Source organism: Ottowia sp., from assembly GCF_046348305.1.
Taxonomy (GTDB): Bacteria; Pseudomonadota; Gammaproteobacteria; order Burkholderiales; family Burkholderiaceae_C; genus Ottowia.
In genome coordinates this window covers 168,765-223,656 of sequence record NZ_JAXMEM010000007.1, presented here as the reverse complement: position 1 = coordinate 223,656, position 54,892 = coordinate 168,765, and the positions used below count along the sequence as shown (strand labels likewise).

Below are 54,892 nucleotides of genomic sequence, written 5' to 3'. Positions count from 1 at the left end.
CAGGGGCTCGACGTTGATGGCTTTGGGTTTCAGCAATTGGGTTTGCATTCTTCAGACTTCCTCTCAATACCCCCGGCTCGTTACACCGGTAAGGCTGGTGAAGCACCAAACCCGCCAGGGATGGCGGGCCGGAACATGGGAGACGCTCGCGCGCAACGGAAAATCAGCGCGAGTAAAGTTCGACGATCAGCGATTCGTTGATGTCGGCGCCGAATTCGTCGCGGTCGGGCAGCTTCTTGAAGGTGCCCTCGACCTTGTCGGCATTGACCTCGACCCAGCCCGGAAAGCCCACCTGGCCGGCCAGTTGCAGCGCTTCCTGCACGCGGGTCTGCTTCTTGGACTGCTCGCGCACGGCAATCACGTCGCCGGTCTTGACCAGGTACGAGGGAATGTTGACCGGCTGGCCGTTGACCGTGACGGCCTTGTGCGACACGAGCTGGCGCGCCTCGGCGCGGGTGGAGCCAAAGCCCATGCGATAGACCACGTTGTCCAGACGCGACTCCAGCAGCGACAGCAGGTTGGAGCCGGTGTTGCCGCGGCGGCGTTCGGCTTCGGCGAAGTAGCGGCGGAACTGCTTTTCCAGCACGCCGTACATGCGCTTGACCTTTTGCTTCTCGCGCAGCTGCAGGCCGTAGTCGGAGGTGCGCTGGCCCGAGGTGCGGCCGTGCTGGCCGGGCTTGGTTTCGAACTTGACCTTGTCCGTGATCGAGCGGCGCGCGCTCTTCAGAAACAGGTCGGTGCCTTCGCGGCGGGAGAGTTTGGCCTTGGGGCCGAGGTAACGTGCCACTTTTCTATCCTTTGAACATCATCTGCCCCGGCCACTTGCCGAGGGAGCCGCCCAGTGCAAGCACGCAGGCGGCGGTGGGCTTAAAACAACCAACAAGCAAAAAACAAAAGGACACGACGCGCGCAGCAACGCCGTGTTGACCCTTCGTTATCTCAAATTCTGCGGCGCTTTTGCGGACGGCAGCCGTTGTGCGGCACCGGCGTCACGTCGGAGATGGAATTGATGCGGATACCGAGCGCCGCCAGCGCGCGCACCGAGGACTCGCGACCGGGGCCGGGACCCTTGATCTCGACGTCCACGTTCTTGATGCCCTGGTCGATCGCGGCGCGGCCGGCCACTTCGGAGGCCACCTGCGCGGCAAACGGAGTGGACTTGCGCGAGCCCTTGAAGCCCTGGCCGCCCGAGGACGCCCACGACAGGGCGTTGCCCTGGCGGTCGGTGATGGTGATGATGGTGTTGTTGAACGACGCATGCACGTGCGCAATGCCATCCGCGATGTTCTTGCGGACTTTCTTGCGAACGCGTTGCGCGGCGTTGCTGGCGGGTGCTTTGGCCATGTTTCGATGGTTCCTTGATTATTTCTTCAGCGACTGGGCCGCCTTGCGCGGGCCCTTGCGCGTGCGGGCGTTGGTGCGGGTGCGCTGGCCGCGCATCGGCAGGCCGCGGCGGTGGCGGAAACCCCGATAGCAGCCGATGTCCATCAAGCGCTTGATGTTCATCGTGGTCTCGCGACGCAGATCACCCTCGATCGTGTACTTGGCGATCTGGTCGCGCAGCTTTTCCTGGTCCGCGTCGGTCAGGTCCTTGACCTTCTTGGAGTAGGCAATGCCGCAGGCGTCGCAGATGTTGCGCGCGCGCTGACGGCCAATGCCGAAGATCGCCGTCAGACCGATTTCGGTGTGCTGATGCGGCGGAATGTTGATGCCAGCAATACGTGCCATGCTTGTGTCGTCCTGTAAACCTGAAGTCGCCTTGCCGAATCAGCCCTGACGCTGCTTGTGACGCGGATCGGTGCAGATCACGCGCACCACGCCCTTGCGACGGATGATTTTGCAGTTGCGGCAAATTTTCTTGACCGAAGCTGAAACTCTCATTTCACTCTCCTAAAACCCTTGTGTGTCCGATGCCGACAGCCCGGCCGGACCGCCTTCTCTGTTGTCTGCGACGGGCTCAACTGTTGAGCGTCGTCTTGAAATTGGCCTTCTTGAGCAACGACTCGTATTGCTGGCTCATCATGTAGTTCTGCACCTGGGCCATGAAGTCCATGGTGACCACCACCAGAATCAGCAACGAGGTGCCGCCGAAGTAGAACGGCACGTTGTAGCGCAAGATCAGAAACTCCGGCAGCAGGCACACCAGGGTCACGTAGATCGCGCCCACCAGCGTCAGCCGCATCAGAATCTTGTCGATGTACTTGGCGGTCTGCTCGCCCGGGCGAATGCCGGGGACGAACGCGCCGCTCTTCTTCAGGTTGTCGGCGGTTTCGCGGCTGTTGAACACCAACGCCGTGTAGAAGAAGCAGAAGAAGATGATTGCCGCCGCGTACAGCATCACGTAGATCGGTTGGCCCGGCGACAGCGTGGAGGCGATGTCCTTGAGCCACAGCATCGAGTCGCCCGTGCTGAACCAGCCCACCACGGTGGCCGGCAGCAGGATGATCGACGAGGCGAAGATCGGCGGAATCACGCCCGCCATGTTCAGCTTGAGCGGCAGGTGCGAGGACTGGCCCCCGTATACCTTGTTGCCCACCTGACGGCGCGCGTAATTGACCAGGATCTTGCGCAGCCCGCGCTCGACATACACGACGAAGTACGTCACCAGGCACACCACGGCGACGATGAACAACGCGACGATGATGCTCATCGCCCCGGTGCGCACCAGCTCCATCAAACCGCCGACGGCGCCCGGCAAACCGGCCGCGATGCCCGCGAAGATCAGGATCGAGATGCCGTTGCCCAGACCGCGCTCGGTGATCTGCTCGCCCAGCCACATCAGGAACATGCTGCCCGCCGTCAGGCTGACCACCGCCGTCAGACGAAAGCCCCAGCCCGGGTTGATGACCAGGCCTTGCGAGGCCTCCAGCGCCACGGCGATGCCGAAAGACTGGAACATGCACAGACCCAGCGTGCCGTAGCGCGTGTACTGCGTGATCTTGCGCTGGCCGGCCTGGCCCTCTTTCTTGAGGGCCTCGAAGGTCGGCAACACGTAGGTCATCAGTTGCATGATGATCGACGCGGAGATGTAGGGCATGATGCCCAGCGCGAACACGGTAAAGCGTGACAGCGCGCCACCCGAGAACATGTTGAACAGGTTCAGGATGCCGCCTTGCTGGTTCTGGAACAGCTGGCGCAGCTGGTCGGGATTGATGCCGGGCACGGGAATGTGCGCACCGATCCGGTACACGACCAGCGCGCCCAGCAGAAAGAACAGGCGGCGGCGCAGATCGCCGTACTTGCCTGTCTTCGCGACTTGGTTTGCGCCCGTGGCCACTTGGTCAATCCACCTTCAAGAATGCCGGCATCAGGCCAACGAACCGCCCGCGGCCTCGATCGCCGCTTTCGCGCCGGCCGTGGCCCCGATGCCCGTCAACTTGACGGCGCGCGTGAGCTCGCCGTTCTTGATGACCTTGACCACCTTGGTCAGGCCACGCACCAGGCCGGCCTGCTTGAGGGCCAGCAGGTCCACCTCGGGTTGACCCAGGCGCTCCAGGTCACCCAGGGTGATCTCGGCGTTGAAGCGCAGCGTGACCGACTTGAAGCCGCGCTTGGGCAGACGGCGCTGCAGCGGCATCTGGCCGCCTTCGAACCCGACCTTGTGGTAGCCGCCCGCACGGGACTTCTGGCCCTTGTGGCCACGGCCGGCGGTCTTGCCAAGGCCCGAACCAATGCCGCGCCCGACGCGCCGACGCGCGCGCTTGGCGCCGTCCGCGGGTTTGATGCTGTTGAGTTCCATGTCGCAAATTCCTCAGACGATGCGGACCAGATAGTCGATCTTGTTGATCATGCCGCGCACCGCCGGCGTGTCCTGCAGCTCGCGGGTGCTGTTGACCTTGCGCAGGCCCAGGCCGCGCACGGTGGCGCGATGGTCCTCTTTGCAACCGATGGGGCTGCGCACGAGTTGGACCTTGACGGTCTTTTGTTGGGTTGTCATGCCATCTCTCCGGTTCAGGCGGTGAAGATGTCTTCGACCGACTTGCCGCGCTTGGCCGCCACTTCGGCGGGCGTGGTGCCCTTGTTCAGGGCGTCCAGCGTGGCGCGCACCATGTTGTAGGGGTTGGACGTGCCGTGGCTCTTGGCCACGATGTCGGTGATGCCGAGCACCTCGAACACCGCGCGCATCGGGCCGCCGGCGATGATGCCGGTACCGCGGGGCGCCGGCGCCATCATCACGGTGGCGGCGCCGTGGTGGCCGGTCACGTTGTGATGGATCGTGCCGTCCTTGAGCGAGACCTTGCGCAGGTTGCGGCGCGCCTCGTCCATGGCCTTCTGCACGGCGGCGGGCACTTCCTTGGACTTGCCCTTGCCCATGCCGACGCGGCCGTCACCATCGCCCACCACGGTGAGCGCGGCAAAACCCAGAATCCGGCCGCCCTTGACCACCTTGGTCACGCGGTTGACCGAAATCATCTTCTCGCGCAGGCCGTCCTCGGGACCGTCGCCTTGCGTTCTCGCTTGAAACTTAGCCATCTTGTCCGTCCTTGCGATCAGAATTGCAGGCCCGCTTCACGGGCTGCTTCGGCCAGCGCCTTGACGCGGCCGTGGTAGGCAAAACCGGCGCGATCGAACGCGACCTGCTCGACACCGGCGGCCTTGGCGCGCTCGGCAATGCGCTTGCCGATCACCTGGGCGGCGGCCACGTTGCCCCCCTTGCCCGCGGCACCCAGCTGCTTGCGCATCTCGGCCTCGGCGGTGGAGGCACTGGCCAGCACCCGGGCGCCGTCGCCCGAAATGATGGCGGCGTAGATGTGCAGGTTGGTGCGGTTCACGGTCAGGCGCGCGACGCCTTGCTTGGCGATGCGGATGCGCGTCTGGCGGGCCCGACGCAGACGCTGCTCTTTCTTGGTCATCATGATGCAGGTCCTTATTTCTTCTTGGTTTCCTTGATCGTCACCTTCTCGTCCGCATAGCGGATGCCCTTGCCCTTGTAGGGCTCGGGCGGACGAGCGGCGCGGATCACGGCGGCCATCTGGCCGACGGCCTGGCGGTCGGCGCCCTTGACGACGATCTCGGTCGGCGCCGGGGTTTCGACCTTCAGGCCCGCGGGCATGTCGAAGTTGACCGGGTGCGAGAAACCGATGGACAGGTTGAGCTTGTTGCCCTGGGCCTGCGCGCGGAAACCCACGCCCACCAGGGTCAGCTTCTTCTCGAAGCCCTTGCTCACGCCCACCACCATGTTATTGACGAGCTGGCGCATGGTGCCGCTCATGGCGTTGGCTTCGCGCGAGTCGCCCACCGGAGCAAAGCTCAGGTTGGCGCCATCGGCAGCGATCTTGACCAGCGGGTTGGCGGCCAGCTTCAGCTCGCCACCCGAACCCTTGACGGTGATCAGCTCGTCACCGAGCTTGACGTCCACGCCAGCCGGCACGGACACACCCATTTTTGCGATACGCGACATCTGAATTTCTCCTTAGGCCACGTAGCACAGCACTTCGCCGCCGACACCGGTGGCGCGCGCCTTGCGATCGGTCATCACGCCCTTGGGGGTGGTGACGATGGCCACGCCCAGGCCGTTCATGACCTGGGGGATGGCGCCCGCGCCCTTGTACACGCGCAGGCCGGGGCGGCTCACGCGCTCGATGCGCTCGATGACCGGACGACCGGCGTAGTACTTGAGGGCGATTTCCAGCTCGGACTTGCCGCCTTCGGACTTGATTTCAAAGCCGTCGATGTAGCCCTCGTCCTTCAGGACCTGGGCAATGGCCACCTTGACCTTGGACGACGGCACCGACACGGTTTGCTTGGCCACCATCTGCGCGTTGCGGATGCGCGTCAGCAGGTCGGCAATCGGATCACTCATGCTCATGTTGTGTTTCTCCTGCCGATTACCAGCTGGCCTTGGTCACGCCGGGGATCTGGCCTTCGAAGGCCAGCTCGCGCACCTTGGCTCGGGCCAGGCCGAACTGGCGGAACGTGCCGCGCGGACGACCGGTGATTTCGCAGCGGTTGCGCTGGCGCGTGGGATTGGCGTTGCGCGGGAGCTTTTGCAGCGCCAGGCGGGCCTGCGCGCGCTCTTCGTCGCTGCGCTTGACATCGCCAGCGATGGCCTTGAGCTCGGCGTGCTTCTTGGCGTACTTGGCGACGAGTTTCTCGCGCTTGAGTTCGCGTTCGATCAATGCGGTTTTTGCCACAACGTCACCCTCAGTTCTTGAACGGAAAACGGAAAGCCGCGAGCAGTGCCTTGCACTCTTCGTCGGTCTTGGCCGTGGTCGTGATGCTGATGTTCAGGCCGCGCAGGGCGTCGACCTTGTCGTATTCGATCTCGGGGAAGATGATCTGCTCTTTGACGCCCACGTTGTAGTTGCCGCGGCCGTCGAACGAGCGCCCCGAAATGCCGCGGAAGTCGCGCACGCGCGGCAGCGCCACGGTGACGAAGCGGTCCAGGAATTCATACATGCGCGCGCCGCGCAGGGTGACCATGGTGCCGATCGCCTGCTGCTCGCGGATCTTGAAGCCGGCGATGGCCTTCTTGGCCTTGGTGACCACGGGCTTCTGGCCGGCGATCTTGGTCAGGTCGCCCACGGCGTTGTCCATGATCTTCTTGTCGGCCACGGCCTCGCTCACGCCCATGTTGAGCGTGATCTTGGTGAGGCGCGGCACCTCCATGGGCGACTTGTAGCCGAACTTCTTGATCAGCTCGGGCGCCACTTTCTCGCGGTAGTGTTGTTGCAGTCGTGCCATGGTTTACCTCAGGCCTTGATCTCTTCGCCGCTGGACTTGAACACGCGCACGCGGGTGCCGTCCTGCAGGGTCTTGATGCCCACGCGATCGGCCTTGCCGCTCGCCTTGTTGTAGATGGCCACGTTGGACTGCTGGATCGGCATGGCCTTTTCGATGATGCCGCCCTGCACGCCCTTCATGGGGTTGGGCTTGGCATGCTTCTTGACGATGTTGATGCCGTCCACCACCACGCGGTCTTCGTCCACGCGCAAGCTGACCGTGCCGCGCTTGCCCTTGTCGCGGCCGGCGATCACGATGACTTCATCGCCCTTGCGAATCTTGTTCATGACTGGCGCCTTTCCTTACAGGACTTCGGGAGCGAGCGACACGATCTTCATGAAGCGCTCGGTGCGCAGCTCGCGCGTGACCGGGCCGAAGATGCGGGTGCCGATGGGCTCCAGCTTGTTGTTGAGCAGCACGGCGGCGTTGCCGTCGAACTTGATGAGCGAGCCGTCGCCGCGGCGGATGCCCTTGGCGGTGCGCACCACGACGGCGCTGTAGATCTCGCCCTTCTTGACGCGACCGCGCGGCGCAGCCTCCTTGACGCTCACCTTGATGATGTCGCCCACGCTGGCGTAACGCCGCTTGGAGCCGCCCAGCACCTTGATGCACATGACGGACTTGGCGCCGGTATTGTCGGCAACCTCGAGCCTGGATTCAGTCTGGATCATTGTTCAATGTTTCCCAACTTGCACCCGGCGCGCCAAAACGCGCCGGATCAGTCTTGGGCCCGGCGTCTCCTGCCAGCCGGCACTCAAACCTTGAATGCCGACCTCTGCAAAAAACACCTTGTGGGGCTGAAATTCTTGCGCCCAGCAATGGGCGAAGCTCTTGATTATGGCAGATTGCAAAAGGCGAGTCAAGCGTCCCGTCAGGCCGGGGCTTTGGCGTAGGCCGCGGCCAGTCGCTCGAAGCCGGCCGCGTCGGGGTCGCGTCCCAGCTCCTGGCGCAGGATGTCGGCCACGGCGGGCGCGGCGCCGGCCGCCTGCGCCGCATCCAGAAACAGCATGCGGCAGCGGCGCGCCAGCACGTCTTCGACCGTACGGGCGTATTCGTGGCGCGCGGCAAAGCGAACCATGGCCTCGGACAGGCCCGCCGCCAGCCAATGCCCGGCCCCCGGCAGGGCGGTCACGGCGGCGGCCTCGCCCCCGTAGGTGTGCAGGCCCTGCGGCAGGCTCATGGGGACCGGCTGCGCTCCGGCGGCGCCCAGCAGTTGCAACTTGGCCGTGCGTGAGGGCCCACGCGGCGGCAAGCGGCCGCTGTCCACGCAGTGCTGAAGCACGTCCTCGGCCATGGCGCGGTAGGTGGTCCACTTGCCGCCCGTCACCGTGACCAGGCCCGAGCGCGCCACGCGCACCGTGTGCTCGCGGCTGATGGCCTTGGTGGCGCCCGGCTCGTCGGAGGGCTTGACCAGCGGGCGCATGCCGGCCCAGCTGCTCAGGATGTCGGCCCGCGTGGGCGCGCGCCGCAGGTAGCGCGCGGCCTCGGTCAGGATGAAGTCCACCTCGGCGGCCAGCGGGCGCGGCTCCAGCGGCACGTCGCTGCGCGGGGTGTCGGTGGTGCCCAGGATCAGCTTGCCCAGCCAGGGCACGGCAAACAGCACGCGGCCGTCGTGCGTGCTGGGCACCAGCAGGGCGTGCTCGCCGGGCAGAAAGGACTGGTCGACCACCAGATGCACGCCCTGGCTGGGCTCGACCATGGGCTGCACGGTTTGGCCGGCGGCGCGCGCGTCCTGCTGGCGCAGCGCGTCCACCCACACGCCGGTGGCGTTGACGATGCAGCCGGCCTGCACACAAAACTCGCGCCCGCTCTCTGCATCGCGCAGGCGCAGGCCGACGGCACGGCCCGCCTCGTGCAGCACCTCGGTGGCCTCGCAATAGTTGATCACCAGCGCGCCCAGCGCTGCCACCGTGCGCGCCAGCGCCAGCGCCAAGCGGGCGTCGTCGAACTGGCCGTCCCAGTACTTGACGCCGCCCTTCAGGCCCTGCGGCTGCACGCCGGGCAGCAGGCGCTGGGTCTGGCCCGCGCCCAGCCATTCGGTGCGCCCCAGCCCGGCACTGCCGGCCAGAAGGTCGTACAGCTTGAGGCCAACACCGTAGAACGGCGTCTCCCACAGCTTGTAGGACGGCATGACGAAAGCCAGCGGCTGCGCCAGGTGCGGCGCGCTGTGCAGGATGTGCACGCGCTCGTGCAGCGCCTCGCGCACCAGGTGGATGTCGCCCTGCGCCAGGTAGCGCACGCCGCCGTGCACCAGCTTGGTGGCGCGCGACGAGGTGCCCTTGGCAAAGTCGTGCGCCTCCACCAGCAGCACGCGGTGGCCGCGCTGGGCCGCGTCCAGCGCCACGCCCAGGCCGGTGGCCCCGCCGCCGACCACGGCCAGGTCGTAGCGCACGGGCTCGGCCAAGCGCTGCAGCAAGGCGGCGCGGTCGGTGGGCAAGGGGGTGTTGGCCATGACTGTTTAACTCTATTTTTGATAGCTGCTTGCGCTTATTGGCAAAGCGTCAGAGGCGAATTTTATGCTTGCAGGCCAATCGAGGCGTGTCCGTCACGGATAGCGCAGCGCACCACCAGCAACGCACCGAACCCAAAGAGTCAAATGGCCGCGGAGCAGGCCGTGCCAGCGATCGCCGTGGCCGGGGTCCCCCCGGCCAGGGGCGAGCCTTGCAGGCCGCACCGGGCCAGTGGCCCGGCCCCTCGCCAGCCATCAAAAGGTCCACCGGACCTTTTGTGCGCAGGCTCGGCCCCCTGCAAGGGGGCTGAGGTCTGCGGCTCCAGACCTGCCTGCGCAGGTCTGGTCAGACCGAAGGGCCGCCGCCTCTGGCGGCGAGCACCAAGCGAAACATCGCGCAGCGAGTGGAGACTGGGGGTGGTCATTTTTTCGCCCAACCGCGCGCACGCGCCACCGCCTCGCGCCAGCGGGCCACGCGCGCGCGCCGCGCCGGCTCGGCAAGCTGGGGCTCGAAGCGCCGGTCCACCGCCCATTGCGCGGCGATTTCGTCCGCGCCTGACCACACGCCCGTGGCCAGCCCGGCCAGGTAGGCCGCGCCCAGGGCGGTGGTCTCGGTCACGCGCGGGCGCACCACGGGCACGCCCAGCAGGTCGGCCTGCATCTGCATCAGCAGGTCGTTGCGGCTGGCGCCGCCGTCCACGCGCAGCTCGGTCAGTTGAATGCCGGCGTCGCGCACCATGGCGCCAAACAGGTCGGCCGACTGCAGGGCGATGGCCTCCAGCGCCGCGCGGGCGATGTGCGCGCGCGTGCTGCCGCGCGTCAGGCCCACCAGGGTGCCGCGCGCGCGGCCGTCCCAGTCGGGCGCGCCCAGGCCGGCAAAGGCCGGCACCAGATGGACGTCGCCGGTGTCGGGCACGCTGGCGGCCAGGGCCTCGATCTCGGGCGCGCTGCGGATCATCTGCAGGCCGTCGCGCAGCCACTGCACGGTGGCGCCGGCCATGAAGACCGAGCCTTCGAGACAGTAGGCGGTGCGCTGCCGTGCGGCTTCGACCGGCCCCTGCCAGCCCACGGTGGTGAGCAGCCGGTTGCGGCTGGCCACCGCCTGCGTGCCGGTGTTCATCAGCATGAAGCAGCCCGTGCCATAGGTGTTCTTGGCCATGCCGGGCGCAAAGCAGGCCTGGCCGAAGGTGGCGGCCTGCTGGTCGCCCGCGACGCCGGCGATCGGCACGGCCGCGCCCAGCCACTCGGGCGCCGCCTCGCCCAGCAGGCCGCTGGAGGGCACGATGCGCGGCAGCACCGCGCGCGGAATGTGGAACAGCGCCAGCAGCTCATCGTCCCAGTCCAGCGTGTGGATGTTCATCAGCAGGGTGCGCGCCGCATTGCTGGGGTCGGTGGCGTGCACGCGGCCTTGCGTGAGCTGCCAGATCAGCCAGCTGTCGACGGTGCCGAAGGCCAGCTCGCCGGCCTCGGCGCGGGCGCGGGCGCCGGGCACCTGCTCCAGCAGCCATTCGAGCTTGGTGGCCGAAAAATACGCGTCCAGCACCAGCCCGGTCTTGCGCTGGATCAGCCCCGCCTTGCCCTGGCGCCACAACCGGTCGCAGCGCGCGGTGGTGCGCCGGTCCTGCCAGACGATGGCGCGCGCCACCGGCTGGCCCGTGGCGCGCTCCCACAGCACCGTGGTCTCGCGCTGGTTGGTGATGCCGATTGCTTCTATTGCTATAGCGCGTTGCGCTTGTCCAGAGCGGGCGATCGCCAGTTTTTGCACGCATTCGCGCGCTACCGCCAGCTGCGTGGCCCAGATCTCGCCCGCGTCATGCTCCACCCAGCCGGGCTGCGGAAAGTGCTGGGCAAACTCGCGCTGCGCCAGCGCCGCCACCTGGCCGCGTTCGTCGAAGGCAATGGCGCGGCTGCTGGTGGTGCCCTGATCGAGTGCAAGGAGATATCGCATGGCGGCAAGCGTAGCGGATGGCCCCGGCCGGCGCCAGCGGGCCTACACTGCGTCCTCCCGCGGCCGCCGCCAGCGGCCCGCCGCCAACCTGCCCACCGGAATTCGACATGAGCGCACCCACCCTTGCCCCCTCCACCCGCATCGCCTTCATCGGCGGCGGCAACATGGCCAGCGCCATCATCGGCGGGCTGGTGCAGCGCGGCCTGCCGGCAGCGCAGATCACCGTGGTCGAGCCCTTCGAGGCGGCGCGCGCCGCGCTGCGCGGGCACCATGGCATCGACGCCCTGCCCGCCGCCAGCGCCGCGCTGGCTGGCAGCGATCTGCTGGTCTGGGCCATCAAGCCGCAAAGCTTTCTGGCCGCCGCCGCGCCCGTGGCGCCGCACGTCGGCAGCGCGCTGCAGCTGTCGGTGATGGCGGGCATCCGCTCGGACGCCATTGCCAAGGCCACCGGCAGCGCGCGCATCGTGCGCTGCATGCCCAACACGCCGGCGCTGGTGGGCCGCGGCATGACGGGCCTGTTTGCCGGCCCCGCCGCCAGCGCCGCCGACCGCGCGCTGGCCGAGACCGTCATCCGCACCACCGGCGACGCGCTGTGGGTGCAGCGCGAGGAACAGCTCGACGCCGTGACCGCGCTGTCGGGCTCCGGCCCGGCCTACGTGTTTTATTTTCTGGAAGCAATGCAGCAGGCCGGCACCGAGCTGGGCCTGGCGCCTGAGCAGGCGCGCACGCTGGCGGTGGGCACCTTTGCCGGCGGCGCGCACCTGGCCGCCGCATCCGCCGAGCCGCTGGCCACCCTGCGCGAGCGCGTGACCAGCAAGGGCGGCACCACCCACGCCGCGCTGACGGCGCTGGATCAGGCGGGCGTGAAGGCGGCTTTCGTGCAGGCGATGCACGCCGCGTGCGTGCGGGCCCAGGAGCTGGGCGACGAGTTTGGGCGCTGAGCGCCAGCGCTGATCGCCGGCGCCCATTGCCGCGGTCGGCACCGGCCACGAAAAAGCGCCCCGCGAAGGGGCGCTTTTGCATGGGCTCGGCAGGCGGGGCGAAGTGCGCCGCCGCCCGCCGCCGTGGTCAGCCGTGTACGCGGCGACGCACGGCAAACCCGGCCATCAGCAGGGCCAACAGGGCCAGACTCCACTGCGACAGGGTCGGGATCGCACTGACGTCCGGCTTGTGCTCGCCGAAGTTGTAGTCGATCGCGTGGTTGCCATCTTGCAGCACGACATCGGAAAAGACGTCGTTGCCCGCCGTGCCCGCGCCGCCCGTGGCGCCGGTGCCCAGCGTGTCCTTGCCGTCGATCCAGCCGCCCGGTTGAACCTCGTGCACGGTATAGGTGCCGGGCATCAGGCCGGTGAAGCTGTAGTGGCCGTTGGCGTCGGTGGTGGTGGTGGCGACCACGACGCCGCCCTGCAGCAGCTCGATGGTGACGCCGGCAATGCCCTCCTCACCCGGGTCGATGATGCCGTTGTCATTGCGGTCGTGATAGACCGTGCCGGCAATCGAGGCCGCGACGGCCGGATCCACCGGCGCCCCGGGCACCTCGGTGCGCGCCGTGCCCGTGTTGTTGCCCGGGTTGGTGTCGCCGGGCGCGTCCAGCGTGGCGGTGTTGATGATCGGGCTGTTGCCGGTGTAGGGGTTGGCCAACTGCACCAGGACGTGGAACGTCTTGGTCGCGTTGACCGCCAGTGCCCCGACCGCACAGCTCACGTTGCTGCCGGCGGCCACGCAGCCGTCGGGCGAGGACACGAAGCTCAGGCCGGCGGGCAGCGGGTCCATGACCTGCGCGCCGTTGCTGGCCAGCGGGCCGTTGTTGGTCACCGTCAGGGTGTAGGTGGCCGTGTCGCCCGCGTGCATCTGCGGCTTGTCGATGGCCTTGGTCAGCGCCAGGTCGGTGGCGATGTCGACGCGGCGCGTGGTGGTGTCCTCGTTGGTGGCGTTGTTGCTCGTTTCGCGCTCGGTCTCGTCAACCTTGACCTCCACGTGGTTGCTCTGCGTGCCGCTGTAGGCACCCGCCGTGACGATGCTTTCGGCACGCATCATGTAGGTCAGGACGATCTGGTTTGCGGCACCCGGGGCAATGGTCGGAAAGCTGCACGTCAGCGTGCCGCTGGTGTCCCCGATCGCCGGCACGGTGGTGCAATAGGTGCTGGCATTGGGCACGGCGGTGCCCGCGATGGACGCCGTCAGGCTGCCCTGCCAGCTGAAGCGGGCGGTCGGGCTGCCTTGCGGGAAGGTGTCGGTCACCACCAGGTTGGTGCCGTAGGACGGCCCGACGTTGGTGACGGTGATGGTGTACATCGTGTCGCCACCCAGGACCACCGGGTCCACGCTGTCGGTCTTGTGCACCAGAATGTCGAGATCGGCGGCGATCACCGTGGCGTCCGCGCTGCCCGAGTTGTTGTTGGTATTGGTTTCGGTGCTGTCGGTCGTGACGTTCACCACGTTGTGGATGGTGGTGTTCAGCGCTGCCGCCAGCGGGCGCAGGCGGAAGGTGGCGGTGTACTGGGTATTCGGTGGCACCGAGGCCCAGGTGCACTCCACCGTGCCGCTGGTGGCGCCATCGGCCGGCGCAGTGCAGCTGCCGCCGTTGGTTGCCGTGGCGGTGCCCAGCATGGCGGTGTTGGCGGGCAGCACGTCGGTGATCTTGACGTTGGTCGCCGTGGACGGCCCGTTGTTGCGCGCCGTGACCACATAGACCAGCGGCTCGCCCACGTGCACCGGGTTGGGCGTGACGGATTTGGTCACGGTCATGTCCACGCGCGGCTGGACGGTGGTGCTGGTGGTGTTGCTGGTGTTGTTGCCCCGGTTCGGATCACCGACGTCGTTGGAGTGCACCGTGGCTGAGTTGGTGCGCGTCAGGTCGGTTGAACCGGTGTTGCCGGGCTTGACCACGATGGTCACCACCGCCGTGGCGCCGCTGGCCAGGGTCGGGATCGTGCAGTCGACGGTGACGTCACCGTTGGCGGGGCCGGCCGGGTTGCAGGTGCCGCTGCCCGTGGTGACGGCCGCGCTCACCAAACCGCCGGGATTGAGCAGGTTGGCCAGCGCGTCGCGCACGTGCACGTCGGTGGCGGCATCGGGGCCGGCGTTGTTGACCGTGAGCACATAGGTCAGGTTCTGGCCCACGACCACCGGGTTGGGGCTGGCGGTTTTCGTGATGGACAAATCAGCGCTGGTCGCCGTGCTGGCGTTGCCCACCGTCTGGCAGTCGTTGCCGGCGTTGCCGTCGACGCGGCCGGGGCCGGACAGCGCCACGCAGGCACGGTTGCTGATCGAGCCGGCTGCGGGCTGGACCACGGGAATGGCCAGGTTGGGCGCGTTGGCGTTGGCGGCCAAGCCGCCGGCCGGGACGGTGTACCTGCACGACAGGTTGAGCGGACCGTTGGCGGGGTAGCCGCCGGGCGGGGGCGTGCAGCTCCAGCCAGCGCTGGACGGGGCGGCGCGCACCGTCAGCCCGGCGGGAATGTTCTCGGTCACGTCGATGAACTGCCCCGGCGCCACGGCCAGCGGGCCCAGGTTGCGCACGGTGATGTTCCAGTTGTAGTTCTGGCCTGGCACCACGGGCGAGATGCTGGCGGCCTTGGTCAGGCGCAGATCGGCCTCGTTGCTGCCGGTGACGGTGACGCTGCTGCTGTTGTTGCCCGGCACCGGGTCGGTCTGCCCGGCGGGCAGCGCCACGTTGGCGGTGTTCTGGATGCTGCCTGTGCCGTTCACCGTGGTGTTCAGGGTGATGTCCGGCAGATCGGTGTAGGGGCCGCCGTTGTAGGTGCCGCCGTAGGTGCAGCTGAGCTGGGGCGCGGTCCAGGTGCAGTTCCATGGCGCCGGCGCGCTGTGGCTGACGTAGGTCAGGCCGGCGGGCAGGGTGTCGGTCACCACGATGTTGGACGGGGGCGTGCCGCCCTGTTGGCGGGCCCGCAGGGTATAGGCCACGGCGGCGCCGGTGGCGACGGTTCCGGACGGGCTGGCCGACTTGCCGATGGTCATGTCGGTGCCGCTGGTGAACGGCACATTGACCAGCGCGGTGTTGTTGGTCAGGTCGCCATCGGGGTAGCTGGAGCCCACGCCAAAGCTGGCCGTGACCGTGCCGTTGAGGTGGCCCACGGCGGGCACGCTGATGTCGGGGAAGGCGGCGCCGTTGGCCAGGGTGTCGTTGCCCGGCGTGCGGGTGCAGGTGATGGTGGCGCCGGGCGCGGGCGGGTTGGAGCGCGGGTAGCCACCAGCGGGCGTGCAGCTCCAGCCGGTGCCTGTGGGCACACCGGTGATGGTGGCGCCGGCCGGCACGTTGAAGGTCACGGTGGGCGCCTGACCTGCGGGCAGGGCGTTGGGGCCCGCGTTGTCCACGTGCAGGGTGTAGTTGTAGGGCGTACCCGCCGCAGCGCCGGCGCCAGCCGTGCTGGTGGCGGTGATGCGCAGGTCGGCGGCCGCGACGGCGGTGATGTTGCGCGTGAGCGTGTTGTTGTTGGCGTTGCTGTCGGGCGTGGCGGCGCTCACCGTGGCGGCGTTGGGCCACACGCCCGCCGTCGGCAAGGTGACCTTCAGCGTGACGGTGCGAAACGCCTGAAACGGCACGCTGGCCCAGTCACAGTGATAGGGAGCAGCGCCATTGCAAGTGCCGCCGTCGCTGGCGGTCATGCTGACAAACGTGGACCCTGGCGGAAGGGTGTCGGTGAGCGAGACGTTGCTGGCCGCGCCGGGGCCGTTGTTGTCGACGCGGATGGTGATGGTCGCCGTGCCACCGGCCGGCACGGGGTCGGGGTTGACGATTTGACTGGACAGCACCATGTCGGCCGACTGCGCCCAGGCGCCGGTGGCGAACACCAGCGCGCCCAGGGCCATGGCGCTGCGCAGCGCAACGCGCTGCAGACGGGTGGAAAACGACATGAAACGGGGGAACGAACCCGCGCTTTTGTGCGTGGCGGACGCACCCGCGCCACGAATGGGTGGATTGACCATGAAACTCCGACCTCCAATCAGGTAAACCTGTCCAAATTGATATGAAAATTCTAGCGGCTGCGCAACGCCGTTTGATGACAGGCCCGTTGTATATGCGAAACAATATAGGGTCAACTTACGAAAAATGACCGCTACGGCGAAGTAAGTATCAAGGCCAGTGCGATCCCTGCAAACACGGTGGCGCCCAGCCAGTGGTTCTGGCTGAAGGCGACAAAGCAGCCCTCGCGCGTGCGGCCGCGGATCAGCGTGTAGTGCCACGCGGCCTGCGCGGCGGCGACGGCAAAGGCCACGTACAAAATCGGCGATGGCGTACGGGCGGCCGCCACCCACAGCCACACGGCCAGGTAGACGGCATAAAAGCCCATCACCGCCGGCACGTCCCAGCGGCCCAGGGTGATGGCGGAGGTCTTCATGCCGATTTTCAGATCGTCGTCGCGGTCGACCATGGCGTATTCGGTGTCGTAGGCCAGCACCCAGAAGCCGTTGCCCACCAGCAGCACCCAGGCCTCGGCCGGCACGCGGCCCTGCACCGCCGCGTAGGCCATGGGAATGCCGAAGGAAAAGGCCACGCCCAGCACGGCCTGCGGCATGGACACCACGCGCTTGGCAAAGGGGTAGGCGATGGCGATGGCCAGCGCCGGAAAGGACAGGGCGATGGCGGTGGCGTTGGTTGTCAGCACCAGGGCAAAGGCGATCAGGGCCAGCACGGCGCCCAGCGCCAGCGCCTCGCGCACGCTGACCTCGCCGGTGGTCACGGGGCGCCGGGCGGTGCGCTTGACGTGGCGATCAAAGTCGCGGTCGGCCACGTCGTTGACGCAGCAGCCGGCCGAGCGCATGAGGATGGTGCCGGCCACGAACACCCCCAGCAGGTGCCAGCCCGGAAAGCCGCCCGCCGCCAGCCACAGCGCGCTGAGCGTGGGCCACAGCAGCACCAGCCAGCCGGCGGGGCGGCTCCAGCGGACGAGGTCAAGGTATTGGGCGAGCTTGCTGCGGGGTTCAGCGGGGGCGGTCATGCAATTGAATTGATAGCTGATTGCGCTGGATGGGCGGGCATTGGAAGCTGATTTTGCTTGAGTTGTGGTGCATGACGCGGCGCCCTCTTGCTCCTTCCCCCGCTGGGGGAAGGTGGGGATGGGGGCGCGGGGCATCGGTGGGATTTTGGGGTTGCCGCACCGCCGCTCGCCCCCACCCCTGCCCTCCCCCAGCGGGGGAGGAAGAAGAACCCGTCACGACAGACGCGTGACGCCGGGCAAGGCGCAGGCATAGACGGCATTGCGCAGCGCGGCGATGGCCTCGTAGCGGGTGAAGCTGCGGCGCCAGGCCAGCACCACGCGGCGCGTGGGCGGCGTGGTGCCGGGGTGCTCGTCCACCACCGGCAGGTAGCGCAGCAGCGGCTCGGTGCCGTGCAGGTCGGGCGCGGGCACGGCCAGGGCGGGCACCAGGGTGACGCCCATGCCGGCGGCCACCATGTGCTTGATGGTTTCCAGCGAGGAGCCTTCGAAGCTCTTGCGGATGCCCTCGGCCTGGCTGGAAAAGCGCGCGAATTCGGGGCACACGTGCAGCACGTGGTCGCGAAAGCAGTGGCCGGTGCCCAGGAGCAGCATGGTCTGCCCTTGCAGCTGCTGCGAGGTGACCGAGCTTTGCGCGGCCAGCGGGTGGCCCACGGGCACGGCGGCGACGAAGGGCTCGTCGTACAGCGGCGCCACGGCCAGGCCCGCGTCGGGGAAGGGCTCGGCCAGGATCGCGCAGTCGATCTCGCCGGTGCGCAGCATCTCCAGCAGGCGCACGGTGAAGTTCTCCTGCAGCATCAGCGGCATCTGCGGCGTGCGCTCGATGTTGTGGCGCACCAGCTCGGGCAGCAGGTAGGGGCCGATGGTGTAGATCACGCCCAGCTTGAGCGGGCCGCCCAGCGGGTCCTTGCCGCGCTTGGCGATCTCCTTGATCTCGGCGGCCTGCTCCAGCACGCTTTGCGCCTGGCGCACGATCTCCTCGCCCAGCGGGGTGACGCTGATCTCGCCGCTGGCGCGCTCGAACAGCTTGAGCTCCAGCTCGTCCTCCAGCTTCTTGACGGCAACCGACAGCGTGGGCTGCGAGACGAAGCAAGCCTCGGCAGCCTTGCCGAAGTGCTTTTCGCGGGCCACGGCCACGATGTATTTGAGCTCGGTGAGGGTCACGGCGGCAAGGATACGCCAGCGCCGCCAGAACATGAAAACGGCCTCGGTGCCGACCGAGGTCGTTTGCGACTCAGAGGTTGAGAGTTTTTTGGACGTGCCCGAGGAGCGCGTCAAAACGCGGCCAATCGAGACGCAAAGCGCAGTCGTAGCTTGAGCTACGGCGAGCATTTGCAACGACGAGTGGGCGTGTTTTGGCGTGATCAGCGGGCATGGGCAAAAGACTCTCAAGCTCTCAGGGATTCACGGCACCGCGTGCCATCCGCAGTCCACGAAACCGAAAGGGCCCAAAGGCCGCGGAGCAGGCCAAGGCAGCGATCGCCGTGACCGGGGACTACCCGGTCAGGGGCGAGCCTTGCAGGCCGCGCCAGGCCACTGGCCCGGCCCCTCGCCAGCCAACAAAAGGTCCACCGGACCTTTTGCGCGCAGGCTCGGCCCCTGCAAGGGGGCTGAACTCTGCGGCTCCAGACCTGCCTGTGCAGGTCTGGACAGACCGAAGGGCCGCCGCCTCAGGCGGCGAGCACCGGGCATGCCATCGCGCCGCGGGTGGAGACCGGGGGTGTTTCAGTTCTTCAGTTGGCCTTGTCCGGGAACTGCTTGGCGATGCCATCCGAGAGCACGTCGGCAATCATGTCCATGTGGTGCTGCATGTCGGACCACAGCTGGGCCTGCTGCGCGGCCGGTGCGTTGGCCATCATGGCATCGACCTGCTGCTTGTGGTCACCCACGTGCATCAGCAGCGCACCTTGCAGTTGGCCCACGGTCCAGTTCTGCGGGTTGGCTCCGGCAAAGAACTGCGCAATGGCCGTGGCGTTGGCGGCCAGATCGTCCATGGCCTTTTGCTCGGCGGCGGCGTCCTTGGCCTTGGCCGCCAGCGTCAGCGCCTTGACGCCGGCCCAGTGGCCGCCCAGGGCTTTCAGCGTGGCGTCGCCGGCCTGCGCGCCATAGAAGCCGCCCACAGCGTTGGCAATCTGCCTGGCGTTGTCGATCACGGCGGTCTCGGCCGTTTGCTCGGCCGCGGCGTTGCCGGCGTGCACGGCCAGCGCATAGTCGCGCGTGGTGGCGATGTGCCCTTGCCACAGCGCGCGCATGGCGGCGTGCAGCTTGGGCGCGGTGGCGGCGCTGGCCGAGGTGCTGGCCGTGGCGGCAGCGGTGTTGGCTGGTTGCGTGGCGGCGCAGCCCGAGAGCACGGCGCCCAACGCGGTGGCGGCGGCAAGGGCGACAAGACGGGATTTCATGGTGGTCTCCTTCTCGATGAACAATGAGGCAGGTGTAGCGCCGATTGAATAGTTGCATCGGCCGTGCACGTACCTGTCACGTCATAGGATGGGAGCACCACGCGCTGCGTTCCGGCGCGCGGGGCGGCAGTTACGCCTTCAGGTAGTCGGCGCGCGCGCCCAACCAGCGCTCGACATGGCGCGCCGCCAGGTCGGGGTGGCGCGCCAGCATTTGCGGCGCCGCGGCGCGCGCCCATTGCAGCAGCGCGCTGTCCTCGGCCAGGTCGGCAAAGCGCAGCAGGGCGTCGCCCGACTGGCGCGCGCCCAGAAACTCGCCGGGGCCGCGGATGTCCAGGTCGCGCCGCGCGATCTCGAAGCCGTCACTCGTCTCCAGCATGGCCTTCAGGCGCGCGCGCGCCGTCTCGCCCAGGCGGCCGCCCTCGGGCACGCTGTACAGCAGCACGCAGGCCGAGGCCGCCGCGCCACGCCCCACGCGCCCGCGCAGCTGGTGCAGCTGCGACAGGCCAAAGCGCTCGGCGTGCTCGATCACCATCACGCTGGCGTTGGGCACGTCCACGCCCACTTCGATGACGGTGGTGCTGACCAGCACGTCGATGCGGCCGGCGACGAAATCGGCCATCACCGCTTTCTTTTCGGCCGGCGGCAGGCGCGCGTGCAGCAGGCCGATGGTGGCCTCGGGCAAGGCCGCGCAGAGCTCTTCATGCGTCTGGCTGGCGTGGCGCAAGTCCAGCGCCTCGCTCTCCTCGATCAGCGGGCACACCCAGTAGGCCTGCCGACCCTCGGCGATCTGCGCGCGCAGGCGCTCGATCAATTCATCACGGCGGTGCTCGGCCAGCAGCTTGGTGACGACGGGGGTGCGGCCGGGCGGCAGCTCGTCGAGCGTGGAGACGTCCAGGTCGGCGTAGTAGCTCATGGCCAGGGTGCGCGGGATGGGGGTGGCGCTCATCATCAGCAGATGCGGCTCGGCTGTTGCTCCTTCCCCCTCTGGGGCTGAAGGCCGCGGCTCCGCTTGCGCCAGTGCGCAAGGGGACGGCCTGAAGGGCGGCGGCGTCTCGCCGCCAGCACCGAGGTTGGGATGGGGGCCCGCCGTTGTCACCTCGTGAACCGCCGCGCCCCCACCCCTGCCCTCCCCCAGCGGGGGAGGGGGCAATCCCCCGGCCTTTTGCCGCAAGGCCAGGCGCTGCGCCACGCCAAAGCGGTGCTGCTCGTCGATGATTGCCAGGCCCAGGCGCGCGAACTGCACCTGCGCCTGGATGACGGCGTGCGTGCCGATGACCAGCGCCGCCGCGCCGCTCTCGATGGCGGCCAGCATGGGCGCGCGCTCTTTTTTCTTCTGGCTGCCGGTGAGCCAGGCCACCTGCTGCCCGCGCGCGGCCAGCAGGGGCGCGAGCCACTGGGCCAGCTTGGCAAAGTGCTGCTCGGCCAGGATCTCGGTGGGCGCCATCAGCGCGCACTGCCAGCCGGCGTCGATGGCCACGCAGGCGGCCAGCGCGGCCACCACGGTCTTGCCGCTGCCCACATCGCCCTGCAGCAGGCGGTGCATGGGCTGGGTGCGCGCCAGGTCGTGCGCGATCTCCTCGCCCACGCGGCGCTGCGCGCCGGTGAGCTGAAACGGCAGCGCGGCCAGCAACTGCTCGGGCAAGCCGCCGCGCGCGGCGTGCAGGGCCGGCGCCCGCAGGCGGGCGCGCTCGGCCCGCGCCTGGTGCTGCGACAGCTGTTGCGCCAGCAGCTCCTCGGCCTTCAGGCGCTGCCAGGCCGGGTGGCTGTGATCCTGCAGCGCGCCGAGCGTGACGTCGGCCGCGGGATGGTGCAAAAAAGTGAGCGACCGACGCAAGTCCCACGCGCGCAAGGCATCGATTTGGCTTGAAAACTCATCGGGAACGGTGGCGCTCAGGTCGGCCTGCGCCAGCCCCGCCAGCACGGCCTTGCGCAGATATGCCTGGGGCAGCTGCGCCACCGTCGGATACACCGGAGTGAGCGCCCCCGGCAGCGCGCCGCCGGCCGCGTGCACGGTGGGGTGCATCATCGTCAGCCCGAACAGCGGGCCCCCACGCTCCTGCGCTGCGCGCGATCCGCTGCCCCCCAAGGGGGCGCCTTGGCCCTTGGGGCGGCCCGGCGGTCCAAGGCCGCCGCGCAGCTCGCCCCGAAAGCGCAGGCGCGCGCCCACCGCCATCTGCTTGAGCTGCGACGGGTAGAAGTTGAAAAAACGCAGCAGGCAGCGCTCGCCGCCGTCTTCCACCGTCACCAGCAACTGGCGCCGGGGCCGATACGCCACCTCCTGGTGCACCACGGTGGCCTCGAACTGCACCGGCTCGCTGCCCATCGTGCGCGCGGCCTCGGCCAGCGGGGTCAGGCGCGTCTCGTCCTCGTAGCGCAGCGGCAGGTGCAGCGCCAGATCGATCGGACGCACCAGGCCCAGCTTGCGCAGCGCCTTTTGCGGGGCGGACAGCGGCTGGGGCGCGGCAGGGGCCGGGGCATCGGGCATGGGACAATTCTGCCTTCAGGCGGTGCTGTACCCATCCTTGCGACGCCTTCCCCTTGGCACGGGCCCGTCCGGCCCTCAAGCATGACTGAACGCATCTTCACCACGAGCGACTTCGACTTCGCTCTGCCGGCCGAACTCATCGCCCAGCACCCCGCGCCCGAGCGCAGCAGCGCGCGCCTGCTGGACGGCAGCGGCACGCAGCCGGTGGACCGCATCTTTCGCGATCTGCCCACGCTGCTGTCGCCCGATGACCTGCTGGTGTTCAACGACACGCAGGTCGTCAAGGCGCGCCTGTTCGGCGCCAAACCGACGGGCGGCCGGCTGGAGCTGCTGATCGAGCGCGTGCTGCAAGGCGGCACGGTGGCCGCGCACATGAAGGTCAGCAAGAAGCCCCCCGTGGGCACGGTGCTGCGCATGGACGGCGGCTTTGCGGCCACGCTGCTGGGCCGCTGGCCCAATGCCGAGGGCGCCCTCTTTCATCTGCGCTTGTCGGGCGACGCCTACGCCATCATGGCCGCACACGGCCACGTACCGCTGCCGCCCTACATCACACACGCCGACAGCGACGAGGACGTGGCGCGCTACCAGACCGTGTTTGCCAAAAACCCCGGCGCCGTGGCCGCGCCCACGGCGGCGCTGCATTTTGACGAAACGGTGCTGGCCGCGCTGAACGCCCGTGGTGTGCAGCGCGCCGCCGTCACCCTGCACGTGGGCGCCGGCACCTTCCAGCCGGTCAAGACCGAAAGCATCGCCGAGCACGTGATGCACCACGAGCGCTACCACGTGCCCCAGGCGACGCAAGCCGCCATCGCCGCCTGCCGCGCGCGGGGCGGCCGCGTGGTGGCCGTGGGCACCACCACGGTGCGCACGCTGGAGAGCTGGGCGCAAAGCGGCCAGGCCAGCGGCGACACCGGGATCTTCATCACGCCGGGCTTCGGCTTTCAGGTGGTGGATGCGCTCGTCACCAACTTTCACCTGCCGCGCAGCACGCTGATGATGATGATCAGCGCCTTTGCGGGATACGACCACGTGATGGCGCTGTACCGCCACGCCGTGGCCGCGCGCTACCGCTTCTTCAGCTATGGCGATGCGATGTGGCTGCTGCGCCGGCGGCAGCCGTCCGCTCCGGGATAATCCGGCACTGACGTTTTCCGAACCCAGCGCGCCTTGGCGCGCCCTGCCCCGCCGACCCCAACCCATGTCCAGCCCCGCCTCGACCCCCGATCCCCTCACGCACGCGCTGCAGCAAATCCGCGGCCTGATCGAAGCCGGCCAGTTGCAGCCCGCCGCGCAGGCGCTCAACGCCGCGCAAAAGCAAGCCCCGCTGGATGCGCGCGTGCCCCTGGTCGGCATGCGCCTGGCCCAGCGCGCCGGCAACCTGGCCGGCGCCACCCAGGCCGCGCGCCGCGCGCTGGCGCTGGCGCCCGGCTGGCACGTGGCGCAAATCGAGCTGGCCCTGCTGCTGGCCCAGCAAAAGCAGGGCGAGGAGGCCGTGCAACTGGCCATGCAGGCGCTGGCCGGCGCGCCCAAGGACGCGCAGGTGATGGTCGGCGCCATCAACGTGGCGCACCTGAGCGGTCAGTCGGAGCAGGCCGTGGCCTGGGCCGAGGACGGCGTGCGCCGCTTTCCCGAGGTGGCCGGCATCCGCCTGTTCCTGGCGCGCCTGCTGGTGGCGCTGGGACGCCCGAGCGACGCCCAGGTGCACTATGAGTACATGCACAGCCGCGTGCCGGAGCACGAGGAAACCCTGCGCGGGCTGCTGAGTTGCGCCGTGCGGGCGGGTGACAACGACAAGGCCGCACAGTGGGCCGAGCAGTTGCTCACGCTCAAGCCCGATGACGCGCTTGTTCAATATTGGCACGCCATCACGCATGGACAGATGCCGACAACGCAGCCCCCCGAGGTGGTCACCAGCATCTTCGACGACTACGCGCCCAGCTTCGATCTGCACTTGGTGCGCGGGCTCAAATATCAAACGCCGAAGGTGGTCGCAGACGCCCTTTTGGCTTGCTTTCCAGACCGCAAGTTCAACCTGCTCGACCTGGGCTGCGGCACCGGCCTGGTGGGCGTGTACCTGGGCCGCATCGACGGCCACATCATCGGCGTGGATCTGTCCGAGAAGATGATCGAGCAGGCCGCGCGCCACGGCATCTACTCGCGCTTTCACCACATCAACGTGCTCGACGCGCTGCGCGAAACGCCGGCCGACCACTACGAGGCCATCACCTGCACCGACGTGCTGGTGTACGTGGGCGACCTCACCCCGGTGATCCCCAACGCGCTGCGCATCCTGAAGGCCGGCGGGCATTTCATCTTCTCGTGCGAGCTGGCCACCGAGGACGAGGCCGACCTGGTGCTGCGCCCCAGCCAGCGCTACGCCCACAAGGCCTCGGCCGTCGAGCGCCTGTGCCGCGAAGCGGGCTTTGTCGACGTCCAGATCGAGCACCTGCCGACGCTGCGCATGGAAAACAACCAGCCGCTGCCCGGCTTCATCGTGACGGCCCGCAAGCCGGCCGCGGCCGTCTGACACACCCGGCGATGCTGCAGTTCGAACTGCTGGGCCAGGACGCGCACAGCCACGCCCGCCGTGGCCGCCTCACGCTGAACCACGGCGTGGTCGAGACGCCCATCTTCATGCCCGTGGGCACCTACGGCACCGTCAAGGGCGTGCTGCCGCGCAGCCTGCACGAGATGGGTGCGCAAATCATCCTGGGCAACACCTTTCACCTGTGGATGCGCCCGGGGCTGGACGTGCTGCGCGCGTTCAAGGGCCTGCACGCCTTCGAGCAGTGGCAAAAACCCATCCTCACCGACTCGGGCGGCTTTCAGGTCTGGTCACTCGGCGCCATGCGCAAGATCACCGAACAGGGCGTGCACTTTGCCAGCCCCGTCAACGGCGACAAGCTCTTCATGTCGCCCGAGGTCAGCATGCAGATCCAGACCGTGCTGAACAGCGACATCGTGATGCAGCTGGACGAATGCACGCCGTATGAAACCCAGGGCCACGTGACGACCGAGGCCGAGGCGCGCGCCAGCATGGCCATGAGCCTGCGCTGGGCCAAGCGCTCGCAGGCCGAATTCGCGCGCCTTGACAACCCCAACGCCCTGTTCGGCATCGTGCAGGGCGGCATGTTCGAGCACCTGCGGCAGGAGTCGCTGGACGCCCTGGTCGAGATGGACTTTCCCGGCTACGCCATCGGCGGCGTCAGCGTGGGCGAGCCCAAGGACGAGATGCTGCGGATCATGGCGCACACGCCGCACCGCCTGCCTGCGCACAAGCCGCGCTACCTGATGGGCGTGGGCACACCCGAAGACCTGGTGGAAGGCGTGGCCTGCGGCGTGGACATGTTCGACTGCGTCATGCCCACGCGCAACGCGCGCAACGGCCATCTGTTCACCCGCTTTGGCGATTTGAAAATCCGCAACGCCCGCCACAAGAGCGACCCACAGCCGATCGACGAAACCTGCCGCTGCCACGCCTGCGCGGGCGAGTCCGGCGTGCCCTGGGCCGCAGGCGGGCGCGGCGGCTTCTCGCGCGCCTACCTGCACCACCTGGAGCGCTGCGGCGAAATGCTGGCACCCATGCTGGCCACCCTCCACAACCTGCATTACTACCTCAACCTGATGCGCGAAGTGCGCGCGGCGCTGGATGCCGGCGGGTTCAGCGCGTTTCGCGCGCAGTTCAAGGCCGACCGGGCGCGCGGCATCTGAGGGCAGTCTGCCGCGCAGGCGACTGAAAACGGGCGGCGCAGCAGCTATGCTTTTGGCTTTGCGACCCCATCTGACGGAGCCCGGCCCATGAAAACCCGCATCACCGAACTCTTTGGCATCCAGCACCCCATCATCCAAGGGGGCATGCACTTCGTCGGCCTGGCCGAGCTGGCGGCGGCCGTGTCCAACGCGGGGGCCCTGGGCATCATCACCGGCCTGACGCAGAAGACGCCCGAGCTGCTGGCCAAGGAAATCGCGCGCTGCCGCACCATGACGGACAAGCCCTTCGGCGTGAACCTGACGTTTTTGCCCACCGTCACCTCGCCGGACTACCCGGGCTACATCAAGGCCATCGTCGAGGGCGGCGTGAAGGTGGTCGAGACCGCGGGCAACAACCCGCAAAAGTGGATGCCGCTGCTGCACGAGCACGGCATCAAGGTGATTCACAAATGCACCTCGGTGCGCCACGCGCTGAAGGCCGAGGCGATCGGCTGCGACGCGGTGAGCGTGGACGGCTTCGAGTGCGGCGGCCACCCGGGCGAGGACGACGTGCCCAACTTCATCCTGCTGCCGCGCGCGGCCGAGGAGTTGAAGATTCCGTTTGTCGCCTCGGGCGGCATGGCCGACGGGCGCAGCTTGGTGGCGGCGCTGGCGCTGGGGGCCGAGGGCATGAACATGGGCACGCGCTTCATGGCCACGCAAGAGGCGCCGATCCACGAGCACGTCAAGCAGGCCATCGTGGCCGCCAGCGAGCTGGACACGCGCCTGGTGATGCGCCCGCTGCGCAACACCGAGCGCGTGCTGAACAACGCCGCCGTCGAGCGCCTGCTGGCCAAAGAGAAAGAGCTGGGCGACAAGCTGCGCTTCGAGGACATCATCGAGCAGGTGGCGGGTGTGTATCCGCGCATCATGCAAAACGGCGACATGGACGCCGGCGCCTGGAGCTGCGGCATGGTGGCGGGGCTGATCCGCGACGTGCCGACGGTAAAGGCGCTGGTCGATCGCATCATGGCCGAGGCCGATACGCTGATTGAAAAGCGTCTGGCGGGCATGTTGCGCTGAAGGCCCTCACCCCAACCCTCTCCCAGAGGGAGAGGGGGCAAAAACCCGCCGGCCGACCGCCCTCGCCCCTCTGGGCAGCGGGAGGGTGAGGGGCCGCCCCGCGCAAATTGAACCTAAAAACGGCAGTTGGACGCACTCGTCAGTGCCGTGATCGGTGCGTCAGGCAAGGCGCGACGACGCGGCGGGCTGGTGCCCACAAGGAGGAGCAACGCCGCATGGCGCGCTGAGCGCGGTGCTGGCGAGTGCGTAGCGCGTTCACCCAACCGGTGAGGATCAACGAAGCCGCGAAATTCAATGTTCAAGCGGGTTTCCCGAAGGTGACAAGCGGTCAACTGCCGTTTTTAGGTTAAAAGCCAAAACAGCCGCCAGCGCCCGCCCAGCAAGCGCGGGCAGCTATCAATTGATGACTACGTAGCCGCCTGCCCCGCCGCCGTGCCGCAGGCATGGCAATAGTGGGCAAAGGCGTTCTTGCGCGTGCGGCAGGTGCCGCAGTGGTCGAACAGGCCGATGCCGCAGTGCGGGCAAAAGTCGGTCTTGCCGTCCTTCAGGTCGACCGGGCGCTCGCAGCCGGGGCACACGCCCTTGGCCAGGCGCGCCAGCGCCGTGTCGTACGAGAGCTCGCGCCGGCGCTCCTGCTCGGGTTGGGCCTCGGCCTGCTTTTGCCGCTCCATGTAGCGATTGAGCGCCGCGATGGCCCAGCGCCCCACCAGCGCCGTGATGACGATGCCCACGATGTAGCGCACGTAGCCGCCGTAGCTGGGTAGATAGGGCACCAGCTCGACGAAGAAGGCAAACAGCGCAAAGAAGATGAAGCCCCACACGAAGGGCCAGCCCGCGCTCTTGCGCTTCTTGACGAACAGCCAGCCGGCAATCAGCAGCAGCGGCAGGGTCAGCGCCAGGCGGTAGCCGAACACGCGCAGCTCCTGCGCGCGCATGGCGCGGCTGTATTGCTCGCCGGCGGCATCCTGCAACTGCTGCAGCTCGCGCTGCGCGCGCTCGCTGGCCTGCTGGGCGTCCAGCTGCGCCTGCTGCTGCTTTTCGACGTCGGCGCGTGCGGCGCGCTCGCGCGCCTGCAGCGTGTCCAGCGCCTGGGTGCGCGAGACGAGCTCGGGGTCCTGCTCGGCGCGCTCGGTGGCGCTGCGCGTGGCGATCCAGTTCTCGAAGCTCTTGCGCGCGTTGGTCACGTCGACCTGCGCCACTTGCAGCTTCAGGCGCGCCTGCGCCAGCGCGTCCCGCGCCTGCTGTTCGCTGTCCTGCGCGGCCTTGATGGTGCCGCGCGCGGCATCGGCGCGGCCCTGGTCCATGAAGCGCTCGAGCGTGACGTGGCTTTCGACCTGGGGCAGGTCACCCACGATGGTGCCGCCCAGCCCGATCAGGAAGCTGGCGAAGATGAAAGCCACCAGCCACAGGCCGCGGCGAAACCATTTTTCAGACAGACGAAGCGATTTGCTCATGATCTCCTCCCGGATCGGTGCGCAGCATACAGGGGCCGGCCGCGGCGATGGCCCACCCCACGGCGCAGGCCGCGCGGCCTGCGCGCGCTCAGGCCGTCAACCGCAGCCCATCCAGGCGCCAGTGATGCAGCAGCTCGCGCACGATCACCAGGCGCGCGGCGCTGGGGCCGTCCACGGGCAGCGGATCTTGCGACGCGGGGCGGCCCTGGGCGCGGGCGACCAGGCGGTTGAAGAGCTGCTCGACGGCGTCGACGTCGAGCCAGACGGGGGCGTCCGCGCGCGCCGCGCCAGCGGCGGCGCCCACCAGGGCGCGCAGCCGCGCGTCACCCGTCTGCAGGCGCAGCGCGGCGGGCAGGCGCGCCCGCGCGGGCATCACGGCGTCTTCCACCCGCTCGATGGCGCGCTCGATCTCCAGCGGGCTGGGCGGCGCGTGGCGCAGCAGCTCGCGCGCCAGCGCATCGGCGCTCAGGGGCAATGACAGATTCACAGCCAAATCGGCCCCTGGCGCAGACTGGACCAGCGCAAACAGCTCCTGAAATCGGAGCGTCAGCCAAACGCCCGCGTCGCTCATGCGGGCTCGCGCTGCCAGTGCCAGGCATAGCTTTCGCCGCGCGCCATGCGCTGCGCGTGCTCGGCCACGGCCTGCTCGAAGCGGGCCATGTCGGCGCCGGACACGCCGTGCAGGCGCGCGGTCAGGTGGCCGTCGCCGGCGGTCAGCAGGCACAGGCCCAGCGGCAGTTCAATGCGGCCCTGGGTGTCGTCGTAGCTGACGGCGAATTTGTGGCCCCAGTGCTTGCACAGGCGCGCGATGATGCGCGCCGGCTCGACGGTGGCGATGGTGGCGGTGGAAACGAAGCGGTCGGTGGAAAGGGCGTCGGTCATGATGCAAGGTCCAAAAAAATGCGGGCGGCCGGCGGCCTCGATCAATCGAAGCGGAAGGCCGAAATGGTGGTGCGCAGCACCTCGTCCGAAAACACCCGGCGCCCGACGCTGTCGCCGGCGGCGCCGGCCACCACGTGCAGCGGCAGCAGGTGCTCCTCGGCGCGCGGCGGGTGTGACAGGCGCCCGGCCGGGCCGCTGGCGCTGGCCCAGTCGGCCAGGCGCGCGTTGCGCTCGGCCGCGGGCTGGGCCACGGTATCGCTCAGCCAGCGGTCGAAAGCGGCGCTGATCGGCGTCGAGCGCGGATCGCCGTAGCCGCGCATGTTGTGATAGCTCATGCCGCTGCCGATGATCAGCACGCCCTCGTCCCGCAACGGCGCCAGCGCACGGCCGTAGTCGATATGCGCGGGCGCGTTCAGGCTGGCCAGCAGTGATATCTGCAAGACCGGCACGTCGGCATCCGGAAAGGCCACCTTGAGCGGAATGAAGGTGCCGTGGTCGTAGCCGCGCTGGGTGACCACGGCGGCGGCGATGCCGGCGTCCGCCAGCAGGCCACGCGCGCGCTCGGCCAGCGCCGGCGCGCCGGGCGCGGGGTAGCGCAGCGCGTAGGTGTGCGGCGGAAAGCCGTAATAGTCGAACAGCAGGCCCGGCTGCGCCGATCCCGTCAGCGTGACCTGCGGCGCCAGCCAGTGCGCCGTGACCAGCGCGATGGCGCTGGGCGCGGCCGGCAGGCTGGCCGGAATACCGCGCAGGAAGGCGGCGGTGCGGTCCCAGGTGTCAGGCGGGTTCCAGTCCATGAAGAAGCAGGGACCGGCGCCGTGCGGGATGTAGAAGACGGGCATGCGCGCGCCGGCCGCGCGGACGCCGGGTGATGGGGTGTGAACGATGGTGGTCATGGTGGCCTCCAGTTTGAGCGTTTGCCGCACCGTTTCAAAGCCCCACAATCGCCAGTCAGTTTCAACCCCGAGTGTGAAATCAAGGCCGGACATGGACCAGTTGACCAGCATGCGCGTGTTCGCGCTCACCGCACAGGCGGGCACCCTGTCGGGCGCCGCCCGCATCCTGGACATGTCGCCGGCCATGGCCACCAAGCACGTGGGTGCGCTGGAGGCGCGCCTGGGCATCAAGCTGCTGCACCGCACCACGCGCAAGCTGGTGCTGACCGAAGCGGGCCTGGCCTACCTGGAAGCGGTGCAGCGCATCCTGGCCGAGCTGGACGAGGCCGACGCGGCCGTCACCGCGCAGCGCACGCAGGTCAGCGGCCTGCTGCGCCTGAACACGCCGCTGGCCTGGGGCGTGCGCCACCTCGCGCCGCTGATGCCGGCTTTCAGCCGCGCGCACCCGGCCGTCACGGTGGAACTGGGCATGACCGACGCCGCCGTCAGTCTGGTAGACGAGCGCTGGGACATGGCCGTGCGCATCGGCGCGCTGCACGACGAGAGCCTGCAGGCGCGCCGCCTGGGCGACTGCCGCATGCTGCTGTGCGCCGCGCCCACGTACCTGGACGAGCACGGCGTGCCGCGCACGGTGGCCGATCTGGCGCAGCACAGCTGCCTGGGCTACACGCTGTCGTCCACCAACACCGTCAGCGAATGGCGCTTTGGCGAAGACGGCCGCGTGCGCCAGCCGGTGCGCGGCAACCTGCACGCCAACAGCGGCGAAGCCCTGCTGGCCGCCGCACTGGGCGGGCTGGGCCTGGTGTACGAGCCCAGCTTCATCGTCGGCGACGCCGTTGCGCGCGGCGCGCTGCAGGCCTTGCCGCTGGAGCATCCGCCGCACGACCTGGGCGGCATCCACGCCGTGTGGCCCGCCAACCGCCACCCGCCACCCGCCGGCCAAGGTGCGGGCGATGGTGGATTTTCTGGTGGCGCAGCTGGCCGGCCAGGGCCCGGGCGCATGACAGCCGCGACCCAGTCCGTGACCCCGATTGCTGGCGGGCATTGAAACCCGCACACCCGACCTGCGCCGGCCCGCGACGCGAGCGGCGCCTGACCGAAGCCAGCGTCAAACGCAAGCCAGCCTGGGGGGATCGGCCGCTGCCGGCCGGGCGGATGGCGGCGATCGGGCGCGCCGCGCCTGGATGCAGGCCGTTTTTTCATCACGCCGTGATGCGTATCATCCACGCCATGAGCGCTCCACTCACCCAGGACGAGCTTGAGCAGCTGGCCGACTTTCGCTACCGGCTGCGCCAGTTCCTGCGCGTGAGCGAAACCCTGGCCCATGCCCACGGCTGCACCGCGCAGCAATACCAGCTGCTGCTGCAACTGCTGGGCTACCCCGGCCGGCGCTGGGCCAGCGTGGCCGAGCTGGCCGAGCGCCTGCAAGCCCAGCACCACGGCGTGGTGGCCCTGGTCACGCGCTGCGAGCAGGCCGGCTGGGTGCAGCGGCGCGCCAGCCGGGGCGACCAGCGCCTGGTCGAGGTGCACCTCACGCCCGCCGGCCGCGCGCTGGGCCGGCGCCTGGCCCGCCTGCACCGCGACGAGCTGGGCGCGCTGCGCGCCGGCCGTGCGCTGGCCAACGCCACCACCCCCAGAGGTTCGCCGCCATGACCGCTTCTCCTCGTGATCCCATTGCCTGGGAGCGCATCGTCGCCGACGTGGCCGACGCGCTGATCTTCATCGACACCCAGGGCGTGATCCGCGTCTGGAACGCGCGCTGCGAGGCGCTGTTCGGCTTCAGCGCGGGCGAGGCGCTGGGGCAAAGCGTGGACCTCATCATCCCCGAGCATCTGCGCTCGGCACACTGGCACGCCTTCGAACAGGCCATGGCGCGCGGCGCCACCCGCCACGGCGCCGAGGTGCGCACCACGCGCGCCACCCACCGGGACGGGCGCCGCCTGTACGTGGACATGACCTTCAGCGTGGTGCGCGACGCAGCCGGCCACGCCCTGGGCTCGGCCGCCATGGCGCGCGACGCCACCGAGCGCTACCTGGCCGAGCGGGCGCGCCAGGCGGCGGGCGGTTGAGAAAAAGACAGAACAGCCGAACGCAGAGGACGCGAAGGACTCGCAGAGGACGCAAAAGAGACAAAACAAATTGCTTTAAAACTGAGAGTAATCGGCCCTTTGCACGCAGGCGCATCCGGGTGAAAACGTCCATTTTTTGAATTTTTTGCGTCCTCTGCGCAACTTTTGCGTCCTCTGCGTCCGGCTGTTTCGGAGGTCACTCAAAGCCACCCCCAACGCACGCGCTACAGTGACAACGTCGCAACGGGGGGAGTCGCTGCATGGGTTTGAGTGAGGTGCAAAGCCGCGCGCTGCTGGGCTTGGCCGCGCCCGCCGTCACGGTGGAGGTGCATCTGGCCAACGGCCTGCCCAGCTTCACCCTGGTGGGCCTGGCCGAGGTCGAGGTGAAAGAGGCGCGCGAGCGCGTGCGCAGCGCCATCCTCAACAGCGGCCTCGCGTTTCCGCACAACCAGCGCATCACCGTCAACCTGGCGCCGGCCGATTTGCCCAAGGATTCGGGCCGGTTTGACCTGCCCATCGCGCTGGGCATCCTGGCTGCCAGCGGGCAAATCGACGGTACGCGCTTGGCTGGCTGGGCCTTTGCCGGCGAGCTGTCGCTGTCGGGCGAGTTGCGGCCCGTGCGCGGCGCGCTGGCCATGGCCGCCGCACTGCGCCAAAGCGATGAAGCGCCGCGCCTGGCCCTGCCGCCGGGCAGCGCCGAAGAAGCCGCCCTGGTGCCCGGCCTGGCCGTGCACCGCGCGCGCCACCTGCTGGACGTGGTGGCGCAGTTTCTGCCCGCCGGCGCGGCCGACGCCGCTGCGCCCGCCGAAGGCTGGACCCCCCTGCCGCCCGCCGCGCGCGCGCCCGAGCCGACATACCCCGACCTGGCCGACGTGAAGGGCCAGGCGTCGGCCAAGCGGGCGCTGGAGATCGCCGCCGCCGGCGGCCATTCGCTGTTGATGATGGGCCCGCCCGGCAGCGGCAAGTCGATGCTGGCGCAGCGCTTTGCCGGCCTGCTGCCGCCCATGGACGACGACGAGGCGCTGCAGAGCGCCGCCATTGCCAGCCTGGACGGCGCGTTCGATGTGGCGCGCTGGGGCCAGCGCCCCACGCGCGCACCGCACCACACGGCCAGCGCGGTGGCGCTGGTGGGTGGCGGCTCGCCGCCGCGGCCGGGCGAAATCTCGCTGGCCGACGGTGGCGTGCTGTTCCTCGACGAGCTGCCCGAGTTCCCGCGCGCCGCGCTCGAGGCCCTGCGCGAGCCGCTGGAGAGTGGGCGCATCACCATCAGCCGCGCCGCGCGGCGGGCGGACTTTCCGGCGCGCTTTCAGCTCGTCGCCGCGATGAACCCCTGCCCTTGCGGCCACCTGGGCCAGCGCCAGCCGGCCTGCCGCTGCACGCCCGACCAGGTGGCACGCTACCAGGGCCGCCTGTCGGGCCCCCTGCTGGACCGCATCGACCTGCACATCGAGGTGCCGCAACTGGCGAGCGATGAACTGCTGGCGGCGCCGGCGGGTGAAAGCACCGCCAGCGTGCGTGCGCGCTGCATCGCGGCACGCGCACGCGCGGTGACGCGCCAGGGCACGCCCAACCAGGCCCTGCAAGGCCAGGCGCTCGATGCGCACCTGCAACTGGATGCCGCCGCTGCCGCCTTCGCCGGCACGGCCGCCGCCCGCCTGGGCTGGAGCGCACGCGCCACCCACCGCGCGCTGAAAGTGGCGCGCACCATTGCCGACCTGGCCGGCAGCCAGTCCACCACCGTGGCCCACGTGGCCGAGGCCATCCAGTACCGCCGCGCGCTGCGTGCAGCGGGCCGCTGAAATCCGACAACCCCACTCGGATTGTGACTTATATCACGGCGTGAGATATATGATTCGACACGGCCCTTGCAGCCGCTGACGGACGGCACCCGTCGGCGCACCGGTGCAACCCCGCACGGCAGGCGGCCCACCCTGGAGTCCGCGCCATGACCACTGCCCCATCCGACAGCAAGCACCCATCCACCTGGCCCGGCATTGCCACCACGGCCCTGCGCGTGGCTTTCGGCATCATCTGGATGGTGGCCGCCGCCCTCACCTGGCTGCCCGACTTCGCGTCGCACTACGTCGGCTACCTGCACAACGCGGCGCAGGGCCAGCCGGGCTGGAACTCCTGGTGGTTCTCGATGTGGATCGCGCTGGTCACGCCACACGCGGCGCTCTTCACCTGGCTCACGCGCCTGGCCGTTTCGGCCATCGCCATCAGCCTGGTGATCGGCTTTGGCGGGCGCACGCTGTACGCCCTGGGCGCCCTGTTCAGCCTGCTGGTGTGGAGCACCGCCGAGGGCTTTGGCGGCCCGTATGCGGTGGGCGTGTCCAACATCGGCACGGCCATCACCTACGTGCTGATCTTCCTGGCCCTGATCGGCCTGCACTACCGCGCCGGCCTGGTGCCCTACAGCCTGGACTACCTGATCGAGCGGCACTGGCCGCGCTGGCAGAAGATCGCCGAGTGGAGCAACGCCACCGAGCCGCCGCCCGCGCCCGAGGCGCTGCCGCCTGGCGTGCAGATCGCCTCGGTACTGGGCATCGTGGTGGTGCTGGCCCTGCTGATCGCCGGCCTGCCCAGCACGCTCAACGTCAAGTCGGCCTCGCCCACCACGGCCGCGCAGGCCGTATCGCCGCTGATGCTGGCAGCCAAGGAGCCCATCGCCAAGGCGCGCGACGCCCGCCTGCCGCCGGTGGCGGGCGACGGCAAGACCGCCACCATCGAGGTCATCGCCGAGGACAAGACGGTCACCATCGCCAACGGCGTCGAGTACCAGGCCTGGACCTTCGGCGGCGAGGTGCCGGCGCCCGTCATCCACCTGCGCCAGGGCCAGGTCGTGACCGTCAAATTCACCAACCGCGGCACCATGCACCACGCGCTCGACTTTCACGCCGCCATCACGCCGCCGGACTTGAACTACGTGGACATCAACCCGGGCGAGACGCTGGAGTACACCTTCGTGGCCAACACGCCGGGCGCCTTCGTCTACCACTGCGGCACGCCGCCGGTGCTGCTGCACATGGCCAACGGCATGTTCGGTGCCATCATCGTCGATCCGGCCACACCGCTGCCGGAGGCGGCCGAGAGCTACGTCATCGTGCAAAGCGAGTGGTACACGCAGCAGATGTCGGGCAAGCTGATGGGCCCCAGCTTCGAGAAGATGCTGGCCATGCGCCCGGATGAAATCGTGTTCAACGGCATCGCCAACCAGTACCACGATCAGCCGCTCCCCATCACCGCCGGCAAGCGCGCGCGCATCTATTTCGTCAACGCCGGCCCCAGCCTGTGGAGCGCCTTCCATGTCATCGGCGGCATGTTCGACAAGGTCTACCCCGACGCCGACGCGGCGCATGCGCTGTCCGGCGTGTCCACCCACACGGTGGGGCCCGGCGAAGGCGCCGTGTTCGACCTGGTCGTGCCCAAGGCCGGCAAGTACCCCTTCGTCGACCACAGCATGGCCCACATGGCCATTGGCGCCGTGGGTGTCTTCGAGGCCAGGGGCGACAGCCCGGCCGCCACGCCGGCCAAACCCACGCTGACCAAGACCGCAGGCGCGGCGGCGCCGGCGCACGCCGCCGCGCCCGAGCCGGCCGGCCCTTACCAGTTCGACACCGCGCGCGGCGATTCGCTGTACGCCACCCACTGCGCCGCCTGCCACCAGGCCACGGGCCTGGGCCTGCCGGGCGCCTTCCCGCCGCTCAAGGGCGATCCGGTGGTGCTGGCGCCCGACGCCACCCAGCACATCAAGACCGTGTTGAACGGCGCGCAGGGCGAGAGCATCGGCGGCACGACGTATCCCAGCCCGATGCCGCCTTTTGCCGCCACCCTGAGCGACAGCGAGGTGGCCGACATCGTCAACCACGAGCGCACCGCCTGGGGCAACCAGGGCAAGACCATCACCGCCGAGCAGGTGAAAGCCGCGCGCAAGTGAACCACCCCCAGTCTCCACTCGCTGCGCGATGTTTCGCCCACCCCCAAGGGGGCATCGCCAGCGGCCGGGGAAACCCCGGTCGCGGGGATCGCTGACCCGGCCTGCTCCGCGGCCTTCTGGCTCCTTGTGTTTCAGGCGCTGTCGGCGTCGCGCACGAGCCCTCTTGTCGAGGCCTTCAGCCCCTTATTTGACCGGCAGAAAGGCCAAAAAGGGCGCCGCCACCAGGCCCTGCACGTAGTTGATGCCGGCGCGGCGATAGCGCTCGGTCATGTAGCCGGCCAGCAGGTCGAGCCGGCCGATGATCTTGCCGAACTCCCGCTCGAAGCTGAGGTTGCGCGTGTCGCCCGCGATCTCGTTGGCCAGCAGCAGGGGTCGCCCGCCCGGGCCCTGCCGGGTGTTCAGGACCCACAGCGCCGTCTCCATGTTGCGCGCGGCGTTGTACACGTGCTGCGGATCGACGCCGTCGAGGTAGTAGAACTCGCGCTTGCCGCCTTGCGCGGTGACGATGGTGTCGGCGCAGGCGGCGATGAAGGCGCCCACCCGATCGCCCGTGAAGCCGGGCGACAGGGCCGTTGAGAGCGCCGCGACGTCGCGCTGGCCGTCCAGCGGCAGCCAGGGCTGGCCGCCCTGCACGCTGGCGGCCAGCTTTTGCAGGGCCTGCTCGCGCGTGGCTGCGCTCTTGCGCCACTCGGCCGGGTTGCGGCGATACAGCTTGTCGGCCAGCAGTTGCAGGCTGGCCAGGTTGGCCTGCATGATGGCCTGCGTCAGGCGGTTGCCCTCGCTTTGCAAAAGCTCATCCGCGTTGAAGCGGGCGCCTTGGACTTGGCCGCGTGAAGTGGGCGCGTCGCTCGCGCAACCGGCCAGCGCACCGGCAAGGAACAGGGCAAGAAAAAGGACCGTCGCAACGGCCCCGCTTGTCTGGCGCGTGGCGCGGCCCGGCTGGGGCTGCGCCGCGTGCGGTGCGTCAGGCGCTCTTGCCGCCGTCCTTGTCCGTGCCAAACGTGATCTCACCGGAAAGCTGGCCTCCTTCTTCGATCACGATCTTGCCATAGCGCAGCTTGCCGGTGACCTTGCCGGTGGAGAAAATCACCAACTTTTGCCGCACCGTCAGATTGCCGTCGAAGCTGCCGCGCACCTCGGCGATGTCGATCTCGGCCGAGCCCTTGAACGCGCCCTGCTCGGCGATCTGGATCACGCGCGAGTTCATGGTGGCCTCCACCGTGCCCTCGACCACCAGGGTGTCGCAGTCGGTGATCTCCACGCCCTTGAGCTTGATGTTGGGGCCGACCGTCAGCTTGGCGCCACTTTCGGACGCCGCCGGCGCCGCCGCAGCCAGGGGACTGGCGGCTGTGCCGACCGAAGCCGGGGCCGCAAACGGCTGAGCACTGCCGCCGGCCGAGCCCAGCGAACTGGCCCCGCCGTGCGTGCCGCCGGCGGGGCGGGTGGGCGTCGCGGGTTCGTTGTCACGCTTGCCGAAAAACGGTCCTTGTAGTGCCATGCTTTCTCCTGATAACAATCGGTTGATCCTACGAGGGTGTCCGGGATACTCGACCCAACAAGGCGCAAGAGTCGTAACCAAATCAGTACATCGCGCGGTGCACGCGGGTGTCGTACGCAGACGTTACAATGTGCACCGGCGCCGGCCTGCATGGGCGCCCCTCCCAATTTTCAAGCCCGCATGCCCAGTCCCTCCCCCTGGATCGAGTCCGCTTCTGGCGACGATGGACCGTGCGCGGTCCTGCAAGGCCGCTGGACCGCCGGTGGCCTGGGCAACAAGACCGCCTGGCGCGCTGCCCAGGTGGCCTTGGCGGCCGTGGCGCCCGGCAGCGCCTGGGACTTGCGCGCGCTGCAAGCCTTTGACCACCTGGGCGCGCTGACGCTGTGGCAGCACTGGGGCCGGCAGTGGCCTGCGCAGGTGCTGACGCTGGAGCGACAGCGCGCCGTACTCGAGCGCGTGGCGGCGCAGGGCGCTCCGGCCGCGCCCGCACGGCGCCAGGGCTGGGCTCAGGGCTGGGATGCCTTCGGCATCGTCGTCCTCGGCGCGCTGGCCCAGTTGCGCGACTTCATCGCCCTGGCCGGCCAGCTCCTGCTGTCCTCGCTGCGCCTGCTGGCCGCGCCGCAACGCGGGCCCTGGCGCGACTTCTCCGGCCACCTGTACCGCATCGGCGCGCAGGCGCTGCCCATCACGGCGCTGGTGGGCTTTCTGATCGGCGTGGTGCTGGCCTACCTGATGAGCCAGGTGCTGCGGCAGTTCGGCGCCGAGACCTTCATCGTCAACATCCTCGGTCTGGCGCTGATCCGCGAGCTGGGGCCGCTGCTGGCCGCGGTGCTGATTGCCGGGCGCTCGGGCTCGGCCATCACGGCGCAGATCGGCGTGATGCGCGTGACCGAGGAGCTGGACGCGATGCGCGTGATGGGCATCCCCAGGGGCTTTCGGCTGGTGCTGCCGCGCGCCATGGCGCTGGCCATCGCCATGCCGCTGATCGCGGTGTGGACCGCGGTGGCCGCGCTGGTGGGCGGCGTGCTGGCCGCCGACGTGACGCTGGGCATCAACGCCAGCTATTTCCTGGAGGCGCTGCCCAAGGTGGTGCCCCTGGCCAACCTGACGCTGGCGGTTGGCAAGTCCGTCGTCTTCGGCATCTTCATCGCGCTGATCGCCTGCCACTACGGCCTGCGCGTCAAGCCCAACACCGAAAGCCTGGGCCAGGGCACGACCGCGTCGGTGGTCACCTCGATCACCGCGGTGATCCTGATCGATGCGCTGTTTGCCGTCGTCTTCAAGAGTGTGGGCATATGACCACCCCCAGTCTCCACACGCTGCGCGTTGTTGTGCCCACCCCCGTCAAGGGGGCACCGCCTGCGGCCGGTGCAAGCCCGTCCGCGGCGGTCGCTGACATGGCCTGCTCCGCGGCCAGCGGCCCCATGGTGGCGGATACGCGGCGGGTGAAGCCGCATCTGTTGGGGAAGTGATGGTTGAAGGCAGCACCCTGGCTTCTGCCATGACCCGCCCGGCCGACGACGCCCCGATGATCGAGGTGCGCGGCCTGTGGAGCGTGTTTCCGGTGCCCGGCGGCGGTGAGGTGGTGGTGCACAAGGATCTCGACCTGACCGTGCGCCGCGGCGAGATTCTGACCTTGGTGGGCGGATCGGGCACAGGCAAGACCGTGTTGCTGCGCCAGATGCTGGGGCTGAACCGCCCGGCACGCGGGAGCATCACGGTACTGGGGCGGCCCGTGGGCGAGCTGACCGACGCCGGCGCCGCCGCGCGCGTGGGCATGCTGTTTCAGCAGGGGGCGCTGTTTTCGGCCTTCAGCGTGCTGGACAACATCGCCCTGCCGCTGCGCGAAACGCGCGCCATCCCCGACGCCCTGGCGCGCGAGGCGGCCTTGCTCAAGCTGCAAATGGTGGGCCTGAAGCCCGGCGACGCGCACAAGATGCCGGCCGAGCTGTCGGGCGGCATGATCAAGCGCGTGGCGCTGGCGCGCGCGCTCATCATGGACCCGCCGCTGTTGATGCTGGACGAGCCGACCGCGGGGCTGGACCCGGACAGCTCGGATGCCTTCGTCGCCCTGCTGCGCTCGCTGCACCGCGAGCTGGGCCTGACGGTGGTGATGGTCACGCATGACCTGGACACGCTGTTCGAGCTGGCGGATCGGGTGGCGGTGCTGGCCGAACAGCATGTGATCATCGCCGCGCCGGTGCCCGAGGTGCTGGCCTTCGATCATCCCTTCATCCGCCACTTCTTCCTGGGCGAGCGCGGCCAGCGTGCAATGGAGCTGCTGCGCACCCGTCACGGCGAAAAAGGACAATAAGCCATGGAAAACAAAGCCCACGCGCTCGCCGCCGGCATGTTCGTGCTGCTGGTCTCGGCCTTGCTGGTGGCCATGGCCATGTGGCTCTCGCGCGACGTGACCAACACCACCACCTACGAAATGACCACCGCCAACGGTGTCAACGGCCTGCAGGTGCAGGCCGCCGTGCGCTACAAGGGCGTGGCGGTCGGCAAGGTGACCTCCATCAGCTTCGACCCCGCGCAGCGCCGCAACGTGCTGGTCAAGGTGGCCATCAGTCCGCAGGCGCCCATCACCGCATCGACCTTTGCCACGCTGGCCTTTCAGGGCGTGACCGGCCTGTCCTTCATCCAGCTGGACGACAACGGCGGCTCCACCCAGCCACCGCCGCCGGGCCCCAACGGCGTGCCGCGCATTCCGCTGCACCCCAATGCGCTGGGACAGATTTCGGACCAGGCCGGCGTGCTGATCGGCAAGGTGGACCAGGCCGTGGAGCGCCTGAACCAGTTGCTCGCCCCGCAAAACCAGGCCGCGCTGACGCAGGCCATTGCCGACATCGGCGCCGCCGCCGCCAGCACGCGGCAACTGGCGCAAACCGCCGACGAGACCCTGCGCACCCAGCTTGGCCCGGCGCGCACCGACCTGCCGGCATTGATCCGGCAGGCCGGCGCCACGCTCAAGTCCATCGAGGGCGCCGCCACCGGCGTGCGTGGCACGCTGACGGGCGTGGACCGGCTGGTGAGCGATGCGCGCCAGGGCATGGCCAGGCTGAGCGGATCGGGCGGCGTCATCGAGCGCGTGGACGAGGGCGCCAGCACGGTGACGCAGACCACCCTGCCGCGCATCCAGAACCTGACCGAAGACGCCAGCCGCACCATCCGCCGGCTGGACCGCATCGCCAACACCCTGGGCGAGAACCCGCAGGCCTTGCTCTACGGCAGCGGCGCCGTCGCGCCCGGGCCGGGCGAGCCCGGTTTCGTCGCTCCCACCACCGCCCCGGGCACGCACTGAGAATTGCCATGAAATTGATAGCAATCACCGCTTTTCCCGTGCGCGCCAGCGCCTTGTTGGCGCTTGCCATCGCCTCGGGCTGCGCGCTGCCGCTGCCCGACAAACCGGTGCGCCCCGCCGCCTATGACCTGGGTGCGCTCGCCACCGCGCCGGCCGCCGCGGCCACCACCGGCGCGCCCTTGGCCTTCGACCGGGTGGAGGCCCCCGCCGCCATCGACACCAGCGCCCTCGTCTACCGCCTGCTGTATGCCGGCGGCGAGCAGCAGCCGCGCCCCTACGCCCAGGCGCGCTGGAGCATGGCGCCGCCGCAACTGGTGGGCCAGCGCCTGCGCGACGCGCTGGCCGCCACCCGCCCGGTGCTGGAGCCGGGAACGGGCCTGGCCGCGCTGGAGCTGCGCGCCGACCTGGAGGAGTTCGACCAGGTGTTCAGCACGCCCACCGCCAGCGAGGGCGTGGTGCGCCTGCGCGTGACGGTGCTGGCGCCCCAAGCCAAACAAAATCGCCTGCTGGGCCAACGCACCTTCACGCAACGCCGCCCGGCCCCCACGGCCGACGCGCCCGGCGGCGCGCTGGCCCTGCGCGAAGCCACCGACGCGCTGGTGCGCGAAGTGGTGGACTGGGTGGGCACGCTGGCTGTGCCGCGGTCGTGATCGCGAAATTCGAACAGCCGGACGCAGAAGACGCAAAGGATTCGCAAAGGACGCAAAAAGAACAGCCGTAAAAAAGCTTTCAAGAGGATCACGTGTCATGCCCATCCTGGGATGGCTTGAGCGAGCGCCAGCAATTTTTTTGGTTTCTTTTGCGTTCTTTGCGTGATTTTTGCGTCCTCTGCGTCCGGTTTTTCAAGCCCATTCAACAAGGCGCATCCCATGTTCCAGCTCAGCGTCCCCTGGTGGGAATTCATCGTCCGCGGCATCGTGGTCTACGTGTTCCTGCTGGTGTTCCTGCGCCTGACGGGGCGCCGGCAGATCGGCCAGTACGACCCGTTCGACCTGATCTTGCTGCTGATTCTGTCCAACGCCGTGCAGAACTCGATGAACGCGGGCGACAACTCGCTGATCGGCGGCCTCATCTCGGCGCTGACGCTGATCGGCTGCCATGTGCTGATCTCGCGCCTGGCCTGGGCCAGCCCGCGGCTGGCGCGCTGGCTGGACGGCTCGCCGCGCGTGCTGATTCGCAGCGGCCAGATCGACAAGGACACCTTGCGCGACGAGCGCCTGACGCTGGACGACGTGCAGGCCGCCCTGCGCGCCGCCGGCTGCCTGCACACGCACGAGGTGGAGCGCGCCACCATCGAGACCAACGGCCAGATCACGGTGGTGCTGCGCAACCGCGACTCGGCCTGCGACGAACCCACGCCCGGCACCGGAGCGTGAGCGCCGGCGCGCCTCAAGCCTCGAAGCGCAGCACCACGCGGCAGCCCTGGCCAGGCGCGCTGTCGATGGCCAGTTGCCCGCTCAATTGCGCGGCTTGCTCGCGCAGGCCCACCAGGCCGTAGTGCCCGTCGTGGCGGGCGCCGGGGTCGAAACCGATCCCGTCGTCGTGCAACTCGAGCCGCCAGCGCGCCGGCTCGTCGCTGTCGGCGCCGGGCACGGTCTCGGGCGTCAGCGTCAGCGTGATCTGGCGGGCCTGGGCGTGGTGCTCGGCGTTGCGCAGGGCCTCGCGCGCGATGGCAAACACGATCGCCGCGCGCTCGTCGGTCAGCTCGGCCGCGGCCGGATCGATGTGCGCATGCACCGCTGCCCCGCTGCGCTCGCCCAACCGCTCCAGCAGGGTCTGCAACTCGGGACCCAGGCCGTTGTCGTGCACGCCGCTGGCGCGCATTTGCCCGATCGCCAGGCGCACGTCGGCCAGGCCGCTGGCGGCCACCTGTTCGGCCTCGGCCAGCTCGGCGTCGAGTTGCGCGTGGCTCCAGCGCGTACCCAGCTTGCGCATCAGGCGAATCTGCGTGAGCAGCGCCATCAGCGAATGCGCCAGCGTGTCGTGCAAGCCGCGCGCCAGGCGCAGGCGCTCGCGCGTGACGGCGGCGCGCCGCGCGTCCTGCGCCAGGCGCTCGATGTGCGCGGTGCGCGAGGCCACGCGTGCGTCCAGCTCGGCGTTCAGGCGGGCCAGCGCCGCTTTTTCGTCCTGCAGGTGGCCGATCAGTTGCGCCAGCGCGGCGCCAATGGCGTGCACCTCGTCGCGGCCCGCCGGCACGGCCACCGTGTCGCGGCGCCCGCCTTGAACGGCGCGCGCCTGGCGCGCCAGTTCATCGAGCCGCCGCAACGGCCGGCGCGCCACGAGCACCACCGCCAGCGCCGCCAGCAAGCCCACGGCCAGCACGCCGGCCAGCACGGCGCGGCGCGTCTGGCGGGCCCGCGCCAAGGCCGGCGCCGCATCTTCGCGCACGAGCACCTGCCAGCCCATGCCTTGCGCCGGCATGCCGCGCTCGACACCCGATGCGGGCCGCCCCAGCAGATAGCGCCCGCCTTCGCTCAAATCCGCCATGGTCGCGGCGCCGTCCAGGTGCGCGGGGCCCGCCAGCACGCGGCCGGCGGGGTCGAGCAACAGCAGTTGCATCGAAGCAGCCCCGGCCATCGCGCGCAGGCGGGCGTCCAGCTCGGCCTGCAGCCACAGCCAGGGCAGTTGCGCCACCAGCACGCCGGCGGGGGGCTGGTCGGCGCCAGCCAGCGGCACGGCCAGCACCAGCGCGTCGGATCCGGCGGCGGCGCGGGCGCGGTGCAGGATGACCCGGGGCGCGCGCAGGGCTTGCTGGAGCTCGCGCGGCAGCGCCACGGGGGCGGCCGTGCCGTCGGTGGCCGCCACCAGCGCACCATTGGCGTCCTGCAAGCCGATCCAGCCCAGGGCCGGCTGCGCACGCTGCAAGGCGCGCAAGCGTTCGTCCAGGTTTGTGGCAGCTGCACCACCCTGGGGCCACTGCGCCGTCGTGGCCTGCATCGCGGCCAGCAGCACCTCCACCTGGGCCAGCAGCGCGTCGGCGGTCTGGCCGGCCGTTTGCACCAGGCGGGCCTGGGTGTCGGCGCGCATGTCACGCTCAGCGGCGCCAGCGGCCAGTTCGCCCAGGATCAACGCCCCCGCCGTCATCAGGACGAACACCGCCCAACCCACGGCCGCGGCGATGTGCCGGCGCGGGTCCAGCGGCTGCCAAAAGGGCCCCGCCGGCGGCTCGTCACCGGGCGGGGTGGCATGCGATAAGCTTTGGGTCATGCAACGCAGGGACAGTGCTTCGAATCGATTGTGCGGCAGCCAGCGCGCGCTGCGGTGGCATGGGCGTTGAGCACGCCGCCGCACCCGCCGTCGGCGCGCCGCTGCGCCTGCTGGTGGCCGACGACCAGCCCATCATCCGCCGCGGCCTGGCGCTGATGCTGGACGCCGAACCCGACATCGAGGTGGTGGGCCAGGCGACCGATGGCCAGCAGGCGCTGGAGCTGGCGCACGCCCTGCGCCCCGACGTGGTGGTGATGGACCTGCACATGCCGCGCGTGAGCGGGGTGGCCGCCACCCGCTTGCTGAGCGCGCAATTGCCGCGGGTGGCGGTGGTGGTGCTGACCACCTTCGACGACGACGAGCTGGTGTTCGAAGCCGTGCGCGCGGGCGCCCGCGCCTATCTGCTGAAGGACGCTGCCGAGGCCGAGGTGCTGGAGACCGTGCGCGCCGTGCACCGCGGCGAATCGCGCCTGTCGCCCGCCGTGGCACGCAAGGTGCTGGAGCAGTTTCGGGCACTGGCGCAGGGCTGGCACGGCGCGGCGCCGGCGGCCGCGCCGGCCCCAGCCGAACACGCCCCCGATGCGCTGGAGGAGCCCCTGTCGGACAAGGAGGAGCGCATCCTGGCCCTGCTGGCCGACGGCTGCTCCAACAAGCAGATCGCCGAGCAGGTGTTTCTGGCCGAAGGCACGGTGAAGAACTACGTCAGCCGCATCATGGAAAAACTGCATGCCCGCAACCGCACCGAGCTGGCGGTGAAGGCGACGGGCCGGCACGGTTGACGGGCGCCGCACCCCTCATTGACGGGCTTTCCCGGTCGCCATGCTGGACTTCATCACGTGCTCGGAGGCCGACTTGTCCAGGTTGAGCTTGCAGTACTGGTCCAGCTCGGGCTTCAGCCTTTCTTCGACGCCCAGCTTGTCCACGATGATCGAGGTGACCTTCGTGGCTGCTGGGGCGCGTTGCGCAGTGCCCTGGATGAAATTGGTTTTTGCCGTTTCGTCCATCGCAAGGTAGTCCCTGCAACTGAGCTTGGGCGGGCCGCTGCCGGCCGGCGCGGTCTGCGCCAGCGGCGCGCCAACGCTCAGGGCAACGGCCAGTGCCGACAGGCAGGTGAAGGTTTTCATGCCGGCCTCCTGTGAAGCGCAGGTCTATTGCATGAACCAGCCATGGCTGACCACCAGCGACTGGCCGGTGAGGGCGTTGCTGGGCCAGGCGGCAAAGGTCAGCGCGGCCTGGGCGACGTCGTCCACGGTAGTGAATTCGCCATCGACCGTGTCCTTGAGTATCACGGTCTTGATCACGTCGTCCTCGCTGATGTGCAGCTCGGCGGCCTGCTCGGGGATTTGTTTTTCAACCAGCGGCGTGCGCACGAAGCCGGGGCAGATGACGTTGCTGCGGATGTTGTGCGGCGCGCCCTCCTTGGCGATGACCTTGGCCAGGCCTTCCAGGCCGTGCTTGGCGGTCACGTAGGGGCTCTTGAGCTTGGACGCCTCCTTGGAGTGCACCGAGCCCATGAAGATGATCGAGCCGCCGCGGCCGGACGCGATCATCTGGCGCACCGCCGCGCGCGAGGTGAGAAAGCCGCCGTCCAGGTGCACGGCCAGCAGCTTCTTCCAGTCGGAGAACTTGAAGTCCTCGATTGGCGCGACGATCTGGATGCCGGCGTTGCTGACCACGATGTCGACCGCGCCCAGTGCCTTTTGCACCTGGGCAAATCCGGCATCGACCGCGGCTTCGTCGGTCACGTCCATGGCCACGGCCAGGGTCTTGACGCCTTTCTTGCCGATGGCGTCGGCGGTGGCTTGCGCGTCGGCCAGCTTGAGGTCGGCGATGACGACGTTGGCGCCGGCGTCGGCGTAGACCTCGGCGATGCGCTTGCCCAGCCCGCTGGCGGCGCCGGTGACGAGGGCCGTCTTGCCCTTGAGGCTGAGGGTGGTGCTGGCTTGCACGGGTGAGCTGCTCATGAGCTTTCTCCTGGTGTTTGTGAATGAAATCGGTTGTTTTCGCCCGTCGATCAAGCGCAATCAGCTATCAAATTGATACTACGCGGCTTTCTTGCGGGTGCCGGCGCCGTCGGTCAGGTAGTCGTGCACCACCTCGCCCAGGCCCAGCGTGAGGTCGGTCAGGATGTGCACCGCGCCCACCACCTCCAGCACCGGCAGGCGCGCCACCGGGGCCAGCGCGTGCTCGAACAATTGCAGCGCCGCCGGGCCCTCCCAGGCGCCCTTGATGGTGACGTCCTGGCAGTGGTAGCGCACCAGCTCGCAGATGCGCGGCGTGCAGTCCACATGCGGCATGATCTTGAGCAGGTAGTTTGCGCCGGTGACGGCAGCCATGGCCTTGTCATGGTCAAACGGGCGGTGCTTGTAGCCCATGGTGCCGGTGGCCACGCGCACGTTGCCGTAGTCCAGCGTGCCCACCAGCACGTCCTTGTCCACGCCCAGGCTGGGGCCGGCCAGCTTCTTGGGAAAGCCCCAGATCTCGCGCCCGCCGGCGATCGGCGCGTCGTCGTTGAGGAACATGTTGTGCGAGTAGGTGCCCGGCTCGCCGTTGAACAGCACGGGGATGACCTGGCCCGACTCGGTGTAGTCGCCAAAGCCGGTGGAGTCGGGCATGCGGATGAATTCCATCTTGACGATGGCGCCGGGCGCGGGCTGCAGCGGCGCGGGCACCACGGCGGCCAGCCGCTCGGGGTCGGTGCGGTAGCTGATGACCATGAACTCGCGGTTGATGAAGCGATACGGCCCGCGCGGGTAGATCGGGCTGGTCAGCGGCATGGCCCAGGCCTGGGCGCGCACTTCGGTGAGGTTCATGACGGGTTCTCCGGGTTCTTGCGATTCGAGACGTGGCGCGCCATCGAGACGTCGGGCTGATGGTCGAGCACGCGAAACTCGCCGGGCCGCGGCGGCCCCTGGCGCGCCAGCAGTTGCAGCGACGCGTCCATGTCGGCGCCGCCGGCCTGCCAGTGCTCGGTCATGGACAGGTGCGAGAACTCGTAGTCCTTGGTCTGCGTCTCGCAGGCATTGCGACGATGGATGACGTGCACCAGGGTGACGGTCGCATCCTGCGTGCCGCGCAGCAGCGCGCGCACCTCGGCGCTGCTTTGCTGCGTTTTTGAAAGCAGCGCGGCCACGCGGTGCAAGCGCTGGTGCAGCTCGTGGCGTTCGCGCGCCAAGTCGCTCACCAGGCGCGTGCGGCTGGAATAGCGGATGTCCTTCTCGCGCTCGGCCGCATCGGCCAGGGTCTCGGGCACGCGGCCGCGGGCGTTGAACAGGTCGATCTGGAACACCGTCAGCGGACGCTCGGAGGCGCCGTCCAGGTGGTCCATCACATAGGTCAGCGGGGTGTTGGACACCAGCCCGCCGTCCCAATACCAGTGGCCGTCGATGGGTACCGCCGCAAAGCCCGGCGGCAGCGCGCCGCTGGCCATCACGTGCTCGGCACCGATGCGCTCGCGCCGGTTGTCGAAGTAGGTGAAGTTGCCGCTTTGCACGTCCACCGCGCCAACCGAAAAGCGGATCGGCCCGTCGTTGAGCAGGTCAAAGTCCACCAGCTCCAGCAAGGTGTCGTGCAGCGGTGCGGTGTCGTACCAGCTGACCGGCGGCTGGGGCCACCAGGCCAGCGGCGGGCGCGGCGCAAAAAAGCCCGGCACGCCCACCAGCGCGCCCCACAGCGCCATCGCGTTGTCCCACCAGCCGCGCGCCGGCCCCAGCAGTTCCGGGTCGGGCCGCACCGGCAGCGCCACGCTCACGCGCTCCCAGAACGCGCGCAGCCGATCGACGCGCCGCTGCGGCGGATTGCCGGCAATCAGCGCGGCGTTGATGGCGCCGATGGAAATGCCCGCCACCCAGTCCAGCGACTGCGCCCGCTCGGCCAGCGCTTCGTAGGCGCCCGCCTGATACGCGCCCAGCGCGCCCCCGCCTTGCAGGACGAGGGCGGTCATCGGGCTTTTTTGATGCAGGGAATCGGGACGGGGCATGGTGGTTCGAGGGGTCAGATTTCAGTCGACAGTTGGCAGAGGACGACGGCGCTTGCGGAGGGCGCAACGGCGGTGGCGTTTTCACTCGCGGTCATTTCGCCAGCAGCGCATCCACATCAAAGAGGCAGAAGGCCGCGGAGCAGGCCATGCCAGCGATCGCCGCGGAAGGGCTTGGCCCGCCCGCTGGCGATGCCCCTGCAAGGGGGCTGAGGTCTGCGGCTCCAGACCTGCCTGCGCAGGTCTGGACAGACCGAAGGGCCGCCCCCTCTGGCGGCGAGCACCAGGCGCAACAGCGCGCAGCGCGTGGAGACTGGGGGTGGGTCACATGACCCAGTGGAAGTTGGCATCCATGCCCTTGGGGCCGATGTGGACGTCACGCGTCAGCGTGTCGCCCTTGTAGGCGGCGGTGATGCGATAGTCGCCCTGCGGCAGCTGCACATAGGTCATCGGGCCGGCGTCCTTCAGGCGCAGCACGGCGCGACCGCTGTGGTCGAAGACCTTCAGCTTCACGTCGGCGACGAACTCGTTGCTGGACTTGGTCGAAAAAGTCATGCGCAGCGGCCAGTGGTGCGCGTCCTTGTGCATGCGCTCTTCGCTCGCCTGGCCGACGCCGCCGTTCAGATAGGTGGTGCCGGGCACGACGTCGAACATCGTCACGTCTTCATCGACCACCGCGGACTTGTTGGCCTGCGTGGTCTGGGCCGGTGCGGTGGCGTTGGGCGCGGCGGCCCAGGCGGGGGCGGCCAGCGTGCCGCCCAGCGTCAGGGCGGCAGTCAGCACCGCGCAGCGCAGGCCGGTGCGTTGAAAGATGATCGTGTTCATGATGGACTCCTGGTTCATCGGTGCTTCGGGGATGCCTGCGAAGAAAGCCGTTGAAGCGACGACCCTCGGGGGTCGTCAGGCATGGCTCACACGATAGGCGTGCAGGCCGCGCCGGCACAGTGCCGATCGTCACAATCTGCAGTGACCGAGTGCACGATCGGGGCCGCTTGGCAGCCGGCGCCCGAATCAGCCCGGCACGGGCGCGCCGGGCGTGCGGCGCCGGAACATGCCGTAGCCATCCATCATCAGCACCTGCTCGCCGTGCTGGTTGAACATCTCCCAGATCGTGCGCACCAGGCCGACGTCGGGGCGCGACTTCATGGGCCGCGTCTCGACCACGCGCTGGCGCAGCGTGAGCGTGTCGCCGGGGAAAACGGGTTTCAGCCATTGCAGCTTTTCCAGCCCCGGCGAGCCCAGGCTGGACGATTCGAGCAGGAAGTTGCGCACCATCAGGCCCATCGCCATGCTGCACGTGTGCCAGCCGCTGGTGGCCAGCTGGCCGAACATCGACCGCGCCGCGGCCTCGTCGTCCAGGTGAAAGGGCTGGGGGTCGTAGCGGCCGGCAAAGGCCAGCGCCTCCTCGCGCTCGACGGTGACGCTGCCCAGCTCGATGGTCTGGCCTGCGTGCAGGTCTTCCCAGTAGTACTTGATGGTCTTGTTGGCGCGGGTTTGCGGCATCGGGGGTTCCTGTCAATGAATTGGCGCGGCCTGGCCCATGGCACGCAGGCTCGCGGTCTGCTAAAACAGGCCCATTATTCGCACAGGCCGCCATGTCCCGCCCCATCGACTACTTCTTCACCCCGCAAAGCCCCTGGGCTTATCTGGGCCACGCCCGCTTCGTCGACTTGCTGCGCGCCAGCCGGCGCGCCGTGCGCGTGCTGCCGGTGGACTACGGCCGCATCTTTCCGCTCTCGGGCGGCCTGCCGCTGGGCCAGCGCGCGCCGCAGCGCCAGGCCTATCGACTGGCGGAACTGCGCCGCTTTGCCGCGCACCTGAACATCGCGCTGCACGCCGAGCCGCGCCACTTTCCGGTGGACGGCGCCCCCGCCGCGCGCCTGATCACCGCCGTGGCGCAGGCCGACGGCCCCGATGCCGCGCTGCGGCTGGCCGGCGCCGTGATGGCCGCCTGCTGGGCCGAGCAGCGCGACATCGCCAACGCCGGCACGCTGGCCGAACTGCTGGACGAATGCGACCTGCCGGCCGCGCACCTGGCCGCGGCGCAGGCGCCCGAGGTGCAGGCGCGCTACGAGGCGCACACGCAGGCAGCCATCGACGCCGGGGTGTTCGGCGCGCCCACCTACGTCATCGATGGCGAGCTGTTCTGGGGCCAGGACCGGCTGGACTTCGTGCGCCGGGCCTTGGGGGTTTGACAAGAGCCTCTGCCAACCAGCCGAACGCAAGAACGCAAAGGGAAATCGCAAAGGGCGCGAAAAATTCAACCTTGGGCTGTGGCGCGCATGAGCATTGAACGCCCAACCATCCATACAGGAGCAAAAGCATGGGGCAATGGATTGAACTGAAGGCAGCAGACGGCCAGGCCGTCAGCGCCTGGCAGGCCGAGCCGGCGGGTGCGCCGCGCGGGGCGGTGGTGGTGCTGCAGGAGATCTTTGGCGTCAACGCGCACATCCGCGCGGTGACCGACGGCTTTGCGGCCGAAGGCTGGCTGGCGCTGGCGCCGGCCACCTTCGGGCGGGTGCGCGCAGGGGTTGATCTGGGCTACACCGAAGCCGACCTGCAGACCGGCATGGGCCTCAAGCGCGCGGCCGAGGCGCTGCCCGCGCCCGGCGTGCTGCCCGACGTGCAGGCCGCCATCGACCACGCGGCGCGGGCCGGCGCGGGCAAGGTCGGCGTGGTGGGCTACTGCTGGGGCGGGCTGCTCACCTGGCGCGCGGCGTGCGAGCTGCGCGGGCTGGCCGCTGCCGTGCCCTACTACGGCGGCGGCATGACCGCGCCGGCCGAGCTGGCGCGCACGCCCCGGGTGCCGGTGCTGGCGCACCTGTCGGACCACGACGCGTCGGTGCCGCTGGCCGGCGTGCAGGCGCTGCAGCAGGCGCACCCCGATGTCGAGGTGCACCTGTACGCCGCGGCGCACGGCTTCAACTGCGACCAGCGCGCGGCCTGGAACGCGCCGGCGGCGGCGCTGGCGCGCGAGCGGACTTTGGCGTTTTTCGCGCGGCATCTGGCGCGCTGACGACCGCGGCCTGCGCCTCGGCCTGCCGGAAGGCCTGGCCGAATCCGTCCAGGTGCTCCAGCAGCGCGCGCAGCGCGGCGCTGTTGTGGCGCCGCTGCATGTAGGCCACGTACAGCCACACGTCGGTGGGCGAGAAGGCCTCCAGCGCGGTCTCCAGCTCGCCGCGCTCGATGTGGGCAGCCAGCGCGCGCCGCGCGCCCCACACCACGCCCAGGCCTTGCGCGGCCAGCGTGGCCAGCGGCGCCACGTTGGTGGTGACGAAGCGCGGTTGCAGCGCCAGCTCCAGCGGCTTGCCGCGCACGCTGAACTGCCAGGTCGGCGCGCGATCCTGCAGGCTGTGGGCCAGTTGCACGTGCTGGCGCAATTCGTCGGGGTGGCTGGGCTTGCCGTGCTCGCGCCAGTACGCGGGCGTCGCCGCCGCCACGAAGTCGATGGGCAGCAGGCGCCGCACGATCAGGTTGGCATCGCGGATGGGCCCCACGCGAAAGGCCAGATCGATGCCCTCTTCGGCCAGGCTCAGCTCGCGGTCGGTCACGTGCAGGTGCAGCGCCACCTCGGGGTACTGCTGCATGAAGCGCCCCAGCATGGCCGGCAGGTCGGTCTGCATCAGTGCATGCGGCGCGGTCAGTTGCAGGCGCCCGCTGGGGCGGGTGGCGCGCTCGTGCAAGGCGGCCTGCGTCAGGTCGATCAACTCCATCATCGGCCCGCTGCGCTCGAACAGCAGCTGGCCGGCGTCGGTGAGCGAGACCTTGCGGGTGGTGCGGTTGAACAGGCGCACGCCGAAGCGCGCCTCCAGCTGCACCACGGCCTTGCTGACGCTGGGCGGCGACACGCCCTGCGCGCGCGCGGCGGCCGAGAAACTGCCCAGGCGCGCCACTTCGCGAAAGATTTGAATGAGATCAAGCGAGTCCATGGGCGGTGATTATTTCCGATTCGGAAAAGGTGAAGTTATCCGATCGGGCTTTTTCAAACCGGCTTGCCGTCGCAAACTGCGTGCCATCGAAGGACGGAAACCACGCGCTTCGACAGCGAATCCGGCACCCAGCCGACAGCCATTCAACTGAAAGAAGGAAAGCATCATGAAATCCATTCAAGTCACCCTCGCCGCCGCTGCCCTGCTGCTGTCGGGCACCGCCTTTGCCGCGCAACCTGCCGCCGGCGAAGCGCCCTATTTCAACGCGCCGGTCGCCAGCACCAGCGCCAGCAGCGTGCAACGCCAGGACGTGATGGCCGATGCGGCCCGCCACATGCCCGCCGCCGGTGAAATGAACACGCAAGCCGCGCCGGCCGCCGCCAGCACCGTGACGCGCGCCCAGGTGCGCGAAGCCACCCGTGACGCGATTGCCCACGGCTACCGTCCGGCCTCGGGCGAATCCGCCTGACGCACGCGCCGGCCGCACGCCGGCCAATGATTCAACGCCCCGCCCGGGCCACCGGTCGGGGCGTTGTTGCGTCAGGATCCAGGCGCGTCCTCGCGCTCGTGGCTGAGGTAGCGCCGGCGCCAGAACAGCAGCAGGATGCCCACGGCCAGCAGCCCCAGCAGGGCCAGCGCCACCCACATGCCGATGCCGCTGTGGATCAGCGGCAGCTGGTCGAAGTTCATGCCGAAAAAACCCGTGAACAGGTTCAGCGGCAGGAACACCGCCGTGATGGCCGTGAGCGTGCGCATGATGTCGTTGGTGCGCTGGCCCTGCGCGTTGAAGTGGATCTGCACCGCGGTCTCGGCCGACTGCTCCAGCCGCCGGGCGTGGTGCAGGACGCGGTCGATGTGCTCCATGACGTCGCGCGCGCGCGCCACCAGGCCGTCGCGCCGGCGCACGGCCTGATCGACATCGGCGGCCCAGTCCGACAGGGGCTGCTCGCGCAAGGTGTCGAGCCATTCCTGCATGGCGTCCTGCTGCTCCTCGCACAGCTCCTGCAGCCAGTGCAGTTGCTGGCGCGCATCCATCAGCTGCGGCCAGGTGTCGGACTTGGGGTTGGGGCGCAGCAGCACCTGCTGCGCGGCCTCGAGGCGACGCGTGAGGTCCTTGCGCAGCTCCAGGTAGCTGTCGACCATGGTGTTGATCAGCTGCAGCGCGAGGTCGGCCGGGCTTTGCGGCAGGCGCGAGCGCGTGGCCGTGGCGTCCACGCTCAGGCGCGCGTCGGTGGCCAGGCGCTCGATGAAGCCCAGCGCCACCGGGCAGCCCGGCGGATGCACGCTGATCAGGAGATGGCCGAACACCGCAAAGCCCACGGCCCGCGAGTCGATGCGGCCGGCGGCAGCGTCCTGCGCGGCCACCGCGCTCGCCTCTTGCGCGGTCGCCAGCCGGCGAAAGATCACGCGGTCATAGACCGAGGTGGCGTCGAAGTTCGAGGGATGGGCCTCGTTGGCCAGGTCGCGTGCATGAACGTCCAGCAGGGCCGCGCCGCCCAGGTGCTGCGCGGCGGCCTGCTGCTCGGCCAGCGTGGCGGCAAACTCGGCGCGCTCCAGGTAAATCCAGACAAAGCCGTCATGGGGCGCGTGGCGCGGCGGCGCGTCGAGAAAGCGCAGGCTGCCGGCGGTGAATTCGACGATCGACACGGAGGGTTCGGGTTTTTCAGTCAAATCGGCTTGCAGCGCTTGATGGACAATCGCAACCAGCTATTTATTTTGTAGTAAACGGGCAGCGTCACGGGCAAAGTAGGTCAGCACGCCGTCGGCGCCGGCGCGCTTGAAGGCCAGCAGCGCCTCCAGCACCACGCGGTCGTGGTCGAGCCAGCCGTTTTGCGCCGCGGCCTTCAGCATGGCGTATTCGCCACTGACCTGGTAGGCGAAGGTGGGCACGTGAAAGGTGTCCTTCACGCGCCGCAGCACGTCCAGGTAGGGCATGCCGGGCTTGACCATCACCATGTCGGCGCCTTCCTGCAGGTCGATGGCCACCTCGCGCAGCGCCTCGTCGCCGTTGCCGGGGTCCATCTGATAGACCTTCTTGTCGCCCTTGCCCAGGTTGGCGGCCGAGCCCACGGCATCGCGAAACGGGCCGTAAAACGCGCTGGCGTACTTGGCGCTGTAGGCCATGATGCGCGTGTGGATGTGGCCCTTGGCCTCCAGCGCCTGGCGGATGGCGCCAATGCGCCCGTCCATCATGTCGCTGGGCGCGACGATGTCCACGCCCGCGGCGGCCTGCACCAGCGCCTGCTTGACCAGCTGGCCCACGGTCTCGTCGTTCAGGATGTAGCCGCTCTTGTCCAGCCAGCCGTCCTGGCCGTGGCTGGTGTAAGGGTCCAGCGCCACGTCGGTCATGATGCCCAGCTCGGGAAAGCGCTTTTTGAGCTCGCGCACCACGCGCGGGATCAGGCCGCGCGCGTTGGTCGATTCGCTGCCCTTGTCGTCCTTCAGCCTGGCGTCGATCACCGGAAACAGCGCCAGCACCGGGATGCCCAGCTGCACGCACTCCTCGGCCACCGGCAGCAGCAGGTCCAGCGACAGGCGCTCGACGCCCGGCATCGAGGGCACGGCCTGGCGCTTGCCCTTGCCGTCCTGCACGAACACGGGGTAGATCAGGTCGTCGGCCGACAGACGGTGCTCACGCACCAGGCGGCGGGTGAAATCGTCGCGGCGCAGGCGGCGCGGACGCAGGGCGGGAAAGGGGGCGGGGGCAAAAATCGTCATGGCGAAAATTGTGCCCCAAACGGCCGCCCGCCCGTCGCGCGCGATACGACTCCAGCGCCCCCGAAAAGTTCATGGATTTTGTTGAGAATCGTGCACACTTTTGGTATATTTATCGCGGGCGATTCGTCGCTCCCCGCTTTTCCTCCCTGAGCGGGAGCCTTGATGTGTGACAGCAGACAGGCTTTTCGACCCCAGCCGTTCGCGGCTGGGGTTTTTTCGTTTCCACCGCCTACACTCGCGCCATGTTGTGGATCAAAGCGCTGCACATCGTATTTGTCGTCAGCTGGT

59 protein-coding genes (2 of these 59 only partly in view) are annotated in these 54,892 nt (G+C 69.1%); 20 read left to right on the top strand and 39 right to left on the bottom strand.

The window, feature by feature from the left end; all coding sequences use genetic code 11:
• The 18 genes from U1F38_RS10360 to glpK all read right to left on the bottom strand — a co-directional run.
• Positions 1-48 carry the 5' portion of a DNA-directed RNA polymerase subunit alpha gene (locus U1F38_RS10360; RefSeq protein WP_409986985.1) on the bottom strand. Its footprint begins 945 nt before the window's first position, so 48 of the gene's 993 nt are visible here — the first part of the coding sequence; the start codon lies at positions 46-48; its stop codon lies beyond the left edge, outside the window.
• Positions 49-163: 115 nt separating this feature from the next.
• The gene (rpsD, locus tag U1F38_RS10355) at positions 164-787 is read right to left on the bottom strand and encodes a 30S ribosomal protein S4 (RefSeq protein WP_409986984.1); all 624 of its coding nucleotides are present in this window, start codon (positions 785-787) and stop codon (positions 164-166) included.
• Positions 788-939: 152 nt separating this feature from the next.
• The gene (rpsK, locus tag U1F38_RS10350) at positions 940-1,344 is read right to left on the bottom strand and encodes a 30S ribosomal protein S11 (protein ID WP_409986983.1); all 405 of its coding nucleotides are present in this window, start codon (positions 1,342-1,344) and stop codon (positions 940-942) included.
• Between the two features lie 18 nt (positions 1,345-1,362).
• Positions 1,363-1,728, bottom strand: coding sequence for a 30S ribosomal protein S13 (gene rpsM, locus U1F38_RS10345; RefSeq protein WP_409986982.1), 366 nt, complete (start codon positions 1,726-1,728; stop codon positions 1,363-1,365).
• A 39-nt stretch (positions 1,729-1,767) separates the two neighbouring features.
• Complete coding sequence (gene rpmJ, locus U1F38_RS10340; protein ID WP_011481465.1) at positions 1,768-1,881, bottom strand: 50S ribosomal protein L36; 114 nt, start codon at positions 1,879-1,881, stop codon at positions 1,768-1,770.
• A 76-nt stretch (positions 1,882-1,957) separates the two neighbouring features.
• The gene (gene secY / locus U1F38_RS10335) at positions 1,958-3,277 is read right to left on the bottom strand and encodes a preprotein translocase subunit SecY (protein WP_409986981.1); all 1,320 of its coding nucleotides are present in this window, start codon (positions 3,275-3,277) and stop codon (positions 1,958-1,960) included.
• 30 nt (positions 3,278-3,307) lie between these two features.
• On the bottom strand, positions 3,308-3,739 hold the full coding sequence (gene rplO, locus U1F38_RS10330; protein ID WP_409986980.1) for a 50S ribosomal protein L15: 432 nt from the start codon (positions 3,737-3,739) through the stop codon (positions 3,308-3,310).
• 12 nt (positions 3,740-3,751) lie between these two features.
• Positions 3,752-3,937, bottom strand: a complete 186-nt coding sequence (rpmD, locus tag U1F38_RS10325; RefSeq protein WP_409986979.1) for a 50S ribosomal protein L30 — start codon at positions 3,935-3,937, stop codon at positions 3,752-3,754.
• 14 nt (positions 3,938-3,951) lie between these two features.
• Positions 3,952-4,473, bottom strand: a complete 522-nt coding sequence (gene rpsE, locus U1F38_RS10320; protein WP_409986978.1) for a 30S ribosomal protein S5 — start codon at positions 4,471-4,473, stop codon at positions 3,952-3,954.
• A gap of 17 nt (positions 4,474-4,490) precedes the next feature.
• Entirely contained in the window at positions 4,491-4,856 is a 366-nt protein-coding gene (rplR, locus tag U1F38_RS10315) for a 50S ribosomal protein L18 (protein WP_409986977.1), read from the bottom strand.
• 11 nt (positions 4,857-4,867) lie between these two features.
• Complete coding sequence (rplF, locus tag U1F38_RS10310) at positions 4,868-5,401, bottom strand: 50S ribosomal protein L6 (RefSeq protein WP_409986976.1); 534 nt, start codon at positions 5,399-5,401, stop codon at positions 4,868-4,870.
• Between the two features lie 12 nt (positions 5,402-5,413).
• Positions 5,414-5,809, bottom strand: coding sequence for a 30S ribosomal protein S8 (rpsH, locus tag U1F38_RS10305; protein WP_409986975.1), 396 nt, complete (start codon positions 5,807-5,809; stop codon positions 5,414-5,416).
• 19 nt (positions 5,810-5,828) lie between these two features.
• Entirely contained in the window at positions 5,829-6,134 is a 306-nt protein-coding gene (gene rpsN, locus U1F38_RS10300; protein ID WP_409986974.1) for a 30S ribosomal protein S14, read from the bottom strand.
• Positions 6,135-6,144: 10 nt separating this feature from the next.
• Positions 6,145-6,684, bottom strand: coding sequence for a 50S ribosomal protein L5 (gene rplE, locus U1F38_RS10295; RefSeq protein WP_409986973.1), 540 nt, complete (start codon positions 6,682-6,684; stop codon positions 6,145-6,147).
• A gap of 8 nt (positions 6,685-6,692) precedes the next feature.
• The gene (gene rplX, locus U1F38_RS10290; RefSeq protein WP_409986972.1) at positions 6,693-7,010 is read right to left on the bottom strand and encodes a 50S ribosomal protein L24; all 318 of its coding nucleotides are present in this window, start codon (positions 7,008-7,010) and stop codon (positions 6,693-6,695) included.
• A gap of 15 nt (positions 7,011-7,025) precedes the next feature.
• A complete protein-coding gene (gene rplN, locus U1F38_RS10285) occupies positions 7,026-7,394 on the bottom strand; it encodes a 50S ribosomal protein L14 (protein ID WP_409986971.1) in 369 nt (122 codons plus the stop codon).
• Positions 7,395-7,594: 200 nt separating this feature from the next.
• Entirely contained in the window at positions 7,595-9,175 is a 1,581-nt protein-coding gene (locus U1F38_RS10280; protein ID WP_409986970.1) for an FAD-dependent oxidoreductase, read from the bottom strand.
• 418 nt (positions 9,176-9,593) lie between these two features.
• Entirely contained in the window at positions 9,594-11,120 is a 1,527-nt protein-coding gene (glpK, locus tag U1F38_RS10275; protein WP_409986969.1) for a glycerol kinase GlpK, read from the bottom strand.
• A 107-nt stretch (positions 11,121-11,227) separates the two neighbouring features.
• On the opposite strand from glpK, the gene proC reads away from it, so the two are divergent.
• Positions 11,228-12,061 (top strand): pyrroline-5-carboxylate reductase, encoded by an 834-nt coding sequence (proC, locus tag U1F38_RS10270; protein WP_409986968.1) that lies wholly within the window; start codon positions 11,228-11,230, stop codon positions 12,059-12,061.
• A gap of 127 nt (positions 12,062-12,188) precedes the next feature.
• Here the strand turns inward: proC and U1F38_RS10265 are convergent, their stop codons facing one another.
• The 5 genes from U1F38_RS10265 to recG form a co-directional block, all read right to left on the bottom strand.
• The gene (locus U1F38_RS10265) at positions 12,189-15,998 is read right to left on the bottom strand and encodes an IPTL-CTERM sorting domain-containing protein (RefSeq protein ID WP_409986967.1); all 3,810 of its coding nucleotides are present in this window, start codon (positions 15,996-15,998) and stop codon (positions 12,189-12,191) included.
• A 203-nt stretch (positions 15,999-16,201) separates the two neighbouring features.
• Positions 16,202-17,083, bottom strand: a complete 882-nt coding sequence (gene ubiA / locus U1F38_RS10260) for a 4-hydroxybenzoate octaprenyltransferase (RefSeq protein ID WP_409986966.1) — start codon at positions 17,081-17,083, stop codon at positions 16,202-16,204.
• 213 nt (positions 17,084-17,296) lie between these two features.
• Complete coding sequence (locus U1F38_RS10255) at positions 17,297-18,244, bottom strand: LysR substrate-binding domain-containing protein (protein WP_409986965.1); 948 nt, start codon at positions 18,242-18,244, stop codon at positions 17,297-17,299.
• 569 nt (positions 18,245-18,813) lie between these two features.
• On the bottom strand, positions 18,814-19,479 hold the full coding sequence (locus U1F38_RS10250) for a hypothetical protein (RefSeq protein ID WP_409986964.1): 666 nt from the start codon (positions 19,477-19,479) through the stop codon (positions 18,814-18,816).
• Between the two features lie 130 nt (positions 19,480-19,609).
• Entirely contained in the window at positions 19,610-21,964 is a 2,355-nt protein-coding gene (recG, locus tag U1F38_RS10245) for an ATP-dependent DNA helicase RecG (RefSeq protein ID WP_409986963.1), read from the bottom strand.
• A gap of 81 nt (positions 21,965-22,045) precedes the next feature.
• Here recG and queA point away from each other — a divergent pair, with 81 nt between their 5' ends.
• The 4 genes from queA to U1F38_RS10225 all read left to right on the top strand — a co-directional run bounded on the left by queA (position 22,046) and on the right by U1F38_RS10225 (position 26,737).
• On the top strand, positions 22,046-23,098 hold the full coding sequence (gene queA / locus U1F38_RS10240) for a tRNA preQ1(34) S-adenosylmethionine ribosyltransferase-isomerase QueA (RefSeq protein WP_409986962.1): 1,053 nt from the start codon (positions 22,046-22,048) through the stop codon (positions 23,096-23,098).
• A 64-nt stretch (positions 23,099-23,162) separates the two neighbouring features.
• Positions 23,163-24,491 (top strand): tetratricopeptide repeat protein, encoded by a 1,329-nt coding sequence (locus U1F38_RS10235; RefSeq protein ID WP_409986961.1) that lies wholly within the window; start codon positions 23,163-23,165, stop codon positions 24,489-24,491.
• Between the two features lie 11 nt (positions 24,492-24,502).
• Positions 24,503-25,675: a tRNA guanosine(34) transglycosylase Tgt gene (gene tgt, locus U1F38_RS10230; protein ID WP_409986960.1), complete on the top strand. Its 1,173-nt coding sequence runs from the start codon at positions 24,503-24,505 to the stop codon at positions 25,673-25,675.
• Positions 25,676-25,762: 87 nt separating this feature from the next.
• Positions 25,763-26,737, top strand: coding sequence for an NAD(P)H-dependent flavin oxidoreductase (locus U1F38_RS10225; RefSeq protein WP_409986959.1), 975 nt, complete (start codon positions 25,763-25,765; stop codon positions 26,735-26,737).
• A gap of 407 nt (positions 26,738-27,144) precedes the next feature.
• Here U1F38_RS10225 and U1F38_RS10220 read toward each other — a convergent pair whose 3' ends face one another.
• The 4 genes from U1F38_RS10220 to U1F38_RS10205 all read right to left on the bottom strand — a co-directional run bounded on the left by U1F38_RS10220 (position 27,145) and on the right by U1F38_RS10205 (position 29,966).
• Entirely contained in the window at positions 27,145-28,191 is a 1,047-nt protein-coding gene (locus U1F38_RS10220; protein ID WP_409986958.1) for a serine endopeptidase, read from the bottom strand.
• Between the two features lie 88 nt (positions 28,192-28,279).
• Positions 28,280-28,678, bottom strand: a complete 399-nt coding sequence (locus U1F38_RS10215) for a hypothetical protein (protein WP_409986957.1) — start codon at positions 28,676-28,678, stop codon at positions 28,280-28,282.
• 80 nt (positions 28,679-28,758) lie between these two features.
• Positions 28,759-29,073 carry a DUF2218 domain-containing protein gene (locus U1F38_RS10210; RefSeq protein WP_409986956.1) on the bottom strand — a complete coding sequence of 105 codons (315 nt, stop codon included), beginning with the start codon at positions 29,071-29,073 and terminating at the stop codon, positions 28,759-28,761.
• Between the two features lie 41 nt (positions 29,074-29,114).
• Positions 29,115-29,966, bottom strand: a complete 852-nt coding sequence (locus U1F38_RS10205; RefSeq protein WP_409986955.1) for a DODA-type extradiol aromatic ring-opening family dioxygenase — start codon at positions 29,964-29,966, stop codon at positions 29,115-29,117.
• A 91-nt stretch (positions 29,967-30,057) separates the two neighbouring features.
• Here U1F38_RS10205 and U1F38_RS10200 point away from each other — a divergent pair, with 91 nt between their 5' ends.
• The 5 genes from U1F38_RS10200 (at position 30,058) to U1F38_RS10180 (ending at position 35,972) form a co-directional block, all read left to right on the top strand.
• Positions 30,058-31,014: a LysR family transcriptional regulator gene (locus tag U1F38_RS10200; RefSeq protein ID WP_409986954.1), complete on the top strand. Its 957-nt coding sequence runs from the start codon at positions 30,058-30,060 to the stop codon at positions 31,012-31,014.
• 182 nt (positions 31,015-31,196) lie between these two features.
• Positions 31,197-31,619, top strand: coding sequence for a MarR family transcriptional regulator (locus U1F38_RS10195; RefSeq protein ID WP_409986953.1), 423 nt, complete (start codon positions 31,197-31,199; stop codon positions 31,617-31,619).
• A complete protein-coding gene (locus U1F38_RS10190) occupies positions 31,616-32,035 on the top strand; it encodes a PAS domain-containing protein (protein ID WP_409986952.1) in 420 nt (139 codons plus the stop codon). The genes U1F38_RS10195 and U1F38_RS10190 overlap by 4 nt, the downstream gene beginning before the upstream one ends.
• A 260-nt stretch (positions 32,036-32,295) precedes the next feature.
• Positions 32,296-33,834, top strand: coding sequence for a YifB family Mg chelatase-like AAA ATPase (locus tag U1F38_RS10185; protein ID WP_409986951.1), 1,539 nt, complete (start codon positions 32,296-32,298; stop codon positions 33,832-33,834).
• Between the two features lie 146 nt (positions 33,835-33,980).
• Positions 33,981-35,972 carry a multicopper oxidase domain-containing protein gene (locus U1F38_RS10180; RefSeq protein WP_409986950.1) on the top strand — a complete coding sequence of 664 codons (1,992 nt, stop codon included), beginning with the start codon at positions 33,981-33,983 and terminating at the stop codon, positions 35,970-35,972.
• A 183-nt stretch (positions 35,973-36,155) separates the two neighbouring features.
• Here the strand turns inward: U1F38_RS10180 and U1F38_RS10175 are convergent, their stop codons facing one another.
• Positions 36,156-36,761, bottom strand: coding sequence for a hypothetical protein (locus U1F38_RS10175; RefSeq protein WP_409986949.1), 606 nt, complete (start codon positions 36,759-36,761; stop codon positions 36,156-36,158).
• 175 nt (positions 36,762-36,936) lie between these two features.
• Positions 36,937-37,470, bottom strand: a complete 534-nt coding sequence (locus tag U1F38_RS10170) for a polymer-forming cytoskeletal protein (protein ID WP_409986948.1) — start codon at positions 37,468-37,470, stop codon at positions 36,937-36,939.
• 180 nt (positions 37,471-37,650) lie between these two features.
• Here U1F38_RS10170 and U1F38_RS10165 point away from each other — a divergent pair, with 180 nt between their 5' ends.
• From U1F38_RS10165 to U1F38_RS10145, 5 genes are all read left to right on the top strand, one after another.
• Positions 37,651-38,769, top strand: a complete 1,119-nt coding sequence (locus U1F38_RS10165; protein WP_409986947.1) for an MlaE family ABC transporter permease — start codon at positions 37,651-37,653, stop codon at positions 38,767-38,769.
• Positions 38,770-38,971: 202 nt separating this feature from the next.
• Positions 38,972-39,784 carry an ABC transporter ATP-binding protein gene (locus U1F38_RS10160; RefSeq protein ID WP_409986946.1) on the top strand — a complete coding sequence of 271 codons (813 nt, stop codon included), beginning with the start codon at positions 38,972-38,974 and terminating at the stop codon, positions 39,782-39,784.
• Positions 39,785-39,787: 3 nt separating this feature from the next.
• Positions 39,788-40,774, top strand: coding sequence for an MlaD family protein (locus tag U1F38_RS10155; protein WP_409986945.1), 987 nt, complete (start codon positions 39,788-39,790; stop codon positions 40,772-40,774).
• Positions 40,775-40,782: 8 nt separating this feature from the next.
• Entirely contained in the window at positions 40,783-41,424 is a 642-nt protein-coding gene (locus U1F38_RS10150; protein WP_409986944.1) for an ABC-type transport auxiliary lipoprotein family protein, read from the top strand.
• A gap of 219 nt (positions 41,425-41,643) precedes the next feature.
• Positions 41,644-42,150, top strand: a complete 507-nt coding sequence (locus U1F38_RS10145) for a DUF421 domain-containing protein (RefSeq protein WP_409986943.1) — start codon at positions 41,644-41,646, stop codon at positions 42,148-42,150.
• A gap of 13 nt (positions 42,151-42,163) precedes the next feature.
• Here U1F38_RS10145 and U1F38_RS10140 read toward each other — a convergent pair whose 3' ends face one another.
• Positions 42,164-43,981: a histidine kinase gene (locus U1F38_RS10140; RefSeq protein WP_409986942.1), complete on the bottom strand. Its 1,818-nt coding sequence runs from the start codon at positions 43,979-43,981 to the stop codon at positions 42,164-42,166.
• A 59-nt stretch (positions 43,982-44,040) separates the two neighbouring features.
• Here U1F38_RS10140 and U1F38_RS10135 point away from each other — a divergent pair, with 59 nt between their 5' ends.
• Entirely contained in the window at positions 44,041-44,760 is a 720-nt protein-coding gene (locus U1F38_RS10135; protein ID WP_409986941.1) for a response regulator transcription factor, read from the top strand.
• 15 nt (positions 44,761-44,775) lie between these two features.
• Here U1F38_RS10135 and U1F38_RS10130 read toward each other — a convergent pair whose 3' ends face one another.
• From U1F38_RS10130 to U1F38_RS10105, 6 genes are all read right to left on the bottom strand, one after another.
• On the bottom strand, positions 44,776-45,105 hold the full coding sequence (locus tag U1F38_RS10130; RefSeq protein ID WP_409986940.1) for an HdeA/HdeB family chaperone: 330 nt from the start codon (positions 45,103-45,105) through the stop codon (positions 44,776-44,778).
• A gap of 24 nt (positions 45,106-45,129) precedes the next feature.
• On the bottom strand, positions 45,130-45,945 hold the full coding sequence (locus tag U1F38_RS10125; protein WP_409986939.1) for a 3-hydroxybutyrate dehydrogenase: 816 nt from the start codon (positions 45,943-45,945) through the stop codon (positions 45,130-45,132).
• A gap of 78 nt (positions 45,946-46,023) precedes the next feature.
• Positions 46,024-46,794, bottom strand: coding sequence for an acetoacetate decarboxylase (locus U1F38_RS10120; protein ID WP_409986938.1), 771 nt, complete (start codon positions 46,792-46,794; stop codon positions 46,024-46,026).
• Complete coding sequence (locus U1F38_RS10115; RefSeq protein WP_409986937.1) at positions 46,791-47,924, bottom strand: patatin-like phospholipase family protein; 1,134 nt, start codon at positions 47,922-47,924, stop codon at positions 46,791-46,793. Before U1F38_RS10115 ends, U1F38_RS10120 begins: the two co-directional genes overlap by 4 nt.
• A gap of 357 nt (positions 47,925-48,281) precedes the next feature.
• Positions 48,282-48,782 carry a hypothetical protein gene (locus tag U1F38_RS10110; RefSeq protein WP_409986936.1) on the bottom strand — a complete coding sequence of 167 codons (501 nt, stop codon included), beginning with the start codon at positions 48,780-48,782 and terminating at the stop codon, positions 48,282-48,284.
• A 186-nt stretch (positions 48,783-48,968) separates the two neighbouring features.
• Positions 48,969-49,460 carry a MaoC family dehydratase gene (locus U1F38_RS10105; RefSeq protein ID WP_409986935.1) on the bottom strand — a complete coding sequence of 164 codons (492 nt, stop codon included), beginning with the start codon at positions 49,458-49,460 and terminating at the stop codon, positions 48,969-48,971.
• Between the two features lie 92 nt (positions 49,461-49,552).
• Between U1F38_RS10105 and U1F38_RS10100 the strand changes: the two genes are divergently transcribed.
• Together U1F38_RS10100 and U1F38_RS10095 are read left to right on the top strand one after the other, a co-directional pair.
• Positions 49,553-50,152, top strand: coding sequence for a 2-hydroxychromene-2-carboxylate isomerase (locus U1F38_RS10100; RefSeq protein ID WP_409986934.1), 600 nt, complete (start codon positions 49,553-49,555; stop codon positions 50,150-50,152).
• Positions 50,153-50,280: 128 nt separating this feature from the next.
• Complete coding sequence (locus tag U1F38_RS10095) at positions 50,281-50,973, top strand: dienelactone hydrolase family protein (protein WP_409986933.1); 693 nt, start codon at positions 50,281-50,283, stop codon at positions 50,971-50,973.
• Here U1F38_RS10095 and U1F38_RS10090 read toward each other — a convergent pair.
• Complete coding sequence (locus U1F38_RS10090) at positions 50,879-51,886, bottom strand: LysR substrate-binding domain-containing protein (protein WP_409986932.1); 1,008 nt, start codon at positions 51,884-51,886, stop codon at positions 50,879-50,881. The genes U1F38_RS10095 and U1F38_RS10090 overlap by 95 nt on opposite strands.
• A 166-nt stretch (positions 51,887-52,052) precedes the next feature.
• On the opposite strand from U1F38_RS10090, the gene U1F38_RS10085 reads away from it, so the two are divergent.
• On the top strand, positions 52,053-52,355 hold the full coding sequence (locus tag U1F38_RS10085; RefSeq protein ID WP_409986931.1) for a hypothetical protein: 303 nt from the start codon (positions 52,053-52,055) through the stop codon (positions 52,353-52,355).
• Positions 52,356-52,426: 71 nt separating this feature from the next.
• Here U1F38_RS10085 and U1F38_RS10080 read toward each other — a convergent pair whose 3' ends face one another.
• Complete coding sequence (locus U1F38_RS10080) at positions 52,427-53,533, bottom strand: magnesium transporter CorA family protein (RefSeq protein ID WP_409986930.1); 1,107 nt, start codon at positions 53,531-53,533, stop codon at positions 52,427-52,429.
• A gap of 60 nt (positions 53,534-53,593) precedes the next feature.
• Positions 53,594-54,604, bottom strand: coding sequence for a porphobilinogen synthase (gene hemB / locus U1F38_RS10075; RefSeq protein WP_409986929.1), 1,011 nt, complete (start codon positions 54,602-54,604; stop codon positions 53,594-53,596).
• Positions 54,605-54,846: 242 nt separating this feature from the next.
• On the opposite strand from hemB, the gene U1F38_RS10070 reads away from it, so the two are divergent.
• Positions 54,847-54,892, top strand: partial view of a CopD family protein gene (locus tag U1F38_RS10070; protein WP_409986928.1) — the start only. 383 nt of this gene lie beyond the right edge of the window; 46 of the gene's 429 nt are visible here — the first part of the coding sequence; it begins with the start codon at positions 54,847-54,849; the stop codon falls past the right edge of the window.

Coding starts and splice junctions, on each gene's coding strand:
- U1F38_RS10220 (WP_409986958.1), bottom strand. CDS start 28,191: ATGAGCAAATCGCTTCGTCTGTCTGAAAAATGGTTTCGCCGCGGCCTG.
- U1F38_RS10170 (WP_409986948.1), bottom strand. CDS start 37,470: ATGGCACTACAAGGACCGTTTTTCGGCAAGCGTGACAACGAACCCGCG.
- U1F38_RS10105 (WP_409986935.1), bottom strand. CDS start 49,460: ATGCCGCAAACCCGCGCCAACAAGACCATCAAGTACTACTGGGAAGAC.
- glpK (WP_409986969.1), bottom strand. CDS start 11,120: ATGCGATATCTCCTTGCACTCGATCAGGGCACCACCAGCAGCCGCGCC.
- proC (WP_409986968.1), top strand. CDS start 11,228: ATGAGCGCACCCACCCTTGCCCCCTCCACCCGCATCGCCTTCATCGGC.
- U1F38_RS10265 (WP_409986967.1), bottom strand. CDS start 15,998: ATGTCGTTTTCCACCCGTCTGCAGCGCGTTGCGCTGCGCAGCGCCATG.
- recG (WP_409986963.1), bottom strand. CDS start 21,964: ATGCCCGATGCCCCGGCCCCTGCCGCGCCCCAGCCGCTGTCCGCCCCG.
- U1F38_RS10085 (WP_409986931.1), top strand. CDS start 52,053: ATGAAATCCATTCAAGTCACCCTCGCCGCCGCTGCCCTGCTGCTGTCG.
- queA (WP_409986962.1), top strand. CDS start 22,046: ATGACTGAACGCATCTTCACCACGAGCGACTTCGACTTCGCTCTGCCG.
- U1F38_RS10140 (WP_409986942.1), bottom strand. CDS start 43,981: ATGACCCAAAGCTTATCGCATGCCACCCCGCCCGGTGACGAGCCGCCG.
- U1F38_RS10130 (WP_409986940.1), bottom strand. CDS start 45,105: ATGAAAACCTTCACCTGCCTGTCGGCACTGGCCGTTGCCCTGAGCGTT.
- U1F38_RS10095 (WP_409986933.1), top strand. CDS start 50,281: ATGGGGCAATGGATTGAACTGAAGGCAGCAGACGGCCAGGCCGTCAGC.
- U1F38_RS10190 (WP_409986952.1), top strand. CDS start 31,616: ATGACCGCTTCTCCTCGTGATCCCATTGCCTGGGAGCGCATCGTCGCC.
- rpsK (WP_409986983.1), bottom strand. CDS start 1,344: ATGGCCAAAGCACCCGCCAGCAACGCCGCGCAACGCGTTCGCAAGAAA.
- ubiA (WP_409986966.1), bottom strand. CDS start 17,083: ATGACCGCCCCCGCTGAACCCCGCAGCAAGCTCGCCCAATACCTTGAC.
- U1F38_RS10225 (WP_409986959.1), top strand. CDS start 25,763: ATGAAAACCCGCATCACCGAACTCTTTGGCATCCAGCACCCCATCATC.
- rpmD (WP_409986979.1), bottom strand. CDS start 3,937: ATGACAACCCAACAAAAGACCGTCAAGGTCCAACTCGTGCGCAGCCCC.
- rpsE (WP_409986978.1), bottom strand. CDS start 4,473: ATGGCTAAGTTTCAAGCGAGAACGCAAGGCGACGGTCCCGAGGACGGC.
- U1F38_RS10120 (WP_409986938.1), bottom strand. CDS start 46,794: ATGAACCTCACCGAAGTGCGCGCCCAGGCCTGGGCCATGCCGCTGACC.
- rpmJ (WP_011481465.1), bottom strand. CDS start 1,881: ATGAGAGTTTCAGCTTCGGTCAAGAAAATTTGCCGCAACTGCAAAATC.
- U1F38_RS10210 (WP_409986956.1), bottom strand. CDS start 29,073: ATGACCGACGCCCTTTCCACCGACCGCTTCGTTTCCACCGCCACCATC.
- U1F38_RS10195 (WP_409986953.1), top strand. CDS start 31,197: ATGAGCGCTCCACTCACCCAGGACGAGCTTGAGCAGCTGGCCGACTTT.
- U1F38_RS10185 (WP_409986951.1), top strand. CDS start 32,296: ATGGGTTTGAGTGAGGTGCAAAGCCGCGCGCTGCTGGGCTTGGCCGCG.
- U1F38_RS10155 (WP_409986945.1), top strand. CDS start 39,788: ATGGAAAACAAAGCCCACGCGCTCGCCGCCGGCATGTTCGTGCTGCTG.
- U1F38_RS10200 (WP_409986954.1), top strand. CDS start 30,058: ATGGACCAGTTGACCAGCATGCGCGTGTTCGCGCTCACCGCACAGGCG.
- rpsM (WP_409986982.1), bottom strand. CDS start 1,728: ATGGCACGTATTGCTGGCATCAACATTCCGCCGCATCAGCACACCGAA.
- U1F38_RS10150 (WP_409986944.1), top strand. CDS start 40,783: ATGAAATTGATAGCAATCACCGCTTTTCCCGTGCGCGCCAGCGCCTTG.
- U1F38_RS10090 (WP_409986932.1), bottom strand. CDS start 51,886: ATGGACTCGCTTGATCTCATTCAAATCTTTCGCGAAGTGGCGCGCCTG.
- rplF (WP_409986976.1), bottom strand. CDS start 5,401: ATGTCGCGTATCGCAAAAATGGGTGTGTCCGTGCCGGCTGGCGTGGAC.
- U1F38_RS10165 (WP_409986947.1), top strand. CDS start 37,651: ATGCCCAGTCCCTCCCCCTGGATCGAGTCCGCTTCTGGCGACGATGGA.
- rplR (WP_409986977.1), bottom strand. CDS start 4,856: ATGATGACCAAGAAAGAGCAGCGTCTGCGTCGGGCCCGCCAGACGCGC.
- U1F38_RS10125 (WP_409986939.1), bottom strand. CDS start 45,945: ATGAGCAGCTCACCCGTGCAAGCCAGCACCACCCTCAGCCTCAAGGGC.
- U1F38_RS10205 (WP_409986955.1), bottom strand. CDS start 29,966: ATGACCACCATCGTTCACACCCCATCACCCGGCGTCCGCGCGGCCGGC.
- U1F38_RS10110 (WP_409986936.1), bottom strand. CDS start 48,782: ATGAACACGATCATCTTTCAACGCACCGGCCTGCGCTGCGCGGTGCTG.
- U1F38_RS10160 (WP_409986946.1), top strand. CDS start 38,972: ATGACCCGCCCGGCCGACGACGCCCCGATGATCGAGGTGCGCGGCCTG.
- rplN (WP_409986971.1), bottom strand. CDS start 7,394: ATGATCCAGACTGAATCCAGGCTCGAGGTTGCCGACAATACCGGCGCC.
- rplO (WP_409986980.1), bottom strand. CDS start 3,739: ATGGAACTCAACAGCATCAAACCCGCGGACGGCGCCAAGCGCGCGCGT.
- U1F38_RS10100 (WP_409986934.1), top strand. CDS start 49,553: ATGTCCCGCCCCATCGACTACTTCTTCACCCCGCAAAGCCCCTGGGCT.
- rpsH (WP_409986975.1), bottom strand. CDS start 5,809: ATGAGCATGAGTGATCCGATTGCCGACCTGCTGACGCGCATCCGCAAC.
- rplX (WP_409986972.1), bottom strand. CDS start 7,010: ATGAACAAGATTCGCAAGGGCGATGAAGTCATCGTGATCGCCGGCCGC.
- hemB (WP_409986929.1), bottom strand. CDS start 54,604: ATGACGATTTTTGCCCCCGCCCCCTTTCCCGCCCTGCGTCCGCGCCGC.
- U1F38_RS10180 (WP_409986950.1), top strand. CDS start 33,981: ATGACCACTGCCCCATCCGACAGCAAGCACCCATCCACCTGGCCCGGC.
- U1F38_RS10280 (WP_409986970.1), bottom strand. CDS start 9,175: ATGGCCAACACCCCCTTGCCCACCGACCGCGCCGCCTTGCTGCAGCGC.
- U1F38_RS10250 (WP_409986964.1), bottom strand. CDS start 19,479: ATGAAATCCCGTCTTGTCGCCCTTGCCGCCGCCACCGCGTTGGGCGCC.
- U1F38_RS10115 (WP_409986937.1), bottom strand. CDS start 47,924: ATGACCGCCCTCGTCCTGCAAGGCGGGGGCGCGCTGGGCGCGTATCAG.
- U1F38_RS10135 (WP_409986941.1), top strand. CDS start 44,041: ATGGGCGTTGAGCACGCCGCCGCACCCGCCGTCGGCGCGCCGCTGCGC.
- tgt (WP_409986960.1), top strand. CDS start 24,503: ATGCTGCAGTTCGAACTGCTGGGCCAGGACGCGCACAGCCACGCCCGC.
- rplE (WP_409986973.1), bottom strand. CDS start 6,684: ATGGCACGACTGCAACAACACTACCGCGAGAAAGTGGCGCCCGAGCTG.
- U1F38_RS10145 (WP_409986943.1), top strand. CDS start 41,644: ATGTTCCAGCTCAGCGTCCCCTGGTGGGAATTCATCGTCCGCGGCATC.
- U1F38_RS10235 (WP_409986961.1), top strand. CDS start 23,163: ATGTCCAGCCCCGCCTCGACCCCCGATCCCCTCACGCACGCGCTGCAG.